55 protein-coding genes (1 of these 55 running past the window's edge) are annotated in these 55697 nt (G+C 71.3%); 34 read left to right on the forward strand and 21 right to left on the reverse strand.

Annotation, left to right across the window (positions count from 1 at the left end; translation table 11 throughout):
* Positions 1-1340, forward strand: partial view of a sialidase family protein gene (locus ACGFI1_RS24150; RefSeq protein ID WP_392788043.1) — the 3' portion only. 190 nt of this gene lie to the left of the window's left edge; only the last 1340 of its 1530 coding nucleotides appear in the window; its start codon lies beyond the left edge, outside the window; its stop codon occupies positions 1338-1340.
* Positions 1341-1458: 118 nt separating this feature from the next.
* On the opposite strand, the gene ACGFI1_RS24155 is transcribed toward ACGFI1_RS24150, so the two are convergent.
* The 6 genes from ACGFI1_RS24155 to ACGFI1_RS24180 all read right to left on the reverse strand — a co-directional run bounded on the left by ACGFI1_RS24155 (position 1459) and on the right by ACGFI1_RS24180 (position 6528).
* A complete protein-coding gene (locus ACGFI1_RS24155) occupies positions 1459-1794 on the reverse strand; it encodes a YkvA family protein (protein ID WP_392788045.1) in 336 nt (111 codons plus the stop codon).
* A gap of 173 nt (positions 1795-1967) precedes the next feature.
* A complete protein-coding gene (locus ACGFI1_RS24160; protein WP_392736303.1) occupies positions 1968-2747 on the reverse strand; it encodes a TSUP family transporter in 780 nt (259 codons plus the stop codon).
* A 121-nt stretch (positions 2748-2868) separates the two neighbouring features.
* On the reverse strand, positions 2869-4212 hold the full coding sequence (locus ACGFI1_RS24165; protein WP_392788047.1) for an LCP family protein: 1344 nt from the start codon (positions 4210-4212) through the stop codon (positions 2869-2871).
* A gap of 186 nt (positions 4213-4398) precedes the next feature.
* Positions 4399-5199 (reverse strand): VOC family protein, encoded by an 801-nt coding sequence (locus ACGFI1_RS24170; RefSeq protein WP_392788049.1) that lies wholly within the window; start codon positions 5197-5199, stop codon positions 4399-4401.
* A gap of 112 nt (positions 5200-5311) precedes the next feature.
* The gene (locus ACGFI1_RS24175) at positions 5312-5440 is read right to left on the reverse strand and encodes a hypothetical protein (RefSeq protein WP_386873185.1); all 129 of its coding nucleotides are present in this window, start codon (positions 5438-5440) and stop codon (positions 5312-5314) included.
* A gap of 2 nt (positions 5441-5442) precedes the next feature.
* The gene (locus ACGFI1_RS24180; RefSeq protein ID WP_392788052.1) at positions 5443-6528 is read right to left on the reverse strand and encodes an FUSC family protein; all 1086 of its coding nucleotides are present in this window, start codon (positions 6526-6528) and stop codon (positions 5443-5445) included.
* A 383-nt stretch (positions 6529-6911) separates the two neighbouring features.
* Between ACGFI1_RS24180 and ACGFI1_RS24185 the strand changes: the two genes are divergently transcribed.
* On the forward strand, positions 6912-7304 hold the full coding sequence (locus ACGFI1_RS24185; RefSeq protein WP_392788055.1) for a hypothetical protein: 393 nt from the start codon (positions 6912-6914) through the stop codon (positions 7302-7304).
* A gap of 199 nt (positions 7305-7503) precedes the next feature.
* Here ACGFI1_RS24185 and ACGFI1_RS24190 read toward each other — a convergent pair whose 3' ends face one another.
* From ACGFI1_RS24190 to ACGFI1_RS24200, 3 genes are all read right to left on the reverse strand, one after another.
* Positions 7504-7839: a hypothetical protein gene (locus ACGFI1_RS24190; protein ID WP_138631992.1), complete on the reverse strand. Its 336-nt coding sequence runs from the start codon at positions 7837-7839 to the stop codon at positions 7504-7506.
* 138 nt (positions 7840-7977) lie between these two features.
* A complete protein-coding gene (locus tag ACGFI1_RS24195) occupies positions 7978-9561 on the reverse strand; it encodes a N,N-dimethylformamidase beta subunit family domain-containing protein (RefSeq protein ID WP_392788057.1) in 1584 nt (527 codons plus the stop codon).
* A 243-nt stretch (positions 9562-9804) separates the two neighbouring features.
* The gene (locus tag ACGFI1_RS24200) at positions 9805-10962 is read right to left on the reverse strand and encodes a serine/threonine-protein kinase (RefSeq protein ID WP_392788059.1); all 1158 of its coding nucleotides are present in this window, start codon (positions 10960-10962) and stop codon (positions 9805-9807) included.
* Positions 10963-11430: 468 nt separating this feature from the next.
* On the opposite strand from ACGFI1_RS24200, the gene ACGFI1_RS24205 reads away from it, so the two are divergent.
* Entirely contained in the window at positions 11431-11700 is a 270-nt protein-coding gene (locus ACGFI1_RS24205) for a hypothetical protein (protein ID WP_387077671.1), read from the forward strand.
* Positions 11701-11872: 172 nt separating this feature from the next.
* Here ACGFI1_RS24205 and ACGFI1_RS24210 read toward each other — a convergent pair whose 3' ends face one another.
* A complete protein-coding gene (locus ACGFI1_RS24210) occupies positions 11873-12973 on the reverse strand; it encodes a flavin-containing monooxygenase (protein WP_392788061.1) in 1101 nt (366 codons plus the stop codon).
* A gap of 88 nt (positions 12974-13061) precedes the next feature.
* On the opposite strand from ACGFI1_RS24210, the gene ACGFI1_RS24215 reads away from it, so the two are divergent.
* Entirely contained in the window at positions 13062-13475 is a 414-nt protein-coding gene (locus ACGFI1_RS24215) for an ArsR/SmtB family transcription factor (RefSeq protein ID WP_392788063.1), read from the forward strand.
* A 105-nt stretch (positions 13476-13580) separates the two neighbouring features.
* On the opposite strand, the gene ACGFI1_RS24220 is transcribed toward ACGFI1_RS24215, so the two are convergent.
* On the reverse strand, positions 13581-13988 hold the full coding sequence (locus ACGFI1_RS24220) for an arsenate reductase ArsC (protein ID WP_392788065.1): 408 nt from the start codon (positions 13986-13988) through the stop codon (positions 13581-13583).
* A 581-nt stretch (positions 13989-14569) separates the two neighbouring features.
* On the opposite strand from ACGFI1_RS24220, the gene ACGFI1_RS24225 reads away from it, so the two are divergent.
* Both ACGFI1_RS24225 and ACGFI1_RS24230 read left to right on the forward strand, forming a co-directional pair.
* The gene (locus ACGFI1_RS24225; protein ID WP_392788067.1) at positions 14570-15790 is read left to right on the forward strand and encodes an NAD(P)/FAD-dependent oxidoreductase; all 1221 of its coding nucleotides are present in this window, start codon (positions 14570-14572) and stop codon (positions 15788-15790) included.
* A 21-nt stretch (positions 15791-15811) separates the two neighbouring features.
* A complete protein-coding gene (locus ACGFI1_RS24230; protein ID WP_392788070.1) occupies positions 15812-16771 on the forward strand; it encodes a sigma-70 family RNA polymerase sigma factor in 960 nt (319 codons plus the stop codon).
* Positions 16772-16879: 108 nt separating this feature from the next.
* Here the strand turns inward: ACGFI1_RS24230 and ACGFI1_RS24235 are convergent, their stop codons facing one another.
* Positions 16880-17377, reverse strand: coding sequence for a MarR family winged helix-turn-helix transcriptional regulator (locus ACGFI1_RS24235; RefSeq protein ID WP_392788073.1), 498 nt, complete (start codon positions 17375-17377; stop codon positions 16880-16882).
* Between the two features lie 74 nt (positions 17378-17451).
* Here ACGFI1_RS24235 and ACGFI1_RS24240 point away from each other — a divergent pair, with 74 nt between their 5' ends.
* The 5 genes from ACGFI1_RS24240 (at position 17452) to sigJ (ending at position 21593) form a co-directional block, all read left to right on the forward strand.
* Positions 17452-18333, forward strand: coding sequence for a haloalkane dehalogenase (locus tag ACGFI1_RS24240; RefSeq protein WP_392788076.1), 882 nt, complete (start codon positions 17452-17454; stop codon positions 18331-18333).
* Complete coding sequence (locus ACGFI1_RS24245; protein WP_392788299.1) at positions 18333-19313, forward strand: zinc-binding dehydrogenase; 981 nt, start codon at positions 18333-18335, stop codon at positions 19311-19313. The genes ACGFI1_RS24240 and ACGFI1_RS24245 overlap by 1 nt, the downstream gene beginning before the upstream one ends.
* 249 nt (positions 19314-19562) lie before the next feature.
* Positions 19563-20018: a MarR family transcriptional regulator gene (locus tag ACGFI1_RS24250; protein ID WP_392788079.1), complete on the forward strand. Its 456-nt coding sequence runs from the start codon at positions 19563-19565 to the stop codon at positions 20016-20018.
* Positions 20019-20148: 130 nt separating this feature from the next.
* On the forward strand, positions 20149-20730 hold the full coding sequence (locus tag ACGFI1_RS24255; protein WP_364549761.1) for a carboxymuconolactone decarboxylase family protein: 582 nt from the start codon (positions 20149-20151) through the stop codon (positions 20728-20730).
* Positions 20727-21593 carry an RNA polymerase sigma factor SigJ gene (gene sigJ / locus ACGFI1_RS24260; RefSeq protein ID WP_392788082.1) on the forward strand — a complete coding sequence of 289 codons (867 nt, stop codon included), beginning with the start codon at positions 20727-20729 and terminating at the stop codon, positions 21591-21593. Before ACGFI1_RS24255 ends, sigJ begins: the two co-directional genes overlap by 4 nt.
* Positions 21594-22049: 456 nt before the next feature.
* On the opposite strand, the gene ACGFI1_RS24265 is transcribed toward sigJ, so the two are convergent.
* Positions 22050-22943: an alpha/beta hydrolase gene (locus ACGFI1_RS24265; protein WP_387077684.1), complete on the reverse strand. Its 894-nt coding sequence runs from the start codon at positions 22941-22943 to the stop codon at positions 22050-22052.
* Positions 22944-23039: 96 nt separating this feature from the next.
* Here ACGFI1_RS24265 and ACGFI1_RS24270 point away from each other — a divergent pair, with 96 nt between their 5' ends.
* The 4 genes from ACGFI1_RS24270 to ACGFI1_RS24285 all read left to right on the forward strand — a co-directional run bounded on the left by ACGFI1_RS24270 (position 23040) and on the right by ACGFI1_RS24285 (position 27134).
* Complete coding sequence (locus ACGFI1_RS24270) at positions 23040-24074, forward strand: PucR family transcriptional regulator (RefSeq protein WP_392788085.1); 1035 nt, start codon at positions 23040-23042, stop codon at positions 24072-24074.
* A 688-nt stretch (positions 24075-24762) separates the two neighbouring features.
* Complete coding sequence (locus ACGFI1_RS24275) at positions 24763-25713, forward strand: hypothetical protein (protein ID WP_392788087.1); 951 nt, start codon at positions 24763-24765, stop codon at positions 25711-25713.
* A gap of 713 nt (positions 25714-26426) precedes the next feature.
* The gene (locus ACGFI1_RS24280) at positions 26427-26636 is read left to right on the forward strand and encodes a hypothetical protein (protein WP_392788089.1); all 210 of its coding nucleotides are present in this window, start codon (positions 26427-26429) and stop codon (positions 26634-26636) included.
* Between the two features lie 330 nt (positions 26637-26966).
* On the forward strand, positions 26967-27134 hold the full coding sequence (locus tag ACGFI1_RS24285) for a hypothetical protein (RefSeq protein ID WP_392788091.1): 168 nt from the start codon (positions 26967-26969) through the stop codon (positions 27132-27134).
* Between the two features lie 111 nt (positions 27135-27245).
* Here ACGFI1_RS24285 and ACGFI1_RS24290 read toward each other — a convergent pair whose 3' ends face one another.
* The 3 genes from ACGFI1_RS24290 to bla all read right to left on the reverse strand — a co-directional run bounded on the left by ACGFI1_RS24290 (position 27246) and on the right by bla (position 30381).
* The gene (locus tag ACGFI1_RS24290; protein WP_392788093.1) at positions 27246-27704 is read right to left on the reverse strand and encodes a hypothetical protein; all 459 of its coding nucleotides are present in this window, start codon (positions 27702-27704) and stop codon (positions 27246-27248) included.
* A gap of 275 nt (positions 27705-27979) precedes the next feature.
* Positions 27980-29371, reverse strand: a complete 1392-nt coding sequence (locus ACGFI1_RS24295; protein WP_392788096.1) for an MFS transporter — start codon at positions 29369-29371, stop codon at positions 27980-27982.
* Complete coding sequence (gene bla, locus ACGFI1_RS24300) at positions 29368-30381, reverse strand: class A beta-lactamase (RefSeq protein WP_392788100.1); 1014 nt, start codon at positions 30379-30381, stop codon at positions 29368-29370. Before bla ends, ACGFI1_RS24295 begins: the two co-directional genes overlap by 4 nt.
* A 202-nt stretch (positions 30382-30583) precedes the next feature.
* Here bla and ACGFI1_RS24305 point away from each other — a divergent pair, with 202 nt between their 5' ends.
* The gene (locus tag ACGFI1_RS24305) at positions 30584-31402 is read left to right on the forward strand and encodes an NUDIX domain-containing protein (protein ID WP_392788102.1); all 819 of its coding nucleotides are present in this window, start codon (positions 30584-30586) and stop codon (positions 31400-31402) included.
* 129 nt (positions 31403-31531) lie between these two features.
* On the opposite strand, the gene ACGFI1_RS24310 is transcribed toward ACGFI1_RS24305, so the two are convergent.
* Entirely contained in the window at positions 31532-32722 is a 1191-nt protein-coding gene (locus ACGFI1_RS24310; RefSeq protein ID WP_392788105.1) for an MFS transporter, read from the reverse strand.
* Between the two features lie 60 nt (positions 32723-32782).
* On the opposite strand from ACGFI1_RS24310, the gene ACGFI1_RS24315 reads away from it, so the two are divergent.
* The 14 genes from ACGFI1_RS24315 to ACGFI1_RS24380 all read left to right on the forward strand — a co-directional run bounded on the left by ACGFI1_RS24315 (position 32783) and on the right by ACGFI1_RS24380 (position 47163).
* A complete protein-coding gene (locus ACGFI1_RS24315; protein ID WP_387078131.1) occupies positions 32783-33376 on the forward strand; it encodes a TetR/AcrR family transcriptional regulator in 594 nt (197 codons plus the stop codon).
* A 567-nt stretch (positions 33377-33943) separates the two neighbouring features.
* On the forward strand, positions 33944-35506 hold the full coding sequence (locus ACGFI1_RS24320) for an N-acyl-D-amino-acid deacylase family protein (RefSeq protein WP_392788107.1): 1563 nt from the start codon (positions 33944-33946) through the stop codon (positions 35504-35506).
* Positions 35507-35575: 69 nt separating this feature from the next.
* Positions 35576-36628, forward strand: a complete 1053-nt coding sequence (locus ACGFI1_RS24325) for an ABC transporter substrate-binding protein (RefSeq protein WP_386873128.1) — start codon at positions 35576-35578, stop codon at positions 36626-36628.
* A 2-nt stretch (positions 36629-36630) separates the two neighbouring features.
* Entirely contained in the window at positions 36631-38241 is a 1611-nt protein-coding gene (locus tag ACGFI1_RS24330; protein ID WP_392788110.1) for a sugar ABC transporter ATP-binding protein, read from the forward strand.
* Positions 38234-39178 carry an ABC transporter permease gene (locus ACGFI1_RS24335; protein WP_387078123.1) on the forward strand — a complete coding sequence of 315 codons (945 nt, stop codon included), beginning with the start codon at positions 38234-38236 and terminating at the stop codon, positions 39176-39178. Before ACGFI1_RS24330 ends, ACGFI1_RS24335 begins: the two co-directional genes overlap by 8 nt.
* Complete coding sequence (locus ACGFI1_RS24340; protein ID WP_392788113.1) at positions 39178-40134, forward strand: ABC transporter permease; 957 nt, start codon at positions 39178-39180, stop codon at positions 40132-40134. The genes ACGFI1_RS24335 and ACGFI1_RS24340 overlap by 1 nt, the downstream gene beginning before the upstream one ends.
* Positions 40134-41270, forward strand: a complete 1137-nt coding sequence (locus ACGFI1_RS24345) for a M20 family metallopeptidase (protein ID WP_392788114.1) — start codon at positions 40134-40136, stop codon at positions 41268-41270. Before ACGFI1_RS24340 ends, ACGFI1_RS24345 begins: the two co-directional genes overlap by 1 nt.
* Positions 41267-42001 carry an MBL fold metallo-hydrolase gene (locus tag ACGFI1_RS24350; protein ID WP_392788117.1) on the forward strand — a complete coding sequence of 245 codons (735 nt, stop codon included), beginning with the start codon at positions 41267-41269 and terminating at the stop codon, positions 41999-42001. The genes ACGFI1_RS24345 and ACGFI1_RS24350 overlap by 4 nt, the downstream gene beginning before the upstream one ends.
* Positions 41998-42816, forward strand: coding sequence for an IclR family transcriptional regulator (locus ACGFI1_RS24355; RefSeq protein WP_386873116.1), 819 nt, complete (start codon positions 41998-42000; stop codon positions 42814-42816). Before ACGFI1_RS24350 ends, ACGFI1_RS24355 begins: the two co-directional genes overlap by 4 nt.
* Entirely contained in the window at positions 42813-44024 is a 1212-nt protein-coding gene (locus ACGFI1_RS24360) for an alanine racemase (protein ID WP_364549726.1), read from the forward strand. The genes ACGFI1_RS24355 and ACGFI1_RS24360 overlap by 4 nt, the downstream gene beginning before the upstream one ends.
* 11 nt (positions 44025-44035) lie before the next feature.
* Entirely contained in the window at positions 44036-44677 is a 642-nt protein-coding gene (locus ACGFI1_RS24365; protein ID WP_392736364.1) for a bifunctional 4-hydroxy-2-oxoglutarate aldolase/2-dehydro-3-deoxy-phosphogluconate aldolase, read from the forward strand.
* A complete protein-coding gene (locus tag ACGFI1_RS24370; protein WP_386873110.1) occupies positions 44674-45624 on the forward strand; it encodes a sugar kinase in 951 nt (316 codons plus the stop codon). Before ACGFI1_RS24365 ends, ACGFI1_RS24370 begins: the two co-directional genes overlap by 4 nt.
* A gap of 10 nt (positions 45625-45634) precedes the next feature.
* Entirely contained in the window at positions 45635-46018 is a 384-nt protein-coding gene (locus tag ACGFI1_RS24375; RefSeq protein ID WP_392788119.1) for a RidA family protein, read from the forward strand.
* Complete coding sequence (locus ACGFI1_RS24380; protein ID WP_392788121.1) at positions 46018-47163, forward strand: hypothetical protein; 1146 nt, start codon at positions 46018-46020, stop codon at positions 47161-47163. Before ACGFI1_RS24375 ends, ACGFI1_RS24380 begins: the two co-directional genes overlap by 1 nt.
* A 92-nt stretch (positions 47164-47255) precedes the next feature.
* Here the strand turns inward: ACGFI1_RS24380 and ACGFI1_RS24385 are convergent, their stop codons facing one another.
* Positions 47256-47675: an SHOCT domain-containing protein gene (locus ACGFI1_RS24385; protein ID WP_392788123.1), complete on the reverse strand. Its 420-nt coding sequence runs from the start codon at positions 47673-47675 to the stop codon at positions 47256-47258.
* Positions 47676-47956: 281 nt separating this feature from the next.
* On the opposite strand from ACGFI1_RS24385, the gene ACGFI1_RS24390 reads away from it, so the two are divergent.
* Both ACGFI1_RS24390 and ACGFI1_RS24395 read left to right on the forward strand, forming a co-directional pair.
* Positions 47957-49357 carry a DUF2252 domain-containing protein gene (locus ACGFI1_RS24390; RefSeq protein ID WP_392788125.1) on the forward strand — a complete coding sequence of 467 codons (1401 nt, stop codon included), beginning with the start codon at positions 47957-47959 and terminating at the stop codon, positions 49355-49357.
* A gap of 85 nt (positions 49358-49442) precedes the next feature.
* Positions 49443-51053, forward strand: coding sequence for an MFS transporter (locus tag ACGFI1_RS24395; protein ID WP_392736375.1), 1611 nt, complete (start codon positions 49443-49445; stop codon positions 51051-51053).
* A gap of 9 nt (positions 51054-51062) precedes the next feature.
* On the opposite strand, the gene ACGFI1_RS24400 is transcribed toward ACGFI1_RS24395, so the two are convergent.
* Positions 51063-51587 carry a hypothetical protein gene (locus tag ACGFI1_RS24400; RefSeq protein WP_392788127.1) on the reverse strand — a complete coding sequence of 175 codons (525 nt, stop codon included), beginning with the start codon at positions 51585-51587 and terminating at the stop codon, positions 51063-51065.
* Positions 51588-51649: 62 nt separating this feature from the next.
* On the reverse strand, positions 51650-52102 hold the full coding sequence (locus tag ACGFI1_RS24405) for a DUF7144 family membrane protein (protein ID WP_387078100.1): 453 nt from the start codon (positions 52100-52102) through the stop codon (positions 51650-51652).
* Positions 52103-52379: 277 nt separating this feature from the next.
* On the opposite strand from ACGFI1_RS24405, the gene ACGFI1_RS24410 reads away from it, so the two are divergent.
* Both ACGFI1_RS24410 and ACGFI1_RS24415 read left to right on the forward strand, forming a co-directional pair.
* Complete coding sequence (locus ACGFI1_RS24410) at positions 52380-52595, forward strand: DUF308 domain-containing protein (RefSeq protein WP_392788128.1); 216 nt, start codon at positions 52380-52382, stop codon at positions 52593-52595.
* Positions 52596-52642: 47 nt separating this feature from the next.
* Positions 52643-52885, forward strand: coding sequence for a hypothetical protein (locus ACGFI1_RS24415; protein ID WP_386873096.1), 243 nt, complete (start codon positions 52643-52645; stop codon positions 52883-52885).
* A 52-nt stretch (positions 52886-52937) separates the two neighbouring features.
* Here ACGFI1_RS24415 and ACGFI1_RS24420 read toward each other — a convergent pair whose 3' ends face one another.
* Positions 52938-55592, reverse strand: a complete 2655-nt coding sequence (locus tag ACGFI1_RS24420; RefSeq protein ID WP_392788129.1) for a LuxR C-terminal-related transcriptional regulator — start codon at positions 55590-55592, stop codon at positions 52938-52940.
* Positions 55593-55697: the final 105 nt, after the last annotated feature.

Genomic DNA, 55697 nt, shown 5'->3' on the forward strand with positions numbered 1-55697 from the left:
AGGACGGCGGCCGCACCTGGTCGGCGCCGCGGACCGTGCACGACTCCCGCTACGACGACCGCGACCCGATGATCACGCAACTGCGGTCCGGTCGGCTGCTGCTGAGCTGGTTCCAGATCGACTACTCGGTCTCCCCCGCCGAGCCGATGGGGGTGTTCGTCCGGCACAGCGACGACCGCGGCGCCACCTGGTCGGAGCCGGTCGCGGTGCAGACCTCGCTCAGCGGCGAGTCCGACATCGTCGACACCTACGAGCTGGGCTGGGCGGCGAGCCACGGGCAGATCAAGGAACTGCCCTCCGGCGAGCTGATCGTCCCGCTCTACGGCACCGTCCCCGACGACCGCTGGCAGCGCGCCACCGTGGTGCGCAGCCTGGACGGCGGCGCGTCCTGGCACGCGGGCACCGAGTCGCTGATCGCGTCCGCGCAGGGCACCCACTACCAGGAGCCGGTGCTCACCGTCCTGCCGGACGGAACGGTCCACGCCCTGCTGCGCATCGGCACGGCGGCGTCCACGATGGGCGCGGTCAACTCCCAGGAGTCCTGGTCGCGCGACGGCGGCCGCACCTGGACGGCCCCCGCCGAGATCGACCTCGTGACCTCCTCGGCCCACACCGAGGTCCTGCGGAACGGCGACGTCTTCCTCGCCTACGGCGACCTGTCCGGCCACTTCACCGAGCGGCGCGGCACCGTCGGAGCCGTCCTGCGCGACCCCGGCCGCTCGTGGACGGGCGCGCCGCGCGAGCTGGTGTACGACTCGGGGACCGGCGACCAGGCCAACCCCGCCGTCGCCGAGGTCCGTCCTGGCCGGGTCCTCGTGCTCGGCTTCGACTCCGCCAAGAGCCAGCTCATCGGCGACTTCGTCGACGTGGCCGACATCCGCGACGAGCCCGCCGACCCGCGCCGCGTCGACCTGGCCGCCCTGCACGCCGCGGGCCGTCTCACGATCGACACCGACCTCACGTACACGGGCGCGGGCCGGCCGAACGTGGGCCCGGCCGGCGCGATCGACGGCGTGGTCGGCTACAACGACGCCGCCTGGAAGGCCGGCGCCGCACCAGGCCGCTACACCGTCACCTTCGACGAGCCGCGCCGCGTACTGGAGGCCGGCGTCGCCCTCAAGCCCGGCCACGCCGAAGCAGCGACGATCAAGGTCCGCACCCCGGACGGCACCTGGCGGGCCGTCGGCGACCTCGACGACCGCGTCCGCTATGGCGACGACCTCACCTGGTTCCCGGTCGGCCCCGGCACCCCGATCGACGCCGTCCAGGTGGACATCACCCAGTCCAACGGCTGGGCCGTCCTCGCCGAACTGGGACTCCGCTCCCCCGCCGCCCCCTAATTTCCACCCACGCCCCTTGAAAAAATCACGCTGAGGGCGGGGCAGGACACTCGTCCTGCCCCGCCCTTACTCCTACGAAGAGTGACGCGGCTACCAGGGCAGTACGCCGTTCTCGGCTTCAGGGGGCGCGGCGTTCCCCGCGCGACCGGCGCGTGTACTCCCGGCCGAGCGCGAACAGCAGCCAGGTGAGGGCGGTGGCGTCGTCGACGATTCCGAATGGCAGGAAGACGTCCGGGATCAGGTCGATCGGGGAGACGATGTAAATCACCGCGATCACCATCGCGACGATCCTGCCTTTGGAGGTCCGGTAGTAAGCCTGCGCCGCCGTGCCGGACGGCCCGCCACCGCGGCGCCTCCGCAGCCGCAAAATGCCCGCGAGCAGGAGGACCGCGCCAACGGCCATCACGGCGGCCCCCACCACGGTGATGTCGATACCGGCCAGGTCACCGTCCACGGTAAGTGCCGGAAAGGCACCCGCGACGACGAGGACGACTCCGAGCCATACCATGCGCACCTCCGGGGGGACGTGTTCTCTGGTATTGCCATCGCAGGCGATTCCACTCGGCTGGCTCCACCACGATCGCGGCGCCCCCGACGACGGCCTGATGCGATTTCGGGCTGCGGCCGTCAGGTGAGCGCCTGGAGGAGGTAGAGGACGGCCAGCGCGGTGGCCGCGAGGCCAAGGCCGAACCGCAAGGCGGCCTCGTGGAGCCGGGGCTGCAGCCGCGCGCCCAGGTAGCCGCCGACCAGTCCGCCCAAGCCGCAGGCCAGCCCCAGTGACCACTCGGGCGCGATGTCCCCGTGCGCGGTGAGCGAGAGGATCGCATAGGTGGACGCCCCCGCCACTGAGGTGAGGAAGGTGGAGGCCAGCGCGGCAGGCGCGACCTGGGCGACCGGCATGCCCCGTCCGACCAGGACGGGCCCCGCGATGGAGCCGCCGCCGATCCCGTAGACCCCGCCGACAGTGCCGACGACCAAGGCGAGCGAGGTGATGAACCGTGCCGACGGCTGCCCGGGACGGCGGCGGCGCGGACGCAGGACGCGGACGCACAGCCACAGCCCCAGCGGCAGCAGGAGCAGGCCGACCAGAACGCGGAAGACGGTGGCGCCGGGAACGGCGAACACCCGGATGACCGCCCCGATGACCACGCCGGGCAGCGCCCCGGCGATCAGCCGCCGGGTCAGCGGCCCGGTGAGGCTCCCCTGGCGGTGGTGGCGGATCAGCGCGCCGGGGCCGGCGACGACGTTGAACAGCAGGTTGGTCGGGGTGACGGCCGGGCTGGGAACCCCCAGCACGCTGAGCTGCACCGGCAGCAGGAACACCGCCCCCGATACCCCGACCGGGGCGGTCACCACCGCGATCAGCGCGCCGGCGGCGAAGCCGAACAGTTCCGTCTGCACCGTCATGTCCTCAGCCCCGGCATCGGGCCAAGCCTGCCTCATCCCCTCCGGGGTGCAGCGGCCAGGGCGGGCGGCGACCCCGCACTGTACGGCATGGTGCAACCGAAACCGCAGTCCCGCGGCAGGGTCAGCCGCACTTCTGGCCGAGCATTTCGGTCTTGGGCTGGTCGGTCGCCTTGGTCAGGGCCTGCGCTGTGAGGGACCGGATGCGACCGTAGTCCGGGTGCGCGGAACGGATCAGCGGCGGGACGAACTGGATGCTGTGCAGCCCCGCTCCGCGGATCTTGCTCACCAGGCCGACCAGGGACGGCAGCATGCCGAGCGGGATGTCGGTGTTGACGGAGTACTTGAACACCTCCGCGAGCCGCCGGAAGGCGCGGAACACCGTCATCGGGTCGGCCTGCCTGTACAGCGCCCAGATCAGGCACTTCTGCCGCGCCATGCGGGCATAGTCGTCGCTGCCGGTGCGTGAACGCCCGTACCAGAGCGCCTGACGCCCGCTGAGCCGCTGGCAGCCGGGACGGATCACCCCCGCCGCGACCTGCTCACGCGGCACCGGAATGGCCTTCCGCACGCAGACGCGCACGCCGTGCACGGCGTCGACGATCTGCCGGAAGCTGCGCATGTCGACCATCGCGTAGTAGTGGACGGGCAGCCCGACGATGTGTCCGTAGGTGCGCTTGAGGAGCTGCGCGCCGGGGTTGCGGCCAGGCGTCAGGTGCGGGTGGGAATGCCCGTACTCGTACACCTCGTTCAGCAATTCCTCCCTGGGGAACCCGGTGACCTTGCGGTGGCCGTCCCAGACCGGGACTTGTTGCAGGTTCCGCGGCAGGCTGATCAGGACGGTCGTGCCCGTCCGGGTGTCCACGCTGGCCAGCGTCATGCTGTCGGTCCGGACGCCGGGCCGGTGCACGTCGGCGTCACCACCGAGCAAGAGGACGTTCAGGCGACGTGGCAGCGATCCCGTGCCGGGCTGGGGGTGAGTGCCGACGACGAGCTTCGACGGCGCAGGGTCACGGAAGACGGTGCGGACCAGGTCTCGCTGGACGTAGCTGTAGCGAGCCACCGCCAGCGGCGGGGCGGCGGCCAAGGTGCACAGACCCGCCACGATGATCGCAGTGAGGGCCCGGGCCCCCCGGGAGATCCGCGCCGGCCGCGCAACCCGGTACGACCACACCAGGAGAACGGGCCAGCCGATGGCGATCGCCCCCGAGGCCACCATCAGCGCCAGCAGCAGATCCGACCGGACCGCGAGCTGGACCAGGTCCCCGCGGAGGGCGACGGCCGTCAGCACCACCGCGACGATCGCGCAGACGTAGCCGCTCAGCAGGATCGTCCCGGTCACCCGCCGCCCGGACCGCAGGTGCGCCAGTCCGGGCAGCACGGCCGACGCGGCGGTCAGCAGCAGCGCCCGCCGCAACCCGGTCTCCGCGGTACGCGGTGCCCTGTGCGTCCCCCTTGATGTGATCATGGCCGAGTACTCCTCTCAGCCCACTGTCATCCCCTCGCCCAAAGCCGAAGATCCACAGCTCCGGACAAGAAAGGGCCTTGATCATCACCCGGCGGGTCCGGCCTGAGTCGGGCTAAAACCACCTGGCGATGACGTGATGGAAATTCGGCGGTCGAGTCAATGCGCGCCGTCGTCGCCTTCAGCCGTTCATGGGCGCAGGCGGAACCCGGCTCGCGTTTCCGGGTCGGGGGTGATGACGCCCAGCCGCGCGCCGGTGGGGTCGGTGAGGATGGCGAAGCAGCCGGGCCGGGTGCCGGTCGGAGGGACGCTGACCTCGGCGCCGAGTTTCGCGGCGCGGTCGGCGGCGGCGTCGCAGTCGGCGACTTCGAAGAAGGGCATCCACTCCGGCCGAGACACCGGCCCCTCCAGCGCCATCATCCCCGCCACCGACTGCTCATCCACCTTGAACTCGGTGTAGGCGATGCCGAAGTACTCGCGGTCGACCGGCCGCCACCCGAACACCTCGCCGTAGAACCGGCGCGCCCCCGCGACGTCGCTGGTCGCCAACTGGATCCAGCACGGCCCGGACGGCTCGTCCACCACTCGGGCCCCGATGAAGTCGTAGGTGTCGATGACGGCGAAGTCGGCGCCCTGCGGATCTCCCCACAGCGCCGCCCGGCCGAGGTTGCCCAGGTCGGCGGCCTCGATCAACTCGCTACCGCCGGCGCGGTGGAGCGCGGTGGTGGTGGCGGCCATGTCCGCGGTCCGGAAGTAGCACGTCCACGACGCCGGCTGCGCGGGGTCGGCCAGCGGTTCCAGACCGGCGACCTCCTCACCGCCGGCGCCGTCGAGGGTGAACACCTCGACTTCACCGCGGTGCGGAACGAGCAGTGTGTAGGAGTCCCAGCCGAAGAGGCCGGAGTAGAACCGCTCTGAGGCCGACCTGTCGGGGGTCGCCAGTTCGACCCAGCACGGCCATCCGGGACGGTGCCCGGTCACCAGCGGCATTCCGACTCCCCTGCGCGCGGGTGCATATGGGGGCGTTACCCGGGCCCGGCCCGTCCCAGCGCCACCGGACGGTCAAATCGCCCAAATGCGACACACCCTCGCGCCTGGCGCCCTACAGGCCGACCAGGTCGGCGAGCCGAGCGCGATATGCCCTCGGTGTGCCCAGAGCGATCTGGTCGGCCTTGGCACGCTCGGCGACGACGTTGCGGAGGATCTCCGAGGTGCCGCCCGGCGATCGCACGTTCAGGTCGGCTGTGGCGGCGCTTTGGTGGTCGGCTTGGTGAGCAGGCCCGCCAGCATCATGACGAGCAGCCCGATCCCCACACCGCACAGTGTCCACAGCACCCGGTAGCCCTCGGCCGAATACTGAGAAGGCTGCGGAAGGTCCACCAGGATGAGCACTCCTGCCGCGATGGCCGCGGTGTAGAGCGTGTAGTTCCAGAAGCGAATCCCCGCCCCGTGCATGAACAGGACGAGCGCCACCATCTCAAGCCCGTGCTTCACCGCGAACAGCTTGAGCCCGTGTTCGCCTGCGGGGATCAACAGCAGCAACGTAGCTGCGGCGGCGCCGATGGCGGCGCCGACGAGACGCTGCGCGGCCACGAGCATCGCTTGCTCCAGGCTCGGCTTCATCGCGATCAGGGCCGCGATCGGGATCCAGTAGCCGTAGGACAGGTCCAGTCCGAACGCGAGCGCGACGGTACCGCCGATGACCAAGGCGCGGATCACGGCGAAGACGATGAGCGGCGGGGTCAGCTTCTTTCGCGAGGTGTCGCCCGGGATCTCCGCGAACGGCACGCCTGAGTCCGCGCGCCCGCGGATCAGCCACCAGGCGAACGTCACCACGATCCACAGCGCCGCCCCGCCGGTCCAGGCGAGCACCTGCGCCCAGGTGTAGTTGGTGATGCGGGCATGTTGATGCAGGCTGGACGTCAGCGCGATGGCGACGATGAACCAGACGTTGAGGAGCAGGGCGTTAACGAACCTGCGCACACCCAAGGTCATGGACAGCCCGGCCACCAGTGTGACCATGAAGGCCGCGAGCACCAGCCAGCCCCAGGCGTCCGCTCCGATCCCGAAGCCCAGCGCGGTCACCCCGGCGCCGATCAGCGCGAAGATGGAGATGCGGGACGCGCGTCGCCGGTAGCCGCCTCCAGGGTCGCAGAGCGCCGAGAACAGCAGGCCGAACAAGGCGCTCAGTAGGTACTGCTCATGGCCGATCGCCCAGAAGACGAACAGCGGCACCAGGCCGACGTCCAGGAACGCCACCGCTCGCGGCCAGTTGACGCCCGCGGGTTCGATCTCGAACACCTTCTCCAGCCCGTCCATGAGCTTCCGAGTGAACAGGCCAGGACGGCGTGGGGCACGGTTGTGCTTGTCGGGCCGCATCACGAGGGCGAGCGAATCGCGGGACGCCGGGACCGGTCAATCACCTTGGCGTTGGCCTGAGCGTGTCCACCCCGCACGTTTGCTCCGCCACGACCATTCGTACTGTCGGCGGGCGTTCGAGGGAGCCCGGTGCCGCGCTCCCGGCGGCGATCTTGATCCGGCCGCGGCGCAGGGCCCGCCGACACGATCTCCGATCGCGCCGCACCACCCATCGAACCAACGCGAGACACGCTCTTAGTCCGGATTCTTGAGAATCCCGAAACGATCAGTGACGCTCCTTGTACTGTCCGTTACAGACGGTTGGTGAGCGTGAGGGGCGAGGCATGGAAACGAGGGGCTGTTTAGCCACTGAGACGCAATCTGCGGCGGCGGGCGCGCTGGCCGCTCTGCTACGGGAGCGCGGCCTGATCGCGGCGTTGCAGGAGCGCGGGGTCGTCATGGTGTCCAACCCGGCGGCCGAGCCGAGCGCCGGCGATCAGGCCGACCGGGCGCTCGGTCCCGGGCTGAGACAGGAGGTGCGGTGCGCTCGGGGCCCCGGCGGGGCGGCGTGGTGGTTCTGGGTGTGGTGGGACGCGACCGGGCAATGCCCTCCCGAGCTGGAGCCGCTGTGCCCCGCCGACCAGCCCGAGACGGCCGCGGCCCGCATCGCGACCGTCCTGGCGATGTCCCCTGCGCCGCACCTGACGATGTCTCCCGCGCAGCGCGTCCGACGATAGCGGGATCTCCCAGGCCCCGACCGGGGATGCCGGCGACAACCTCGCCGGCCGCCCGCCGGGCCAGTACGAGGGGGCGGGGCGGTCGCGTCCTTCGATGAGCGGCACGACCGCCCCGCTGGCAACCGCGATGCCTCGACAACGGCCGGGCACGCTCAATGGCTGCACCGCCGCGGGTCGTGGCCCACTGTCGTCCCGGGGTTCAGCGGGAGCGCAGCCCGTCGACGCGATGGGCCGGTACACCGAGCGCCTGCAGAGCACCGCGCAGCTCATCGCGCTCCGCCGCACTGACCGGCGCACCCCTCATGTACAAGGCCATCACCAGTTGACCGGCCGCCTTCTCCCACCGCCCGCTGGCGGCCGAGCCGGTGATGCGCTGCAGCACCGCGGCGGGCAGCCGATCCTGGAAGCGGCCGGGAAGGCGCCGCATGGTGTCCGCCAGCTCCCGATTCTGCGCGGTCGTCGGTGGCGGGCCGGACAGCACGATGGGCCGGGACGGGCCGCTCAAGCCGAGCAACCGCAGCATCTGATCCGTCACGCCCACAGCGCGCCCTACCCTTCATCGTTCCGCAGGCCCGGACAAAGGGGCACCCCAGGTGCACGCCCAATGAGGCCGAAGATGTGAATGGCTTAGCCCCTACCCGCGACACGACAGAACTCACTCGACCACCGTGGTTCAGCGCGGGTTGCTGGTGAGTTTGTAATTGGGACGGGACGGGTGCGATCGCCCGAGCGGCCCTTCGGCCATGGCGCGGACGAGCGTCTCGCTGACCTGCGTGACGAACCGCTGCCCCGCCTCGGTGACGCCGTGCCCGCAGGCGGGGCCGCGCATGGCGCACACCCAGCGCATGGTGCCCGTCGCGAACACGCCCGCTCCCTGGCGGTTGGTGTAGTAGGAGGTATGCGCGACCGCCGTCCGGTTCCCGCAGGTGATCGGCGAGTTGGCGACGACCTCCAGCGTGTCGGGGGTGGGGCCGTCGCGGTTGAGCGCGTCGGCCTCCGGGCCGATGACGCCGGGGAACCGCGTCCCGGCGCGCACACCGGTGCCGCGGAACAACCAGAAATCGGGCCGCGTGACGGTCAACGCGCCCTCCGCCGGAAAGCACATGTACTGGATCCCGATGAGGTCGCTTTCGGGACGCGGCATCGGCGGAAGCCGCCAGTCCTGGGTCGACTCGGCCGGGTTGTGCCTCGCGACCGGATCGGTACTGGAGTCCTTGTAGCAGACCACGAGCCGGTTCGCCCCCAGCGGCGTCGCGGCGAACCGGATGTGCCGGTTGACCGCGTTCGCACCGAGGAACGCGATGTTGACGCCTTGATCGCGGGCCTGCGTCGCACGCTGCCGCATGTTGGACGACCAGTACTCGTCATGCCCGAGGGTCAACAGGCCGCGCGCCCCTTTGAGCAGGTTGGGATCGGCGTGCAGGTCGTTGTCGGTCGCGTATGCCAGCGGCACGCCCACCTTTTCGGCGAGCGCGATCGCGGGTTGCTCGTAGGTCATGAACTTGCCCGCGCCGTTGCCGTCGTAGGGCCGGTCGAAGCTGACCGCGCTGGCCCGGTCGCCGTCCCCACCGGACGGGCCCATGTACAGGTCGTACCCGCCCCACATGTTGTACGCCTGCCAGGTGGTGGTGGCGTTCAGCACGACCACGCGCCCCACCGCACTGGAGGAGCGGACCGTCACCGGCACGTACCGCCGCGCCCCGGACGCCGCGGTCAGCATCATCAGGTAGCTCCCCTCGGGCCACCCCTTGGTGGACACGGTCAGCGACGGCCGCCACGGCGCCGACACCGTCCGGGTCGCCGGGTCGATGCGGGCGCCCGCCTGCCGGACCCCCGGATACGTCCCGGACCGCCACACCCGGCGGGCCTGCACACCGCCGTACCAGCCCATCCGGAACGCCTGCACGCTGAACCCGGACGTCGTGGTCGAGACGAACAGCCGGAACTGCTGGCCGGGCAGCACGCTCACCTGGTCGGCGTAGCCCTCGATCTCGTGCTCGGCCCCTCGTCCACGGCGGGCGATCCGCCAGTCGGCGTCGCCTTTTTTCGCGTTCTCCGCGACGCTCGCCGTCTTCTGCGACTGCCGCCCGCCGGAGTCGCGACCGTCCGTCCCGGACGAGCAGGCCCCGGCCAGGAGCAACACCAGGACGAGCACGAACGTGCCCCCTCCTGGCAGCGCCCGCCGCACCGTCGCGGGACGCGCGGCGGCGGCCTCGCGTCCGCCGCGTTCGATCCTGCCGCGCGCACGTCTTCCCACGACGACTCCCCCGATGGTCGACTACTGCGGGCCTCCTTCCCGTCCCCCCGGACTGGAAGCCATGGCGCCGATCAACGCACCGGAAACGGATGGTCATCAACCGTGCGGATGAGGACCGGGGCGCTCAGGCCGCTGGGCGAGCGCTGGGCGGAGCCGAGTCGCCAGGGGACACGGGTGACCAGGGGGCTGAGGAGCATCGCGGCGCGATCTCGCCTATGAGGGGTCGGTGAGTGGCCATGACCTTCACGGCTTGCTCTTGCCGTCCTTGTGCTTCGGAGGCTTCTTCTTTCCGGCCTTCTTGGTTTTCACGGGTGCCTGGGTGGCGCTGCTGGAACTGTTCTCATCGGACGGCTGTGGAGAAGTGCTGATTGCCGGAGGCGCCGACGTGGGAACGGTGGGCGGTGAGGCAGGCTTGTCCTCGCCGGAAGCGATCGCCACCCCGACCACACCCGCGATCACCACTGCAGCGGCCGCGGCGGCGGCGATGAGGACATGCCTTCCCCACGAGTTGGTGGGCCGCTCAGGTTCCGGCAGATGGGCGATGGGCAGCCGGGCCGTTTTGGTGAGAGGCGCGTCCTCGGTCAGGTGGGTTGCGCGCCACCCCGGGCCGGTGAACCAGGCGGCCACCTCGGCGGCCGTGGGACGTTGCTCGGGCTGCTTGCTCAGCAACCGCATCAGGTAGTCCTCGAACGCCCCTGGCAGAAAAGGGCACCACTGACGAGGCGGTACGGGCGTGGCGTCAATGTGCTGGAAGACGACGGCGGCGGCGTTATCGCCTTGGAATGGCGGCTGTCCGGTCAGCAACTCGTACAGGACACAGCCGAGCGCATAGACGTCGGACGCCGGTCCGGCGGGGCGGCCGAGGCCACGTTCGGGCGCCAGATAGGCGCTGGTGCCGATCACCTGCCCGGTGCCGGTGAGCGCCGACGACGCCTCACCGGCGAACCGCGCGATGCCGAAATCGGCGATCTTCACGGTGCCGTCGGCGGCCAGCAGCAGGTTCCCCGGTTTGATGTCGCGGTGCACTACGCGCTGCCCGTGCGCGACGGCCAGCCCGGCCGCCGTCTGGGCGGCGATGTCGGCGACGCGTTCGATGTCCAGGACGCCGTGCACGGCGCGCTCGTGGGCCAGGCTGTGCCCCTCGACGTATTCCATCACCAGGAACAGCCGGCCCTCATGGGCTCCGAAGTCGTACACGGCGACCACATGGGAGTCACTGAGCCGGGCCGCGGTCTGAGCTTCCATCCGAAACCGCGCGGCCGCCTGCGGGTCGGTGGTGGTCGTCAGCAGCACCTTGACCGCGACCGTCCGGCCCAGGCTCTCGTCGGTGGCGCGCCAGACCTCGCCCATCCCGCCCTTGCCGATCGGCTCATCCAGTCGGTACCGACCCGCTACCAGCATCCCGCTCCCCGAACCCCCGCATGCGTCCTCGGCGGGACCGTCCCGGACCACGCGCGGGGATTTCGTGGCCCGGGACGGGACTACCCGCAGCGGTCACCGGCCAGACGGGGGCCGGGTCACACTTACCTCAGCGTCGACTTCTCCCGAAATGTCACACCCCTCGAGGGGAAGTCCCAACGGTAGCGGCCCGTCGGCGGCGCACCGACCGACCGAGAAGCCACTGAACGTCAAAGTCGGCCGCCATCGAGCTGTCCTGCTCGACGCTGTGGGCTGCGCGCCCACATGTAGCCCACACATCGCCCGGCCCCAGCGCTCCGGAACGCCGACCGGCAATCAGGAAGACCGACCACTGAGTCCCTGACCCACCCCTGCGGGCAAACTCGCCGCCATTAACCACGCCTTCCACACCCGCTAGCTAACGGCCGCAGACCTGGAGAATGACGACGAACACATCGCAGGGAGGGCCCCATGTTCCCGGAATCGGCAGCATCCCCGCCTGAGCAGTCGGGCGGCGGTTGGACCCAGATCTTCTGGGGGCTCGCCATGCTGGCCCTATGCATCCCGCTGTTGATCAACTACCGAGGCTTCGCTGACTGGACCGCCAGCCGCCGCTGGAACAGGGCACTGCACAAGACCCATCGACAATCTGTGTTGTATCAGCGCCTTGCATCGGCTGCCTTCGCCGTGGTGGGCCTTGTTGTGCTCGTCCTCGGCGTCATCGATGTCACCAGCGGATAGCCGGCTCTCTTCAGAGGCGCGATGGAGCAGATGAGAAGTCGCCCAAGATGGGTGCCGTGGACGCCGGCGTCGGCGTCTCGGAGGCGCTCCTCGGCGTCCTTTCGAACTCATCGCCGTCCACGCAGACGAGCAGTGAGGCGGAGCACCGGCCTAACCTCTGGATACCGTCCCTTCAACTGGATACCGGCCCTTCGACGCGGCGTGCGGCGCGGGTCTGCTTGTGCAGGCGGGTCAGGACGTGGCGGGCGTCGGCGGCGACACCGCGCAAGGTGGCCGAGGCGAACGAGCGCTGCCATTCAAGCCCGACATACCCCAGACCCGGATGGGTGGTGGAAATGCCGCCGCGGTGGCGCGGTCGGCTCTCCTCGTCCAGGGCGCCCAGCCCTGCGAGATAGTCGACGCCCGGCCGATACCCGGTGGCCAGAAGCAGCACGTCGGTGCGCTCCCGACTACCGTCGCTCCAGACGACCTGGTCGCCGTCCAGGCGGGTGAACATCGGACGGCGATCGGGGTTCCCCGTGGCGATGGCGTCCCGGTAGGTCCCGGTGTCGAACACCGGGGTGCCCTTGCCGCCGGTCAGCAGAGGCCGCGCCCACCCCGCGGCGTCCAGCCCGGTCCGCTGCAGCCAGATGTGCATGTCGACACCCAGGACGCGCTGCGCCATGAAGCGCAGCGGATGCCGGGTCGCCAGCGTCACCCGCGCATGGGCCGCGAGCTCGATCGCGATCTGAACCGCCGAGTTTCCGCCGCCCACGATCACCACCCGCTTACCCGCGAACGGCTCAGGACGCCGGTAGTCGGACGAGTGCAGCACTGTGCCGGAGAAGCCGTCCAGTCCCGGCAGGTCCGGGCGGTGGGGGCGGCTGAACCCGCCCGTCGCGGCGATCACCATCGGAGCGGCGAAGACCTCGCCGCCGGCCGTCACCACCTCGAACCCGCGCCGGTCCCCCGCCCCTGCGACCACGACCTTTTCGACGCGGTGGCCGGTGCGGATGTCGGCGTCCAGGCGCGCCGCGTAGTCGGCGAGGTAGGCCACGACCTCGTCCCGCGCGGGGTAGCCGTCCGGATCACCAGGGAACACCGCCCCGGGCAGGGCGCTGCGCCGAGCCGGTGAGAACAGGGTGAGGCTGTCGTAGTAGTGCGGCCACGAACCGACCGGCTGATCGCCCTCCTCCAGGAGGATGGGCGCCCGGCCGAGGGACCTGGCGATGTGAGCGGTGGCCAGACCGGCCTGGCCGCCCCCGACGATGAGGAGAGGTGTCGCGGTGAGCATGCGGGCGAACATATCAATACTTCATAATATGTCAATGTATTGATATGTGACGTAAGGTGGGAGCACGCCTCGGGAGGAGCCAGCAACGATGGTCAAGCCGGTGACCGGCCCGCCGCCGTCCAGGGAGGCATCGGCGGAGAACGTGAGCATGACGACTCCGCCCGGGGACGGGTGCGGGACGTCGGCAGGCCCGCTCAGCGCCGGTGCGCGCGAGTTCCTCAAGGCGCTGGCCAGCGAGCAGCGGCAGCAGATGCTCGAACTGTTCACCGGCGGAATCGAACTCACCGTCGGCACGGTTGCCGAGCGCCTCGGCATCGGCCAGTCCAATGCCTCGCAACAACTCGCCCTGCTGCGCCGAGGCGGCCTCCTCACCTCACGCCGGGACGGCAAGCAGGTCTACTACCGCATCGACTCCGCCGCGGTCGACCGCTCCCTCACCGAACTCCGCGGCTACCTGTACACCTGCTGCCCACCACGCGAAACTGACGACCCGGCGACGTAGCCGGAGAAGGCCCTTTCGACAAGGACACGGCATCAGCCCTGTTCAACGGCTGGTCCAGGGACAACGGCTGTGCCGGTCACGCCGTCACCGTGAACGGCGCCCTTCTCAATCCGAGGGGACGAGTTCGGCGATCAGGCCCTCGATCCGCTTGCGTATCTCGTCGCGGATCGGACGCACCGCCGCCACGCCCTGCCCTGCCGGGTCGTCCAGCGTCCAGTCCAGATAACGCTTGCCCGGGAACACCGGACAGGTGTCGCCGCACCCCATCGTGATCACCACGTCGGACGCCTGCACCGCCCCGACAGTGAGCACCTTGGGGATCTCACCCGAGACGTCGATGCTCTCTTCGGCCATCGCCTCTACCACGGCCGGGTTCACCGCGTCGGCGGGTGCCGAGCCGGCCGAGCGGACCTCCACCTTCTCCCCCGCCAAGTGCGTGAGGTAGGCGGCGGCCATCTGCGACCGACCGGCGTTGTGCACGCACACGAACAGGACACTGGGCTTCTCGGACATCAGATTCCTCGACCATCGTTGGACACGGACAGATCTGTCAGAAGCTCATTGATAAGCAGGTCGAGTTCATCCCGGATCCCCGGATTGATCGGACAAGCCCCGCCGAACGCGCCCAGCACCGCTCCCCCGCCCCTCGCCGATGCCAACGCCATCTCCCTCCGGGCGGGCCTCATACGCAGCAGGCCGCGCTCGCCGACCCAGCGGCCAATGACCAGGAGCTACACGGCCGCTTTCCGAGGGACAGAGCGCCCCACAAACAGCAGGAACTCGCACGTCTTCCCCTCCTCCTGCGGTCGACGCACCATCTCCCACAGACGCGAACAGCGGCTTCGTCTCACAAGGACTTGTCAATATCAGCAGGTGAACGTACATCACCCCGATGAACGCAGAGTGAACACGCCATTCGCAGGGCCGCTGCGCCTATGAAGGACGGTCCCCCGAGTGCGGCATGCGCGAGCAGCAGGGCACATGAACACGCCCCCGCCGCTCCGTGACCCATGCCACACGCAGCTCCTGTCAGGAATCGGGGCGCTGTCCCGCTCAACTCACGAAAGAACAGAGCGACTCGACAGGAGCATCACATGAAGCACCGCATCGTCGTCCTCGGCGCCGGGTATGCCGGGGCTTACGTGGCCGGGAACCTGGCCCGCCGGCTGTCCCCGCTGGACACCGAGGTCACCGTGATCAATGCCGTGCCGGACTTCGTCCAGCGGCAGCGGTTGAACCAGCTCGCGGCCGGCCGGCAGGTCGAGGCTCCGAAGCTCACCGACGTCTTCGCGGGCACGGAGATCCGGCTGCGCGTGGCCCGTGTCACCTCCGTCGACCCTGAACGCCAGGTGGTCGCCGTCGCCGACGCGGAGGGCGGCGGCGAGGTCGGCTACGACACGCTCGTGTACGCGCTCGGCAGCCATGTCGCCGACCAAAGCGTCCCAGGCGTGGCCGAGCACGCCTTCGACGTCGCCGGACGGCCCTCGGCGCTGCGCCTGCGCGAGCGGCTGGACGTTCTGGAGGGGCGGGGCGAAGGGGGGAAGGTGCTGGTCGTCGGCGACGGGTTGACGGGCCTCGAGACCGCCACCGAAATCGCCGAGTCGCGGCCCGGCCTGTCGGTGGCGCTGCTCGCCCGCGGCGAGCTGGGCGCCCGGCTGTCCGCCGGAGCCCGCGGCCACCTGCGCCGGGCCTGCGACCGGCTGGGCATCACCATCCTGGAGCACACCAGTGTCGAAGCCGTCGAGGCCGCGCAAGTGCGGTGCGCCGACGGCACCGTCCTGGCGTCCGATGCAACGGTATGGACGGCCGGGTTCGCGGTCAGCCCCATCGCCGCCGCCGCCGGCATGGAGGTCACCGGGAACGGTCAGATCATCGTCGATCGCACCATGCGGTCGGTCTCGCACCCGAACGTCTACGCCATCGGCGACAGCGTCTACACCCTCGGCGAGAACGGTCGGCAGCTGCCGATGAACTGCGGTTCGGCCGGCTACACCGGCCGGCAGGCCATCGAGGCGATCGTGGGACGCCTGACCGGTCGCAAGATCGCGAACGTCAAGCTGGTCTACTGGTACAACGCGATCAGCCTCGGGCGGTGGGACGGGATCCTGCAGCTGATCGACGGTGCAGGGCAGGCGAAGCCGAAGTACATGGGCGGCCGGAAGGCCGTGCGGATCAAGGCGGGCATCCAACGGGGAGCGCTGTGGGGCACCTCGCACCCGACCTTCGGCCGGCCCAGGCGCAGGCGCCGCCTGGCCGCCGCACCGGGTGCGGTCGCCGAGCAGGCGGTCGCGTCCGCCGAGAAGTCGGCCCTTTAGCCGCCGCATAGGTTGGTCCACGTGGACGGCACCGCCACCGATCGCTTCGACACCGGCCGGTTCGAGGCCAGCCGCAACCGGCTGGCCTCGCTGGCCTACCGGCTGCTGGGCTCCGCCGCCGACGCCGAGGACACCGTGCAAGACGCGTGGCTGCACTGGCAGGCGGCCGACCGGCAGCGGATCGAGGTGCCGCAGGCATGGCTGACCAAGGTCGTCACGAACCTGTGCCTCGACCGGCTCCGCTCGGCGCGCGTCCGCCGCGAACGCACCGCCGGCGCCTGGCTGCCCGAACCGCTCCTCGACGGCGACCCGATGCTCGGCCCCGCCGACTCGTTCGAGCAGCGCGAGGCGGTCTCCCTGGCCGTGCTGACGCTCATGGAGCGACTGTCACCCCTCGCGCGGGCCGTCTACGTCCTGCGCGAGGCGTTCTCCTACAGCCACACCGAGATCGCGGAGATCCTCGACATCACCGAGTCCGCGAGCCATCAGCACCTCCACCGGGCCCGGCGCCGCATCACCGCCGCACACCGCGGCGGCGGCTGCGGCGAAGTCGATCCGGCATCGGCCCGCAGGGTCGTCGAGGAGTTCTTCGCCGCCGCCTCCTCGGGCCGCACCGAACGGCTGGTGGCACTGCTCACCGACGACGCGACCGCGATCTCCGACGGCGCCGGCCTGACCGCGACGCTGCTGCGATACGACACTCCGCAGCGCATCGCCGCCATCGCACGGGCCGGGTTCAATCCCACACCGGCGAAACGGCGATTCGCCGGCCGCACGCCCGCCGCGCACTACGCGCTCGTCAACGGCACCCCCGCCATCCTGTTCGTGCTCGGCGACCAGGTCGTCGGCGTCGTGGCGTTCGACATCACCGGCGGCAGGATCGCAGCCGTGCACGGCATCGCCGCACCCACCCGTCTCGTCCGCCTCACCCGAGCCTGGCGGCAGCACGAACAGGACACACTGCTCATCACCCAATGGTGACTCGCCCCCGACCACGGGCCGGATGGGGCATCCGCGCTGCGGCGAACCGCCGCTAACGGCACCCGCCCGGAGACGTCATCGCGCCCGGCGGCTCGCCTCGATCTCACATCAGTCGAGTTGGCTCTCGCTGATCGAGGTCAGGCGGCCGGCGGCGTCGGGGTCCGCTTCGCCGATGCGGTTCAGCAGGCGGTGCAGCAGCGCGTGAAGGGCCTCGAAATCCTCGGGGCTGGTCAGTTCGGCCCAGTGCTGTTCGATCCGGTCCCCCGCGCCGGCCGCCGTCGGCTGGACCGCTCTTCCCCGCTCGGTGAGGACGATCAGCCGGGACCTGGCGTCGCGGGGATTGGGGCGGCGTTCCAGATACCCGGCCCGCTCGAGCTGGTCGACCGACTGCGCCATGGTCTGCTTGCGCACGCCCGCGCGAAGGGCCAGGTCGCGGACCGTGATCCCCTCCGGCGGGACGAACGGGAACACCTTGGCGTCCCCGGACCGGATGTCACCGAAGCCCGCCTCGGCCAGAGCCGCCTCGATGCCGACGGTGTACTCGCGATGGAGCAGGCGCAGGAGCAGCGACAGCCTCGCACGCCTCGAAGAGGAGTCTCCCGGCATATTGACAGGTTCCTGTCTACTTTCTAGGTTGGTCAGGTACCTGTCTAGTATGTCATTCTCCCAGGGAGAGCGCCATGCCCACCGCACCCGTCCTGGACTCGACGATCTTCTACCGGGAGGTCGGCCGGGGGCCGACCCCGACGGTCTTCCTGCACGGCAACCCCACGTCGTCGTACCTGTGGCGGCACGTCCTGCCCGTCGTCGGAGCCGCCGGCCGGTGCCTGGCACCCGACCTGATCGGCATGGGCGAGTCCGGCAAGCCCGATATCGCCTACAGCTTCGACGACCACGCCCGATACCTCGACGCCTGGTTCGACGCCCTCGAACTCGACCGGGTCGTACTGGTCGGCCATGACTGGGGCGGCGCGCTCGCCTTCGACTGGGCCGCCCGCCATCCCGGACGCGTACGCGGCATCGCGTTCACCGAGACGATCGTGAAACCGATGTCCTGGGAGGAGTTCCCCGCCGGCGCCCGCCCGCTGTTCGAAGCGATGCGGTCCCCCGGAGTCGGCGAGGCGATGGTGCTGGAGGAGAACGCCTTCATCGAGCAGGCGCTGCCTCGCACCGTCCCCGGGCTGAGTGACGAGGACCTCGCGGTCTACGGCCGCCCCTACCCGACCCGACGCAGCAGGGTGCCGCTGCTGCAATGGCCTCGGTCGATGCCGCTGGACGGCGAGCCCGCCGACGTCGTCGCCAGAATCGACGCCTACGGCCAATGGCTGGCCGACAGCGCGGACGTGCCCAAGCTCCTGCTCGCCTTCGAGGCCGGCGAGAGCACGATGATGAGCCTGCAGATCATCGACTGGTGCACCGCGCACATGTCCGCTCTGGAGACCGAGACGCTCGGGACGGCCGGCCACCACACGCCCGAGGAACAGCCCGAAGTCATCGCCTCCTCGCTCGTCGCTTGGCTGGACAAGCACGACCTGCTCTCCACCGAGAAGGGCCGGGCGTGATGCGCGCGATCCGGCAGCACGCGTTCGGCGGCCCGGAGGAACTCCGGCTGGAGGAGGTCCCCGACCCGCATCCGTCGGCCGGCCAAGTGCGGATCCGGGTCGAGTCGGCGGGCGTCCACCTGCTCGACACCGTCATCCGCCAGGGGGCGGGCGGGCCGCGGGTCGCGCCCCGCCTGCCCATGACACCGGGCCGCGAGGTCGCCGGAACGGTCGACGAGGTCGGCGCCGGCACCGACACCGGTCTCCTCGGCCGCCGCGTCGTGGCCGACCTCGGCCCGCCCAGTGGCGGATACACAGAGCTGGCGCTGGCACCTGCGGCGTCCGTCCACGTCCTGCCGGACGACGCCGACCCCGACTGCGCCGTGGCCATGGTCGGCACCGGCCGGACCACCATGGCGATCCTCGAACTCGCCGCGCCGGCCGCCGAAGACGTCGTCCTGGTCACCGCCGCCGCGGGCGGGATCGGAACCCTGCTGGTCCAGGCGTGCCACGCGGCCGGAGCGACGGTCGTCGGCGTCGCGGGCGGCCCCGGCAAGACCGCGCTCGCCCGCCGGACCGGCGCCGACCACGCCATCGACTACACCCGCCCCGACTGGCCCGACCGAGTGCGCCGGTCACTGGAGGGCAGGCCGGTGACACTCGTCCTCGACGGGGTCGGCGGCCGGATCGGCCGGAGCGCCCTGGAACTGCTCGGCGTCACCGGACGCCTGGTGATGTTCGGCTCGTCCTCGGGCTCCCTGACCGAACTGTCGGCCGCCGACCTGTTCAGCCGGGGCATCAGCGCCGCCTCCGCCGTCGGCGCACGCATCCTCCAACGCCCGGGCGGCACCCGGACGCTGGAACACGACGCCCTCCAAGCACTGCACGACGGACGCCTCGTCCCCGTGATCGGACAGAGGTTCGCCCTCGCAGACGCGGCCGCCGCCCACACCGCCCTGCAATCGCGAGCGACCACCGGAAAAACGGTCCTGCGCCCGTGACTCGCGATCTTCCTCGCAACGAAGGCATCGTGCACCACCGCCTCGTGCACTCAGCCACCGCCCACAACCGGCTCACCGGGCGCCCGCGGTCGCGGCGCATCCAGGCTTCGCCAGGGAAGACGTCGGCCATCCGGTTGGCGGTGGCCCGTCGCACCCCGGCCAGAGGGCGGAGAAGCCTGGCGGCCAGTCCTCTCAGTTCCTCTCACGGCAAATCAGCATCAGCCCACACCCACACCCCTAAGGACCAGCATGGAACAGCGTCGGCCGTTGGGTTATTGGTTGAAGCTCCTCGACCAGCTCATCGAAGACAACCTCAACCGGGTCCTTGAAGCGGACGGGCTTCATCGCCGCCATTGGCAAGCGATGAACCTGCTCGCGCCAGGCCCCGACTTCGACCGCGCGGGCCCACGTGGACCGGCCACAAAAGAAGCGATCGCGCAGAGACTACGGCCCTTCTGGTCCGGGAGTTCGGTCGACGTGGACGAGGCGGTCGAGGAGTTGAAGCGGCGTGGCTGGATCACCGAGCAGGAACCCCACGCTCTCACCCCCGCAGGCAAGACCGCGCACGCTGCTCTGGCGCAGAAGATCCAGAGAGCAGGGCGCCAGATCAGAGCAGGAGTGACCGCAGAGCGATACGCCGGCGCCATTGAGGTGCTCCGCCAAATGACCTTGAACGCAGAGAAAATGCATCAAACCGCGCCCTGAGCGCCTAGTGCACCTCCCGCCGAAGCACTTGCTGAACGCGCGATCTCTTCCCTGGGGGTGTCACGCCCGAGGGACGGGCGGTGTCTTCATGTTGAACAGCCAGAACACACACCTACACAGGGAGAACGTCATGGCGCTGCGCGTACCGAAGGCCGAGCTTCCCGCCGAGGTCAAGGAGAACATGATCAAGCAACTCGGTGACGTTCCCGAGAACGTCGAAGTGCTGTGGCACAGCCCCGCGGTCGCCCTGGACAACTTGGAGTTCGGCGCCAAGGCGGGCGCGTGGAGTGCGGCTGACAAGAGCCTCAAGTCGTTCGCGCACATGGCCGTCGCGGCGCAGGTCGGCTGCAGCTGGTGCCTCGACGTCGGCTACTTCCAGGCACGTAACGACGACCTGGACCTGACCAAGGCGAGCCAGGTGCCCCGCTGGCGGACCTCGGACGTGTTCACCCCGCTGGAGCGGGACGTGATGGAGTACGCCGAGGCGATGTCGAACACGCCGCCGACCGTCACCGACGAGCAGTACGCGGGCCTGCTGGAGCGGCTCGGCCCGGCGGCGATGGTCGAGCTCACCGTGCACATCGCCTTCGTCAACATGGCGACGAGGGCCAACGTGGCGAACGGGGTCTCCTCGCAGGGTTTCTCCGACGCCTGCGAGATCCCGCTTGCCGAGGTCCCGGGGAAGCCCCGTGCGGCGGCGTCGACGGCATGATCAAGCAAGCGACGGCCGAGGATCCGTTCATCGCCCACCGCAGCCTGCTGTTCACCGTCGCCTACCAGATGCTCGGGTCGGCGGCCGACGCGGAGGACGTGCTGCAGGACTCCTGGCTGCGGTGGGCCGGCATCGACCGCGCGCAGGTGAGCGACCCGCGGGCCTACCTCGTCCGGGTCGTCACCCGGCAGTCCCTCAACCAGCTGCGCACGCTGTCGCGCAGGCGCGAGGACTACGTCGGCGAGTGGCTGCCGGAACCACTGCTCACCAGCCCTGACGTCGCCGAGGACAGCGCCCTTGCGGAAAGCGTCTCGATCGCGATGCTGACCGTGCTGGAAACCCTGGCTCCGGTGGAGCGTGCGGTGTTCGTGCTCCGCGAGGTCTTCGAGCTGCCCTACGGCGAGATCGCCGCGGCCGTGGACAAGTCCGCGCCCACGGTGCGGCAGATCGCCCGGCGGGCGCGCGAGCGGGTGGCGGCTCGGCGGCCCCGAGTACGGGTGAGCCGGTCGGAGCAGCGAGCGGTGGTGGAACGGTTCCTGGCGGCGGTGCGCACCGGGAAGGTGGAGGAGCTGATCGAGGTCATGGCACCGGACGTGGTCTTGATCCCGGACGGCGGCGGGCTCGCGCCCGCAGCGCGCGCTCCTATCCACGGAGCCGAACTCGTCGCGGAGTCGCTCGCCCGCCCGGGCCGGACGGTGTCGACCGTCTGGCTCAACGGCGCGCCCGCCGGCCGGATCGAGATCGGCGGCCGGGTTGCCGCAGTGAGCCTGGTGGTCGAGGACGGGAGGGTGACCCTGATCCACGCGGTGGCGAACCCGCGGAAACTGACGCGCCTGGAGAAGCCGACCGACCTCGCCAGATAGCCCCCGCGCCGCCATTCCAGCGGACAGCCCCGTCCGGGCCCGCGCAGCCGCAGGGTGGTGGTCCTCGGCACGCCGCCGACCACCGCCCTGCGCCGGTGGTGTTCATGGCCACCACCGGCTGCATCTTCCTGCAACTCCCGCCCACCTTCGGCGCACCGCCGCAGACGGTCACCGCCAGTTCACGAATGGAGCGCTGCTCAGGGGTGGGCCAAGCTGCACCTCGGCGTAGAGCCCCGGCATCCCGCGCGGTGGACGTCGTCCAGCGCCGATTCCAGCGCCGCCGAGTCGAGCCCGGCCGACGCGCGCGGGCGCCGCCGGGCTAGGCCCCCGCCGCGCTGGACGGAGGAGCCTCTGACACGAGACACGCCCCAGCGCTCAGTACGACCGCGCTCGCCCGCACCAGCAGCCGCGTCTTCACCACAGTCGTCCTCCTCCAACCGAACGGGCGTCGGCGGTTCATCCAGCCAGGCCGCGGCGCAGGGCGGCGGCGAGTTCGGCCATCTGCCGTTGGGACACCTCGGCGGGCAGCGCCTGGGACCCGTGGAACGTCCCGGGCCACTGGTGCAGTTCGACCGGCGTGCCCGCCCGGAGCATCCGCAGCGCGTACTCGATGGCCTCGTCGCGCAGCGGGTCGAACTCGGCGGTGGCGACGTGGGCCGGAGGCAGGCCGGACAGGTCGCCGGCCCGCGCCGGCGCGGCGTAGTGGGTGGCGGGTCGGGAGCCCAGGTAGTGCCGCCACGCGACGGCGAGCTTGTCGCGTGTCATCCACGGTGTGTCCGTGAAGGTGCGCTGCGACCAGGTCTCCTGCCGGTCGTCGAGCATCGGCTGGTTGAGCAGTTGGAAGCGGATCGCCGGGCCTTGCTCGTCGCGCGCTCGCAACGCCAGCCCCGCCGCCAGGCCCGCGCCCATGCTGTGGCCGCCGACCGCGATGCGCTCTGGGGCGACGCCGAGCTCCGCGGCATGCTCGGCCACCCAGAGCAGCACGGCATAGGCATCCTCGTGGGCGGCTGGGAACGGATGCTCTGGGGCCAGCCGGTAGCCGACCGAGATCAGCACCGCCCCGGAGCCGTCGGCCATCCGGACGGCCTGCGAGTGCTCGGAGTCCAGGTTGCCGAAGACCCCGCCCCCGCCGTGCAGCCAGACCACGGCGCCCTGTGCCCGGCTCGGCCGGTAGATCCGCACCGGCACGTCCGGGGCGGCGGGCACCGTGCGATCCTCGATCTCCAATCCAGTGGTGTCGGGCGGCGGTCGCAGCCCGGCGCTCGCGGCGAGCCCGGCGCGGGTGGCGGCCGGATCGGTCAGGTCGAGGTCGGGGAGCAGCGGGGCGAAGGCTTCCAGTTCGGGATCCATGCCGTCCACGATCGCGGTTACCCCCGTCCCGAATCATCCGCCACCCGTCGGGCGTTCAGCGTCGGCCACGCACCGATCGGCGCCTATTCTGGCGCCATGGAGGCTCTGGCCGAACGGCTGTCGGGACTGGATCCGCACGTCGACGGCGTGATCCGCGTCGTGCTGTTCTACGACACGCTGATGCGCCGGCGGGTGGACCTGCCGGCGCTCGCCCGGGCCTCGGCGGGCCTGGCCGAGTGCACGGCCGGGATCCGGCTGCACGGCACCGGACGGGATATCCGCATGGCGCCCGACGGCCGGGAGGCGTCCGGCCCGGCCGCGCCCGCGTCCGGCACGGCGCCGATCACCCTCGACGAGGAGGAGATCGGCACGGTGTGGCTGGAGCGCCCCGGCCCGCCCGGTCCGCTCGACGCGGCGCTGCTGGAGCGGCTCGCCATCGCCGCCGCCGGGGTCGTCGAGCGGTACGGTCCGGCCCGCACCACCATGGCCGATCCCGCCCTGGTCGAACTGGTCGTCAGCGCCGACGGCGACGAGGCGGCGCGCTCCCGGGCGCTGCGGCTGCTGGGATTCGCCGCCGACCTGCCCGTCCGCGTCGTCGCGGTGCGCTCGTCGCTGCCGCTCGACCGGATCGGGGCCCTGATCTGCCCGGCTCGTCCGGTGAAGGCGGCCTCGGTCGCCGACGTCGGAGTGATCCTGGCCGCCGCCGTCGCCCCGGACCGGTTCCCGCCGGGCGTCCGCGCCGGCATCGGCGCCGCCGCGAGCCCCGACCGGTCCTGGCACCAGGCCCGCACCGCCCTGCGCTTCACCACTCCGCGTCAGCCGGTCGTCCACCACGACGACCTGGGCGCGCTGGCGTTGCTGGCTGAGATCCCTCCCGACGTCGCACGCGACAACGCCGACGTGGCCGCGATCGCCCGCATGGCCGACAGCCCCGAGGACCTGGAGACCCTGGACGCCTACTGCGCCACCGGCTCCCTGCGCGGCGCCGCCGACCTCCTCCACCTGCACCACAGCAGCGTCTCCCGCCGCCTCGAACAGATCGCCAAGGCCCTCGGCATCGAACTCACCGACCCCACCGGACTAACCCGGGCTCGGCTCGCCCTCACCGCGTGGCGGCTCCTGGAGAGTTGAGCCGCACACGACTCGTCCGCCGATAGCCGACATCACCGAAGACATTCCGGCACTGGCTGCTCACGCCCGTACCGCCGTCCGCCTGCACCCTCGGCGAGGCAACCCGGGCCCAGGCGACAGCAGCATCGGAGGGCCACTGCTGTGGCGCGCCGACGAGCCCTGGCCCCTCTGCGACCAGCCGCACGGCCGATCACCGAGTACCCGTTTGAGGAAGAACTGCCCAAGGAGATCCAGGAGGCGATCAAAGACCGGGACACCGACTATCCCGCTTACCAGTACGGCCTGTCGATCGCGTCCGGCTGCAAGATCGGCGGCGGCATGTCCTGGAACGTCACCAGCAGGGGGAGGTTGCTGACCGCCTGCGCCCGCACGCGGCCAGGGACTCGACATCTTGATACCGGCCCAATTCGACGTCTTGGCGAGCCGGCCGAGCACGGGCGACGGCGGCCGCACCGATTCGCCCCGTGCGGTCAGTTGGGGCGTCGCGTTCCGTGAGGCATTCTTGAGCCTCAAAAGCCCACTCACCCGGTAAGGGGAACGGAATCGCCCTGCCGGGTGAGGCGTCGCCGCGACGGGCGGTGCGATGTTCAACCGCATGACGGGTTCGAGACGTGGGATGACGGCGTCCCGGCCGACGTGGTGGCGTCAATGGCCTCGATGGGTGGGCCGAGCAACGATGGTCTGGGGTGTGGCGTACGCCGCCTTCGGCCTGGCATGTGCGCTCAGCCGAACCCCGCTGCTCTACCGCGGCGACACCCCGGCGCCTTCCGCGCTGGGCTGGGCGGTCGTAGCAGTGGGCTCTCTCGCGGTGCCGGCTTGTGTCGCGGTGGGTTGGTACGGGCTGCGGCCGACGCTGCGCGTGTGGCTGTGGGTACTCTGCGCGCTGGCCGGGACAGCTGCGTTCGGCCTGCTGATGGACGTCATCACGCTGATATTCGGCCAAGGGGTGGACAGCGGGGCGGCCGCCGCGAACCACGGGCTGGCAGCAACTGGGGCGCTCCTGCTGGCGGCCACGGCCCGGTCCGACCGCCGCCCGGCCACCGCCCCCGAACTCGCCCCGTCCACCGCGGTCGCCGCCCCGGCTCCGTCGGCCGCCTCCCGGACAGCCCACCTCGCTGCCTGCGCCGGTACAACTGCCTTCCTTCCTTACACGGTGATGAAACTGATCTGGGCGTCCGGCGGTACCTTCGCCGGGACGACCGGCGAGGAGATCAACGCGATTTCCGAGCGCAACGGCGCCTCGGGAATCTGGCTCACCCTGGGGTCTTGGGGACTCGACGGCACCGCGCTGTTGGCCGCGCTCGGGGTCTTCCTGCTCTGGGGGCTGGTCCGCCCATGGGGCCAGGTCTTCCCGCGCTGGGTGCCGTTGCTGCACGGCCGCCTCGTCCCGCGCTGGCTCCCCCTGACCCCGGCCCTGCTCGGCGCCGCCACACTCGCTCCGTACGGGGTGGTCGGGATCGGCTACACCACTCTGGCCACGGCCGGCATCGTCACAATGCGGCGCGGGGACTTCCACACCGCGGCTGACGCGCTGTTGGTCGGCTGGATCGGCATGGTCGCATTCGCCGTGTACGGGGTCGCACTGACCGTCGCCACCCGCTCGTACTGGCGTCGAACCGTCAGATCTTCCGCTAACTAGCCGTGCGCGGGGAGTTTCGACTGGTCACCCGAGATCCGGGAATATGCGTGGTGGCAAAATTTCTTCCGCAGTCTATTCGCATGTCTGGTTCATATGTTCGCCACGATCGTCCTCTCATGCCGCTGGTCACGCTGTACTGCTCGCGTGAGCACGATCGTGACCCGACTCAGCACCCCCTTGGAACGGCACGGTGAACAGGCGGGGTGCGAGGGCGGAGCGTGCCACGAAATGCCCGACCCCGGACGCCGCTGGGACGCTCCACCGGCCGCCGACCGGGTGGCCCGGCGCATCGATAACGGAAAGTTCGGTTCTCTGCGTGCGGGGCTCCCGTCAAGGGGCCCGCTGCATGCGACCGCCGACTTCCATCGCGGTCGTCATTGTTGATCAGTAGACTCCGGCCGACGAAGCGATCTTCTGGGGTGAACAACGTTGCGCGCCGACATTTTCCTGGGCCGGACGGAACGGAAGGCGCGGCTGGTCGTGCTGGGGGTCTTGGTGGCGGCCGCCGGAGCCTGCTCCGCAGACGAACCGAAGCTTGACATCTCCGGGTTGCATGCCTGCGACGTCCTGGACAGTACCCAACTGGACGCCATCGGGGTGGACCACGTGTCGGCGCAGAATCGGCGGGCCGCGCGCAGGGGGGCGGCAGCAACGGCGGCTATACGCGGTGCACGTGGAAGTCGTCCCCGCGCACCGCGTGGTACTCGATCACGGTGTCCCTCCAACCGTCGCGTGACAACGCCTGGGTCGGGAAGAAGGGGAAGACCGAGCCGGTATCCGGATCGCGCACCAGTCTTCTCGGCTATCAGATGTCGGTCGCGGCCGGCCCCGACCGGGGAGTGATCGGGATCGAGTTGCTACGAGCCAAGAAGCCGATCCGCGAGATCGCCGAGATGGTCGTCGAGAACCTGCGATCCGCTTAGATCGGACGCCTCCTGCTCATGCTGGAGGAAACGCCCATCACCCTGGCTCGGTGCGGGTGGACCGGCCCTACTGCCCGGGTCCGAGCAGGACGTCAACGGCGTCGCGTACGCCGTGGTGTTGGTTGGCCGACTCCTCGTGTCTGGCCGCGCGTGCGGTGAAATCGGAGGAGTCCGACAGCGCGCGCAACCCCTCAATGAGCCGGTCGGCGGTGAGGCGGTTGAGTGGAAGAGGAGGGGGGCCGAGATGCTCCTCATGGATGCGGCGCGCCCAGTAGGGCTGGTCCGCGATGTGGGGAACGGCCAGTTGGGGGACCCGGCGAGCAACGCCGCATGCGTGGTCCCAGCACCGCCGTGGTGGACAGCGGCAGGTCCGCTCCACTCTCCAGGGCGGGGAGGACAGCTACCGGCGGGATCCCTGACGCACTGCACCTGGTCCCCATCGACTACCTGGCGTTCGTGGACTGGGACGGGCAGCACATCCGCGACCTGATCACCTGACAGCGGCCCACGCTCGGCTCTGCAACAACGAACCGCAGCGCACGTTGGTGCACGCCGGTGAGCCTTTCGCTATGCAGGTCCGCGTTACTGGGAGAGTGTGATCAGGGGCGGTTAACGCCCCGAACCTGATCGGTCCCTGCGAAGCTTCATGATCAAGGCGATGAGGAAGGCGATCTCAGCCGCGATCACGGCCCCACCGAACAAGCCTCGCCAGGAGAGTTCAGGCCCCGTGATCACAGTGGCATGGTCGTCGGTCGCTCTGGCGGGCATCCTCCTACCCTCCGTGGAGCTCCCTGCGTGGTCGATCCTCCCATTGCCGTAATGCCCGCCGGGCAGCCTCCACTCTCCCTCGCAGTGGGTGCTCTCGCCCCTGCCCTGCCTGACGGTTTGGCAGCTCTCCACGTAGACGGTCGTTTTGTCGCCCGTGAAGTACAACCAGGTGACCGGGGCCAGCTCCGCGATGATCCATGCTGCCAGCGCGCCTGCGACAACGACGCTGACCAGCAGCGACTGCCAGGGCGAGAGCGTGCGTTTCTTGGTCGGGCGGCTCCGGCCGTTGTCCACGAGCACCTCCGCCTTGTTTGAGGCGAAATGCTAGCCACATCCCATCAGCCCCGCTGCGACCGGGTTTAAGGGGAAGGCGCCGCATGGTGGGTGGTCGACGGAAAACGCGACAACCTCCAAGGGGGGGGTGGCGACCGGTCCGCTATGTGGCGGGCCGCACCGTCCACGACTACGAGCGACTCCCTCAGGACTCCGAAGCCCACATCACCTGGGTCGGGATCACTCTGGTGTAACCGGGGTGTCGGACGGATATCTACGTTGACGCGTCGCCCTTTCGCACGTCACGCCAAGGGCTCGGCCGCGTGTGCTCGTCCAAGGACGGGGGCGCCTGCGGCGGCTTCCCTTATGACTTTGCTGGCGTCGCGTTCGTACGACGTCCTTGCTCTGAGTGTGAGGAGACCGCCGGCGACCGTGGGGATCACCAGGAGGTACATTCCGGCGTGCAGGGAGCCGAGCCGGTCCGAGGCGATGCCGACGATCAGGGGCCCGAAGGCTCCGCCGGCGGTGAGGAGCAACTGCAGGACGGCGAAGCCGAGCCCGCGTGAGGCGGCCGGGACCACGTCCGCGAGGCACGCGGTCAGGTTCGGGATCGCGATGGCCATCAGCGAGCAGGAGAGCAGAACGAGCGCGGTCAGCGAGCCGATCGACTCCGTCGACAGCGCTGCGGCCAGGACCAGGGAGCCCGCTGTGATGCCGCCGCCCCCGGCCAGCAGGCGTCCGCCCTTGCGGGTGCCGTGCCACTTGCCGCCCAGCCACGAGCCGACCAGGGTGCCGGTCAGCGTGCCCGCGACCGGGATCAGGCCGCTCAGCGAGCCTGCCGTGCCCGTGCCGACGCCGAGGTTGCGCACCATGAACGTGGGCAGCCAGTAGAAGATCCCGGCCAGGCCGAGAGTGAGCAGGGACTGCCCGGCACAGACCAAGACCAGGGTCGGGATGGCGAGGACCTGCCGGAGCTGCCGCCACAACGACGGCTCGGCCTTGGGCGCTGCGGAACCGGTGTGGGCGGGCGCGAGCGAGGCCGGGAACGCGTCGCCGGACGCTACCAGGCGGTCGAGTTCGCCGCGGCGCGGCTCGCGTAGCAGCCAGACGAGCAAGGCCGTGAGCACGCCTGGCACCACCATGACGAGGAACGCCACACGCCAGGAGAACGCCTCCGCCAGAACCCCGCCCAGCAGCGTCCCGACGCCTCCGAGGTGCGAGGTGGCGCGCGTGAGCCCGTACGCCTTGGCCCGGCTGACCGGCGGGTAGTAGTCGGCCAGGAGGCTGCCCGCGGCGGGATTGTCGACGTTCTCGGCCGCCGCGAGCAGCACGCGCATCAGGAAGAACATGACGAATCCGGTGGCCAACCCGGAGCCCAGCGTGGCGATCGCCCAGACGGAGACGACCACCGCGATGATCCGGGTGCGGCTGAGCCGGTCCGCCAGGAACCCCGCGGGCAGGCACACCACCGCCGCGGCCAGGGCTGCGGCCGTCGGGATCGAGCCGGCGGCGGTGTCGTTGAAGCCCCACTCCCGCTGTACGGCCGGGAGCACACCGGACAGCAGGTTGTTCTCGATCCGGTCCACCAGGCCCACGATGAACAGGACGATCAGCGGCGCCCAGCCGAACGGCGCGCGCGAGCCCGCAACGCCGGCGCGCGGCCGCCTTATCACCCCGGCCCGATGGGCGGTCACAATCTGCCGAGGGCCTTGGCCAGCGCGGTCGCGGTAGAGGCGATCACCTTGTCATCGTGCGCGGTGTCGTCGGTATTGCGGTTGGTGAACACCGACAGAATCATCGGCGCCTTCGACCCGGGTGTCCAAACGATCGCCACGTCGTTGGCGGTGCCGTGGTTACTCGCGCCGCCGGTGCCGGTCTTGTCCCCGACCGTCCAGTCCTCGGGCAAGCCCGCCCGGATCCGCGTGGCGCCGGTCAGGCTGGCCTTCAGCCACCCGACCAGCCGCGCCCGGTCACGGGCGTGGAGGGTCTTGCCGGTGGTGAGTTCCGTGAAGGTCCGTGCGGCCGCCGCGGGGGTGGTGGTGTCGCGCACTTCACCGGGCTCCCACTCGGTCAGCGTCGGTTCCGGCCGGTCCAGGCGGCTCGTCCGGTCGCCGGTGGCGCGGAAGAACTCCGTCAGCCCGCGCGGCCCGCCGATCTGCTTCAGCAGCGTGTTGCCCGCGAAACCGTCGGACTTGGTGATCCCGGCACGGCACAGCTGCGCGGGCGTCATGCCGGTGTCGGTGTACTCGGTGGTCTCCGGGGAGTTCCCGGTCAACCCGGCCATGTCTGCGGCCTTCCAGCGAACCACCCTGTCCATCAACCCCGGGTCGTTGGTGCGGGCCTTGCTCAGCACCGCCGCGCACGCGAACACCTTGAACATGGAGTTGAACGGGAAGCGCTCGGCGCCCCGGTAACCGACCGTCCTACCGGTCCCCAGGTCGATGCCGACTGCGCCGATACGCCCGTTGTAGGACTTCTCGAGTTCCTGCAGTATCTGGTTCAAGTCGGAACCAGAGGGGACGCTGCTCCCCGTCCGGACGGCGATACCGGAGGTGCTCTGCTCGTCGGCGACCGCACCCGTCGCATAGGCGAGGCCGCCCAGCAGCGCAGAAGCGGTGAACGCCGCGACCCCTAGTCGCATTCGTGTCATGCCGAAGAGAAGATCAGAAACTAAACGGGGATGTCCAATATTGATATTGGACACCCGGCCATATCGATATGCATATCAACAGCCGTTTAAGTGCGGATGACGCCAGTGGGTGTGCGGCATGCTTTAGTCGCCAAGGTGCCGATCTGGCTCACCCCCGCAGCGACTGCGGCCACGCTCCTCAGCACTCGGCGAGCGACTCGATCTAATGTTCGAGAATACTGAGACGGGCGCTCCCTCGGCTTCTAGGCTCGATGCCGTGACGACCTCTGAACCAACCGCCGAACCCGCCGAGCCGTGCCGTGGCTTCTGGGACGACACCGCCCGCATCCGGGCCGGCTATCTGGCCGAGGTGCCGACCCAGACCCTGGTGCTGAAGGTCGCCGAAGAGGTCGGTGAGGTCGCCGAGGCCTACATCGGGATGACCGGCGGCAACCCGCGCAAGGGCGTCCACAAGAACAGGACCGACGTCCTGGACGAGCTCGCCGACGTCATCCTGGCCGCTGCGATCCCCATGGTCGATCTGGCGGGCGGCGCCGCCGAGGCCGAGACGCACATGGCCGGACGGCTCGGTGTCGTCTCCGCCCGCGAGGTAGCCGCTCCACCAGGTGGCGCCCGGGGTGCGAGCGGCTGGCACGGGTCCTTCATCGCGCCCCACGTCCTGCTGCATCGCCAGGACGGTCACGTACTGATGCTGCGCCGCCACGCCACCGGATACCGCGACGGGTGGCTGTGCCCACCCGCCGGGCGGATCGAGCCGGGCGAGGACGTGCTGGCCGCCGCGATCCGCGAAGCGGCAGAGGAGGCCGGTGTCCGGCTACGAAAGCAGGACGCCCAGTTCGTCCACGTCATGCACCGCACCGAAACGACACTGCCCGGTCCATGCCACGCGGTCAGCGACTACTGGTTTCGCTTCGGCCGCTGGGAGGGCGAACCGCGCGCCGCCGAACCCAACAAGGCATCGGAGGCGTTGTGGATCGACCCGGCCAACCCACCCGACGATCTGATCCCCCACTGCGCCATGGCCCTCGCCGCGATCTCTCGCGGCGAACCATTCAGCGTCCACGGCTGGTCCTGAGATCCACTTGTCGTCCCCGAGGGCCGGGCGACGAAGCTGTGGCCGCTCTTTCAGGCCGTCCACCACTTGGTTCCAGGAGCGAGAGGGCCGACGACGATCTGCTGTAACCGGCCATCCCGAGGGCCCTCCCTAACCGCGTCCTCCAGCGAGGCGTCCGGTACCGGCGAACAAGGCCAACGATGCCAGGGCGCTCACGGCGGCAATGAGCGGAAGCGCGCCAGAGCCGTGGGTGCTGAGCAGCCAGCCACCGAGACCGGCACCGAGTGAGGCTCCGACATAGACCGCGCTGCTGCTGAGCGCCAAGGCTTGTGGCCCCGTCTCCGGTCCGGCCAACTTGAGGACGCGGGCCTGGACGGGCGGGGGAATCGCCCATGCGGCGGCCGACCACGCCAGCAGGAGGACAACGACGACGGGAAGGTACGCGGGCCGCAGCGACCAGCACAGCGCGAGTCCGATCATGGCGGCCACGAAGACCACCGCCGCGGTGGTGAACGCCCGTCCCGAGCCGAACCGGTCGACAAGCCCACCGCTGAGACGCGCTCCAGCGATGCCCGCGGCGCCGGTCAATGCCAGCAGACCGCCCAGCATGGCCGGCGTCACGCCCGCCGCGTCGTGGAGGAAGGCCGCGAGATAGGTCTGGAACAGCAGGTTTCCCAGCACCGCGACGACAGCGGCGAGCAGAACGCACAGCACGGCGGGACGTGCCAGAGGGCTGAGTCGCTCAGCGAGGCCGGCGGCCGGCGAGGGCGGAACGTCTGGCACCGCCAGGCCCACGCAGACCAGCGCTATCAGGCCGAGAAGGCCGCCGAGCACGAAGGTGGCCTGCCATCCGAATGCCGCACCGGTCCAGGTGCCCAGCGGAACTCCGATGACAACGGCACCGGTCAGCCCGGTCATGACGGTGGCGAGGTGGCGGCCCTGCCGTTCAGGCGGGGAATGCGCAGCCGTGACTGCGAACACGGTGGGCAGGGTGACCGCAGCCGCGAATGCGGCCAGGATCCGCAATGCCATCAAGGCCGGATAGGACGCGGCGAGCGGAACGGCGAAGTTGGCGGTGCAGAACAGCAGCAGGCCGCCGATGAGCAGGCGTTTCCGAGGCCATGAAGCGGTGACGACGGCGGCCACCGGCCCGATCACCGCGCACATGACCGAGAAGACGCTCACCAACTGGCCGGCTGCCGCCTCGCTGACCTGTAAGTCGTGCGCGATGGACGGCAGCACCCCCACGATGACGAAGTCGTCCGTCTGCAGGGCGAGAGCAGTGATGGCGAGCGCGAGAAGCCAGGGCTCGGCGAACGCGCGGCGGCGTGTGACATCCATGGGACGTTAACGTAACATGTGTTTCCTTAACTCCGACCAACCGAGCCAGGAGCGCCGCCAGTGGCCAGACCCCGCGACCCGCACCGCCGCACCGAGATCCTTGACGCGGTTCTGGACCACCTCGCCCAGACCGGGCTGTCCAGCGGATTCTCCTTCCGGCCGATCGCGCAGGCGCTAGGCCACAGCACGCGCGTGCTCACCCATCACTTCGCCGACAAGGACGCGCTGCTGGCCGCTCTGCTGGCACGTCTGGACGAGATCCAGCATGAGCAACTCCACGCGACGGAAGGCTGGGACGACACCGATCGGGGCATCGGATCGATCGTCCGCGACTCCTGGCACCGCCATCTCAGGCCGGCCAACCTTCCCTGCACTCGCCTGATCCACGAGATCGAGGGACTGGCGGCCGCCGGGCGCCTCGGCGGCCAGGTGCCCAAGTTCCTGGCCGAGCGGGCCGAATTCGTCGCCGGGGCACTGACCGCCCGCGGACTCGATCCCCGCGAAGCCATGATCAAAGCGACCTACCTCAACAGCGCCTACGCCGGCCTGCAAACCGACCTGCTGATCACCGGCGACCACACCCGCGTCGAAGCCGCCCTCGACGACCTCTGCAAGCTCGCCGACTCCTGGACGGCAACCACCTCAACCGGGTAATACTCGACGGGACTGTCGAAGACCGGGGGCGAGGTCGGAGACGGCGGTTACCGTTGCCTGGTCGGGCAACTGCATCGGGCCGGGAGCGCATGGTGGCCGCCGAAGAGCACTGGTCAACCTGCTGCGCTGGCGCCCCGACCCCGACCAGCCGCCCCTGCCGCCCGTCCCCGGACGAACTGGCCAGTTCGTCGGCGCCTCCAAGATGGGACGAGACGTCTGCGAATACGGCGGCATCCTGCGAAAGCCGTGAACGGCATGTGGCGATCAGTGCGAGCAACGGCCTGATCGAGTTCTGCGCGGACTGCGCCATCGGTCAACCAACGAGCCCTCTGCAGGCTCCGCCCGGCCCCGTCGGCCAGAGGGCCCATGCGGTCCGGGTGAGGTCGTCCGGTAGCCCAGGCCGGCTCGCCCGTTGCGGGCCTCAGCGTAACCGTGCAGGTCAGCGGGTAGTTTTGCAGTGCAAAATCATGTGTTGTGAATCTGGTGCGGGGGTTGGCGCGCGCCCTAGCCTCCACGACTACCGGCACAGACGTCCGGTTACGTGGCCCCTGGGGTGAATGAGGTCCGATGTACGATCTGCTGGTTCGCGGGGGGACGGTGCTGGACGGCACCGGGTCCGCGCGCCGCCGCGCGGACGTGGCCGTCACCGCGGGACGCATCGCGGAGGTCGGCCTCCTGGACGGCGCGCGCGCCGCCGAGGAGATCGACGCGACCGGCCGGTACGTCATGCCGGGCTTCATCGACACCCATGTGCACGGTGACGCGGCCGTGTTCGACCCCGACGTGCAGCACGCCGCGCTGCGGCAGGGCGTCACGACGTTCGTGCTCGGGCAGGACGGCGTGTCCTACGCCCCGGCGAGCGCGGCGACGCTGCGGTACGTCAGCCGGTACTTCGCTCCTGTGAACGGCGTCCATCCGGGCCTGGGCGACGGGCCGGTCTCGGTCGCCGAGCTGCTCGCCGGATACGACCGGAGGACGCCGCTCAACACCGTCTACCTGCTCCCCCACGGGACCATCCGGCACAGCGTCATGGGGACCGCGCGGCGGGCCCCGGAGGCCGGCGAGCTGGCCGCGATGCGCGCCCACGTCGAGCGGGGGCTGGCGGAGGGCGCGGCCGGGCTGTCCACGGGGCTGGAGTACGTTCCCGGCGCCTACGCGGACGCGGCCGAGATCGCCGCGCTGTGCGAGCCGGTCGGCGCGGCGGGGCTGCCCTACGTCACGCACATGCGCGGGTACGAGTCGGAGGCCGTCACGGCGATGGCCGAGGTGCTGGAGATCTCGCGCGCCGGACGCGTCGCCCCGCACGTGTCGCACTACCACGGCCCCAAGGACCAGCTGGTCGCGCTCGTGGACAACGCGCGCGCCGAGGGCATCGACCTGACCTTCGACAACTACCCCTACCTGCGGGGGTCCAGCACGCTGACGCTGGTCACGCTGCCGGGCTGGCTCCCAATCGCCGACCTGGACGGGACGCTGGAGGCGCTCGCCGACCCGGCGGTCCGGCTGCGGCTGGAGCGGGAGTGGTTCGCGCACCGGCCCGAGGTGTGGCCGCGCATCACGTTGTCGCACGTCCCGGCGGACGAGTACCGCTGGGCCGAGGGCATGGCCCTTCCGGACGCGGCGGCGCAGGCCGGCAAGGCCCCTGGCGAGTTCTGCTGCGACCTGCTCGTCGCGACGCGACTGGAGGCGGGCTGCGTGTTCGGGCAGCCGCCGACCAACAGCGAGGAGTCGGTGCGGGCGCTGCTCAAGCACCCCGCCCAGACGACCGGCTCCGACGCCATCTACCAGGGCGGGCATCCGCATCCGCGCGGCTGGGGCGCCTTCGCCCGGCTGCTCGGGCGGCACGTCCGCGACCTCGGCGACTGGACGTGGGAGCAGGCCGCCGTGCATCTGTCCGGCCGCGCCGCCGACCGCTTCCGGCTCGCCGGCCGGGGCCGCGTCGAGCCGGGGTACGCCGCCGACCTCGTCGTCCTCGATCCCGCCACCGTCACCGACCGCTCCACCTACGAAAGACCCAGGGTGCCCGCCGAAGGCGTGGAACACGTCGTCGTCAACGGCGTGGCCGTCCTCAGAGACGGCGCTCTCGCGGCGGCCCACGAGCCGCCCGGACGGGCCCTGACACCCGCCTGACCCAGAACGCCCCCCCGCCCAGTTCGCCGGAGCCCGCTCGGGCTCCGGACCAGCACAAGGAGTCCATCCATGATCGGTAGGTTCACGCGCGCCATCGTGGCCGTCACGGCGCTGGGCACGCTGACCGCCACGGCCGCCTGCGGTGTCGAGTCCGGCGACGGCGGCTCGTCCGGCGGCGCCGGCAAGTCCAAGGCCCTCAAGGTGGGCTGGTCCACGATCTACCTGACCCCGTCGTGGATGCAGCAGACCGACAAGATGATCAAGGACGATGTCGCGAAGCTGAAGCAGGACGGCAAGGTCGCCGACTACCAGGTGTTCAACGCCAACGGCGACACCTCCCAGCAGATCGCCCAGATCCGGGCGATGATCCAGCAGAAGTACGACGTCATCCTGGTGGACGCCGGGTCGTCCACGGCGCTGAACCCGGCGCTGGAGCAGGCGGCGGACGCGGGCATCACGGTCGCCAACTTCGACAGCCTGGTCACCTCCGAGAAGGTCGTGCGCGTCGGCACCGACCAGACCGAGTGGGGCCGGATGATGGGCCAGTGGCTCGGCGACACGCTGGGCGGCAAGGGCAAGATCATCGCGTTCAACGGGCCGGCCGGCGTCGCGGTCAGCGAGCAGCGCTGGAAGGGCGCCGAGGAGGCGCTGAAGAAGTACCCCGGCATCAAGGTCGTCTCGAACGTGCACAGCGAGTACAACCTGGCCCCGGCCGCGCAGGCGTTCGCCTCGGCGTACTCCGCGAACCCCGACATCGACGGCGTGTTCTCGCAGGGCGGCGCCCTGTCGGCGGCGGCGCTGCAGACGCTCGTCAAGCAGAAGAAGAAGCTCGTGCCGATCACCGGCGAGAACTACAACGGCTTCCTGAAGCTGTGGCAGCAGAACAAGGACGCCGGGTTCTCCTCGCTGTCCACGGCGCAGCCCAACTACCTCGGCGTGATCGCGCTGCGCGCGGCGGTCGCGAAGGCCGGCGGGGCGACGGTGCCGAACCAGATCACCGTGCCGCTGCCCAGGATCACCAACGAGAACCTGGCCCAGTACGTCAAGGCGGACCAGCCGGACGACTCCTACCCCATCCAGGACCTGCCGCAGTCCGAGATCGACAAGCTGATCGGCAAGTAGCCATGACACTCCTGGCCGTCGAGCGGGTCTCCAAGTCCTTCGCGGGCAACCGCGTGCTGCACGAGGTGAGCTTCGACGTCCGCGCCGGTGAGGTGCTCGCGCTCGTGGGCGAGAACGGCGCGGGCAAGAGCACCGTGCTGTCCCTCATCACGGGGCTGCTGGCGCCGGACGCCGGACGGGTCGTCTACGACGGCGAACCCGTCCGCGACTGGTCGCCGCACCGTGCGCGGGCCGTCGGGATCGGCTCGGTGCACCAGGAGCTCAGCCTCAACCCGCATCAGACCATCGCCGAGAACGTGTTCCTCGGCCAGTGGCCGGCGCGGCGCGGGCTCGTCCTGCGCCGCGACCTGGCCCGGCGCGCCCGGCCGCTGCTGGAGCGCGTCGGCCTGGACGCCGACCCGCTGACCCGGGCGGGGCGCCTCCCGCTCGGCCAGCAGCAGCTCGTCGAGCTGGCCAAGGCGCTCGCGTCCTCCCCGCGCCTGCTGATCCTGGACGAGGCGACGTCCGCGCTGGACGACGACCAGGTCAAGAGCGTGTTCGAGGTCGTGGACGAGCTGCGCGAGGCGGGCTCGTCCGTGATCACCGTCAGCCACCGGATGGGCGAGCTGTTCGCCATCGCCGACCGGCTGACGGTCCTGAAGGACGGCGCGGTCATGGCCACCCGGGAGCGGGCGGAGACCGACCACGACGACATCGTGCGCCTGATGATCGGCCGGGAGCTGTCCGACCTGTTCCCGCCGAAGGCCGGGGCGGTCCCGCCGGGGACCGCGGCCGGCCCGGTCGCGGCGGAGATCGCGGCGATTCCCTCCGAAAAGGAGATCGCCGAGGAGAAGAAGGCCGCGACGGACGCGACACCCGTCCTCGCCGGCAGGCCGGTGCTGAGCGCGCGGGGGCTGACCGTCCCCGGCGCCTGCGCCGGCGTCGACCTCGACCTGGAACCCGGCCGGATCATCGGCCTCGGCGGGCTCCAGGGCCAGGGGCAGCGGGCGGTGCTGCGCGCGCTGTTCGGGCTCGTCCGGCACACCGGGCGGATCGAGCTGGACGGGCGCCCCGCCCGCCTCGGGTCACCGCGCGCGGCGATCCGCGCCCGCATCGCCTACGTGCCGGAGGACCGCAAGGTCGAGGGCCTGCACGTGGCGCAGACCGTCCGGGCGAACCTGTCCCTCACCAACCTCGACGTCGTCACGCCCGCGCGGCGGCTCACCACCGTCGACCGCGGCGCCGAGGCCCGGCTGGTCGACGACCTCATCGAGCGGATGCGGATCAAGGTGGCCGGGCCGGAGCAGGAGGCGCGCCGGCTGTCCGGCGGCAACCAGCAGAAGGTCGCGCTGGCCCGCTGGCTGCCGTCCGAGCCGCGGGTGCTGCTGCTGGCCGAGCCGACCCGCGGCATCGACGTCGGCACCAAGCGCGAGATCTACCACCTGCTCCGCCGGCTGGCCGACGGCGGCGTGGCGGTGCTGGTCACCTCGGGAGACACCATGGAACTGGTCGGCCTGTGCGACGAGGTCGCCGTCATGTACGAGGGCGCGGTCGTCGACCGGCTGTCGGGCGGCGACCTCACCGAGGAGCGGCTGGTCCGCGCCTCCGTGACCGGGACGGTGGCGCATGCCTGACCGCCTCACCGGGGCGCTGCGCGGCAACGTGGACGTGGCGGGCCTCGGTGCGCTGCTGATCGTCCTGCTCGCCGTCTACAGCCACTACGACCCCGAGGTGTTCACCCCGGCGTCGATCACGATCCTGTCGGCGCAGTTCCTGCCGCTGATCCTGGCCGCGATGGGGCAGAGCACCGTCATGCTGGCCGGCGGCATCGACCTGTCGCTCGGCTCGGTGCTGGCGCTCGCGATGGCGGTGTTCGCCGTGCGGGCGGAGGACGGCGTCGTGCTCGCGGCCGTGCTGGCGCTGCTGGCCGCCGCCGCGACCGGGGCCGCGAACGGCGTGCTCGTCGCGTACGCGGGGCTGCCGCCGATCATCGTGACGCTGGCCGCGTCGTTCCTGTGGGGCGGCGTCACGCTCGTCGTGCTCCCCCAGCCGGGCGGCGGCGTCCCGGCCGGCCTGGTCAAGGCGTACAACAACGGCTGGAACGGGATCGCGCTGCCGTTCCTGGCGATCGCCCTGGTCCTGGTGCTGTGGAAGGTCGTCCGGACGACCCGGTTCGGGCTCTCGCTGTACGCGGTCGGCGGCAACGAGCACGGCGCCTACGCCAGCGGCATCGCGACGCGGAAGGTGAAGATCTCCGCCTACGCGCTGGCCGGCGTCTTCGTCGGCCTCGCCGGGATCGGCCTCGCCGTCCAGACCGGCTCGGGGGACGCCACGATCGGCGCCCCGTACACGCTCAACTCGATCGCCGCGTCCGTGCTCGCCGGGGTCAGCTTCTTCGGCGGCGTCGGGCAGATGCGCGCGACCGTCCTGGCCGCGCTGCTGATCGGCCTGCTGACGAACCTGCTGCTGTTCACCGGGCTGTCGCCCTTCTACCAGCTGATCATGCAGGGCGCGGTGCTGATCGTGGCGATCGCCGTCAAGACGTTCGCGACCCGGGAGAGGACGGACTGATGACCGCGCTACCGCGCGCCGCCGCAGTGCCGAGGGTGCTGCGGGACAACCGCGCCGCCTGGGCGTTCGGCGTGCTCATCGTGACCTGGATCGCCGCGGTCCTGTTCGCGAAGGGCTTCGACAGCGTCTCCAGCGTCCGCTACCTGGTGCAGACCGCCGCGTTCCTCGGCATCGTCGCCGTCGGCCAGACCCTCGTGATCATGATGAGCGGCATCGACCTGTCGGTGTCGGGCGTCGTCGCGCTGTCGGCGGTCGTGTGCGCGCAGGTCGCGTCCGGCTCGGGCGGGACGGCGGGCATCGCCGCGGCGCTCCTCGCGAGCGTCCTCGTCGGGATCGCCAACGCGGCCGGGGTGACCTGGCTGCGGGTGCCGCCGATGGTGATGACGCTGGCCACCGGCACGATCGTCGCCGGCGCGCTGCTCGTGTACACCGACGGGTCGCCGAAGTCGGCGAAGGTGCCGCTGCTGGCGTCGTTCGCCAACGACCGCGTCGCGGGGGTGCCGCTCGCGTTCGTCCTGTGGATCGCCATCACCGCGGTCGCCGCCTGGCTGCTGCACGCCTCCCGGGTCGGACGGTACGTGTTCGCGCTCGGCAACGGGGAGCGGGCCTCGCGCGCGTCGGGGGTGCCGCTCGCGCGCACCGCGTTCATCGCCTACGGGACGTGCGCGCTGCTCGCCGGGGTGTCCGGGCTGGTGCTGCTCGGGTTCACCTCCACGAGCTCGCTCACGATGGGCAACCCGTACCAGCTGCTGTCGATCGCGGCGGTCGTGCTGGGCGGGACGTCCATTCTCGGCGGGCGCGGGCACGTCCTCGGGACGGTCGCGGGCGCCCTGCTGCTGACGCTGCTGACGGCGCTGCTGGCCGCGTGGAACGTGTCGGAGGGCGTCCGGCAGATCGTGCTCGGGCTGCTCATCATCGCGCTGCTGCTCGCCTACGCCAGGGAACGGCGGTCCTGATGACGTCCTCGGGGGAGCTTCTGCGGGCCATGGTCGGCACCGCCAGCGTCAACCCGCGCGCCGGTTCCGGGCCCGGGTTCGGCGAGGCGGCGATCGCCGAGTACGTCCGCGACTGGCTGGCCGGCCGCGGGATCGAGGCCGAGCTGCGGGAGGTGCTGCCGGGACGTCCCAACGTCGTCGCGACCGTGCCGGGGCGCGGGCCGCGCATGGTGCTGCTCGAATCGCACCTGGACACGGTCGAGACCACCGGCATGTCGATCGACCCGTTCGCCGGGACGATCCGGGACGGCCGCCTCTACGGCCGCGGCGCCTGCGACGCCAAGGGACCCCTCGCGGCGTTCATGCGGGCGGCGGTCGAGCTCGCCGCCGACCCGGCGGAGACGGGGGTCGTCCTCGCCGGGGTGATGGACGAGGAGCACGCCTACCAGGGCGTCCTCGGCCTGATCTCCGACCTCGGCGACATGCCGGTGGTGGGCGCGATCGTGGGCGAGCCGACCGGGCTGGTGCCCGCGACCGCGCACAAGGGCTGCGTCCGCTACACCGTCCGCGCGCTGGGCAGGGCCGGGCACAGCTCCCGGCCGGACGAGGCCGTCAACGCCGTCACCCTCATGTCCCGCGTGATCGACCACATCGCCTCCGCCGAGCCGGACGTCGCGCCGCATCCCCTGCTGGGGCCGGCGACGCGCTGCGTCACCCGAATCAGGGGCGGTGAGGGGCCGAACACCGTTCCGGGACGCTGCGAGATCGACATCGACCGCCGCACCCTCCCCGGCGAGGACCCCCTGGACGTGTGGCGCCGCGACCGCGCCGAGCTGACCGCCCTCCTTCCCGGTCAGATCGAGGTGGACGAGCCGTTCACCGTCGACTACGCCCTCGACACCCCGGCGTCCAGCCCGGTGCCGGCCGCGCTCTGCCGCGTGCTGGAGGCGGCGGGGCATCCCGCGGCCGTCCAGGGCATGCCGTTCGGCACCGACGCGAGCAAGCTGGCGCGCGCGGGCATCCCCTCGGTCGTCTTCGGCCCCGGCTCGATCACCGACGCCCACTCCGCCGACGAATCGGTGGCGCTCGCCGACGTGGACCTGGCCACCAGGCTGGTCGTCGACACCGTCCGGTCCCTCGACGGGGGTGCGGCGTGAAGCTGACGGAGCACATCGACCTCATCGGCAGCGGAGCGGCCGGGTTCGACCTCACCGATCCGCTGGACTGCCACGTGTACCTCGTGCGGGGGCCGTCCGGAGCGGCGCTGATCGACGCCGGAGCCGGGGCGTCCGCCCGGGAGTTCGCCCAGCGGCTGCGCGGCGAGACGGGCGAGCGGCACCTGCTGCTCACCCACGGGCATGCCGACCACGCGGGCGGCGCCGCCGAGCTGGCGCGGAGCGTGGAGGGGATCGCCGTTCGCGCGGGGGCACCGGCGGACCAATGGATCGCGTCCGGCGACGAGCAGCTGCTCAGCGTCGACCGCGGCAAGGCTGCCGGGGTCTACCCCGACGAGTACGCGTTCGCGGCGTGCCCGGCGGTGCGTCCCATCGCGGACGGCGAGCAGGTCGACCTCGGCGGGGGCGTCGTCCTGCGGGCCGTCGCCACCCCCGGGCACGCGGACGGGCACATCTGCTACCTGCTCGACGCGCCCGAAGGGCGAGCGCTGTTCTCCGGCGACTGCGTGTTCACCGGCGGACGGATCTCGCTGCAGAACCTCCACGACGCGCGGGTGCCGGAGTACGCCGCGAGCCTCGCCCGGCTCGCCGGCCTGGAGGTCGACATGCTGCTGCCGGGCCACCACGAGATATCGCTCGCCCGCGCGGGACGGCACCTGCGAGCCGCGCGGGACGTCCTCGGCCGCGGCCTGCTTCCGGGGAGCACCACATGACCGACGAGGCCAAGCCCCGCAACCAGTCGTCGTCGCTGCGCCGCGCGCTCGCGGTGCTCGACCACGTCCGCGACCACGCCGACGCACGCGGCATCTCGCTGACCCGCATCGCCGACGACCTCGGCATCAGCAAGAGCACGGTGCTGCGGCTCACGCAGCCGCTCATCGACGGCGACCTCCTCACCCGGGACCGGGACACCGGCTGGTTCCGGCTCGGGCACGGCGCGCTGCGGCTCGGCCAGGCGTACCTGTCGACGCTGGACATGCGGGCGGTCGCCGCCGACCCGCTGCGCCGCCTCCAGCACGTCGTGGGCGAGACCTGCCACCTCGTCGTCTACGAGGCGCCCGACGTGGTCTACATCGACAAGGTGGAGAACGAGCACAACGTCCGGATGGCGTCCCGGGTCGGGATGCGGATGCCCGCCTACCGGACGGCCGTCGGCAAGGCCATCCTGGCCTGGCTCGGTGAGGACGACTTCCAGCTCGTGGTCGCCGCCGGGATGCCGCCGCGCACCGAGCGGACGATCACCGACCCGGCCCGCCTCGCCGCCGAACTGGAACGGGTACGCCTTTCCGGGTACGCCGTGGACGACCGGGAGAACGAGCCGGAGGTGCGGTGCGTCGCGGCGCCGATCTTCGACCACACCGACCGGGCCGTGGGCGCGCTGAGCGTGTCCGGGCTGACGTCCCGGATGACGCCGGCGCGGGTCCGGGAGGTCGGTCCGATGGTGGCGCGGACCGGCCTGGAGATCTCCCGCGTGCTCGGCTCGTCCCGGCCGCGCCGCCGCCGCAACGACGAAGGGAACCAGCCGTGAACCTCACCATCCCGAACGAGCAGGCCGACTGGCGGACGAAGGGCCTGTGGCAGCCGCGGGCCGTCCCGCTGGAGGAGTTCGCCGCCGCCCGCCATCCGCTGTTCGGCGGCCCGTTCACCTGGCCGGTCATGGTGGCGCGGCGGTCGGCGCTGGACCACAACATCGCGGCGCTCGCCGCGTTCTGCGGCGAGCACGGGCTGGCGTTCGCGCCGCACGGCAAGACGACCATGGCCCCGTCGCTCTTCCAGGACCAGCTGGACGCCGGCGCCTGGGGGATCACCGCCGCGACCGCGAACCAGGTCCTCGCCTACCGGACGTTCGGCGTCCCCCGGATCCTGCTGGCCAACGAGCTGCTCGACCCGACCGCGCTGCGCTGGCTGGGCGGCGAGGTCGACCGCGGCATGGAGTTCCTGCTGTACGCGGACTCACCCGAGGGCGTCGCCGCGATCTCCGCCGCGGCCGGGGAGCGTCCGTTCCGGGTGCTGGTCGAACTCGGCCACCCCGGCGGGCGCACCGGCTGCCGCACGGTCGAGGAACTGGCCGGGGTCGCCCGCGCGGTCGCCGCCGCGCCCGGCGCCGAACTCGCCGGGGTCGCCGGATACGAGGGCGGGCTGCCGGACGTCCCGTCCGCCGCCGCGTACCTGCGGGCGCTCCGCGACGCGACGATCGCGCTGTCCCCGCTGCTCCCCCGCGACGTCGTCGTCACCGCCGGCGGCAGCGCCTACTTCGACCAGGTCGCCGAGCAGCTCGCGGGCGACTGGCTGCCCGGCCACGACCTCACCGTGGTCCTGCGGAGCGGCGCCTACGTGTCGCACGACGACGGCATCTACACCAGGAAGACGCCGTTCACCCGGGTGCCCGGGTCGCTGGACGCGGCGCTGGAGATCTGGGCGCAGGTCACGTCCGTGCCGGAGCCCGGCCTCGCGATCGTGGGGATGGGCAAGCGGGAGGCCCCCTACGACGCCGGGCTGCCCGTCCCGCTGAAGCTCCGCCGGGCGGACGGCACGATCGTCCCGGCCGAGGGGCTGAGCGTCACCGACACCAACGACCACCACGCCTACGTGGCGTTCGGCGACCAGGCCCCGCGCCCCGGCGACCTGATCTGCTTCGGCATCTCCCACCCGTGCACGGCCTTCGACAAGTGGCAGGTCATCCCCGTCGTGGACGACGACCACACGGTCATCGACCTGATCCGCACGTACTTCTGAGAGGACGCCCAATGATGCCCCGCATGGCGCCGGGCGCCGCGCTGACGGCGACCGGAGTGGTCGCGGTCGTCCGCGGCACCCGCGCCGACCGCGTCGCCGACGTCCTGGACGTCCTGGCCGCCGCCGGCGTCCGCTGCCTGGAGGTCACCCTGAACACCCCGGGCGCGCTGGACGCCCTGGGCGCGGCGCGCGACCGGCTGCCCGGGGACGCCGACCTCGGCGCCGGCACGGTCCGGACCGCGGCGGAGGCGAAGGCCGCCGTCGCCGCGGGCGCGTCGTTCCTGGTCGCCCCCGACACGAACGCCGAGGTCGCCGCCGTGGCCCGTGACGCGGGTGTCGCCTACTACCCGGGCGCGCTCACGCCGACCGAGGTCGCCCGCGCCTGGGACCTCGGCGCGACCGCCGTCAAGATCTTCCCGGCGAGCACGTTCGGCCCGCGCCACCTGCGCGCCCTGGCGGAACCGTTCCGGGACGTCCTGCTGCTGCCGACGGGCGGCATCGGCCCGGACGACGCCGCCGACTACATCGCGGCGGGCGCCGTGGCCGTCGGCGCGGGCGGTTCGCTGATCGGCGACGCCCTCGACGGCGGCTCCCTCGACGCCCTGGCCTCCCGCGCGCGCCGCCTCCTCGCGACGGTGGAGGCCGCCCGATGAGCGTCGATCTCGTCACGTTCGGCGAGACCATGGCGCGGCTGGACAACCCGGTCGTCGGGCCGATGCGGCACGCCCGCTCCCTCGACCTCGGCATCGGCGGCGCCGAGTCGAACACGGCGATCGGCCTCGCCCGCCTCGGCGGCACCGCCGCCTGGTTCGGCCGCGTCGGCGACGACGAGTTCGGCCGCCTCATCACCACGGCGCTCGCCGGGGAGGGCGTCCGGCTCGGGCACACGGTGGTGGACGAGTCCGCGCCGACCGCGCTGCTGTTCAAGGAGCGCCGGTCGGGGACGCTGACCCGCGTCCAGTACTACCGGACGGGCAGCGCCGGATCGCGGCTGAGCCCCGCCGACGTCCCGCACGACCTGATCCGCTCCGCCCGCGTCCTGCACGTCACCGGGATCACCGCCGCGATCAGCGACACCGCCCGCCGGGCCGTGGACGACGCCGTCGAGACGGCCCGCGACGCGGGCGTGCCGGTCTCGCTCGACCTCAACTACCGGTCGGCGCTCTGGACGCCGGCCGAGGCCGGTGAATGCCTGCACGACCTGGTCAAACGCGCCGACCTGGTGTTCGCGACCGAGCAGGAGGCGCGGCTGGTCGTCCCCGGCGACGACCCGGCCGGGCTCGCCGCGGCGCTGGCCGCGCTGGGGCCGCGCGACGTCCTGGTGAAGCGGGGCGCCGCCGGGGTGGTCGCGTACTGCGCGGGGACGCTGCACGTCCAGCCCGCGCACAAGGTGCCCGTCGTGGACCCGGTCGGCGCGGGCGACGCCTTCGCCGCCGGCTACCTGGCGGAGTTCGCCCGGGGCCTGCCGGTCGCCGCCCGCCTGGCCACCGCCACGGCGGCGGGCGCGTACGCGGTGACCGTCCGCGGCGACTGGGAGGGCCTGCCCAGCCGCGCCGACCTGGACTTCCTGAAGACCACCGAAGACAACGTCAGCCGATGAGGAGACAGATATGAGCAAGCGCGAACTTCGCAGCGCGGACTCCGCCCCGCCCGCCGGCACCTACTCGCAGGGCCTCGTGGTCGGCGATTTCGTGTACACCTCGGGGATGGGCCCGCTCGACCCGAAGACCGGCGAGGTCGTCGGCGCTGACGTCGCCACGCAGACCCGGCAGGTCCTCGCCAACCTGGCCGCGATCCTGCGCGAGCACGGGCTGGGCCTGGACGACGTGGTGAAGTCGACCGTCCACCTGCAGGACCTCCACCGCGACTTCGCCGCCTATGACGAGGTGTACCGGGAGCACTTCACGCAGCCCTACCCGGTGCGCACGACCGTGGGTTCGACCCTGATGAACATCCTGGTCGAGATCGACTTCGTCGCCTACAAGAAGAGCTGATGGACTCGTCCCTCTATGTGATGGTGGAGGATCTGCGCGGCGCGGACGCCGCGCGGATCCTCTCCCACAACGTCTCGTCCATCACCATCGGGGCCGCCTACCACCGCGCCAGAGACGTGACCCCGCACGGCACCAGCCGTGTCACCTTTCGCCATGACGGAATCCACTTCCCTCCTGGCGACCTCTTCGACGGGCTTCGCCTCCAGCCACCGGTACAGAAGGACGCCGCGCGCGACCCCATACGAACCCTTCGGGAGGAGACCCACCGGCTTGGTGCCGCGCTGCACGGCTGGGGTGTCTTCCTGCACAACACCACCCTTGGTCTGGCCTTTCCGGACGTCACCCATCAGAACTGCTTCGGCGACCGTGCCGCACCCGCGGACCTGTGCCCGTCCAACCCGGACGTCCGCGCCTACGCCGTCGCCCTCGGACGCGCCATCGCCCGCCAAGGCGTCGACACGGTCGTCGCGGAATCCCTGCATTTCGGGACGTTCGGCCACGGCTACCACCACGAACGCTCCTTCGTGGACCTGGGCCCGGCCGCCGAGTTCGCCCTTGGCCTGTGCTTCTGCCCCTCCTGCGTCGCCCGCATCCCGCACGCCGCCGAGGCCCGCGCGGAAGCCGCCCGCCTGACGACCACCGTTCTGGACGGCGGCCCGCCCGCGAGCGACGTCCCGGACGTCCTCACCGCCTACGCCCGGGCCCGCGCACCGATCGTCACGTCCCTGGCCGCCGACGTGGCCGAAGCCGTGTCGGCGGAGGGCTCCCAGCTGACGTTCATCGACCTCACGGGTGCCGTCCTGGGCTACGCCGACGGCCGTCCCACCGGTCCCCCGGCCGCCGCCTCCGCCTGGCGGATCGGCGTGGACCCGACGGCGTTGGCGTCGGCCGTCCCGTCCTACGCGATCCTCTGCTACGCCCGCGAAACGGTTCGCGTCGCCGAGGACGTGGCCGCCTACCGCGAGGCTCTCGGCCCCGAACCGGCGCTTCGGACCGTCCTGCGCCCCGGCCATCCGGACACGGCGTCGGCCGACCACCTCGCGGCGAAGGTCACCGCGGCCCGCGCATCCGGCGCGGACGCCGTCGACTACTACGCCTACGGCCTGACTTCGCTCCCGACCCTGGCCCGCATTCCTCGCACCTAAGGCATCATGGACGCCATGCACGCCCGGATCACGGTCCTGACATACGAGAACGTTCCTGGCAGCCTGCCGCCAACGTAACCTCCGCAGCCCGGTCAGGTGAGGACTCTGGTCTTGGCCTGCTGGTACTCCACTTCGCTGATGTCACCGTGCTTCCTGAGCTCGGCGAGCTTGACCAACTCGTCGGTGCTCGTTGGCTCGGAAGTGCCGGCGGTCTCGCGGACGTAAGCGCGGAACTCCTCATCGCGCTTCTGGATCGCTCGGAGGTCGCGTTCGCCCATGCCCCGGCCGCGTGCGATCAGGTACACGAAGGCGCCGAGGAACGGCAGCACGATCACGAAGATCGACCATCCGGCCTTGCCCCAGCCGCTCAACCGGTCGTCGCGGAAGATGTCGGCGATGATCCTGAAGATCAGCATCAAGAACAGCACCCACAGGAAGAACCAGAGCATGGTCCAGAAGACGTTCAGCAGGGGATAGTCCGTTGCGGCGATGGAGCCGGCGAGCTCGTTCATGGTGATCCTCCTGTCGTGCGCCTCCGCATCTGATGCGGCCATGCTCCTCGCGGCCCTCATCTCGCCGCATCACCCGCAGCGGGTGGCTTTTCGCAAGAGCAGCGCACTATCGCTCCGCGCGCCTCGACGGTAGGCCGGCGTCACTGCGGGAAGGCCGTCCCCAAGGGGGACTCGGTTACGGCTCCTGTCGGCGGACGGGGCTCACCCCATGCGGGTGAAGCGGCCCGTCTACGGCGTCGCCGAGGATGCCGTTCGTGCTTCTGACGAGAGGGGTTCCGCCCATGACCACCATCGGTGCCGCCGTCCGGACTCCGGCGGAGCGGGCGGCCTACGGGAAGCGGGCGCGCGCCGAGGTGCCCCGTTCGAGCCATGAGCGGTTCGAGCACGGCGAGCGACCCGATCCGGTCGGCATCCTGGAGTCGCAGTCCGCGGCGAGGGTCCCGGAACTGGTGCCGCTCCGCTACGGCCGCATGCTGGAGTCGCCGTTCCGCTTCTACCGGGGCGCCGCGGCGATCATGGCGTCGGATCTCGGCGCCGCGCCCCACACCGGGATCACGGTGCAGCTGTGCGGTGACGCCCACATGCTGAACTTCCGGCTGCTCGCCTCCCCCGAGCGGCACCTGATCTTCGACATCAACGACTTCGACGAGACGCTCCCCGGCCCGTGGGAGTGGGACGTCAAGCGGCTCGCCGCGAGCCTGGCCATCGCCGGCCGCGCCAACGGGTTCTCCGCCCGGCGGCGCGCCGCCGCCGTCCGGGCGTGCGTGCGGAGCTACCGGGAGCGGATGCGCGAGTTCGCCCGCATGCGCATCCTCGACATCTGGTACGCGCAGGACAGCGCCGACGATCTGGACTCGATCCGGGCGGACCGGCTGAGCGGCGGCGCCCGCCGGCGGTTCTCCGCGGCGGCCGACCGGGCACGCACACGGACGAACCTGCAGGCCTTCGCGAAGCTGACCCGATTGGAAGGGGGCGTGCGGCGGATCGTCCCCGACCCGCCGCTCGTCACTCCGGTCCGGGACCTGCTTCCCGGGGAAGAGGGCGCCGGGACGGCGGAGATGCTGCGCCGGCTGATCGAGGACTACGGCCGCAGCCTCTCCGCCGAGCGGCGGGCCCTGCTCGGGCGCTACCGCGTGGCCGACATGGCGCGCAAGGTCGTCGGGGTCGGCAGCGTGGGCACCCGCTGCTGGATCGTCCTCATGCTGGGGCGGGATGACGACGATCCGCTGCTGCTCCAGGCCAAGGAGGCCGGCGCGTCGGTCCTGGCCCCGTACACCGGCCCGGCAGGCTACGCCAACCAGGGCGAGCGTGTCGTCGCCGGACAGCGGCTGATGCAGGCCGCGAGCGACATCTTCCTCGGCTGGGAGACCGCCCGGGGGATCGACGGCCGGCGCCGCGACTTCTACGTCCGCCAACTGCGCGACTGGAAGGGCATCGCCCGGCCGGAGACCATGACGCCTGACATCATGACGGCCTTCGGCCGGATCTGCGGTGCCTCGCTGGCCCGCGCGCACGCCCGTTCCGGGGATCCGATCGCCATCGGGGCCTACCTCGGCCGCGGCGACGTCTTCGACCGGGTACTCGCCGTGTTCGCCGAGGCCTACGCCGACCAGAACGAACGCGACCGCGAGGCCCTCGCCGAGGCAGCGCGCGCCGGCCGAGTCCCTGCCGAAGCCGCATGACAGGCCACCTGCGGGAAGCACCGGGAGCGTAACGCGGGTAGGCGGAGTACGGGCGGCGAGGGATACGGCGTATCGGAGGCACGCGATGGGACGATGGGGGCCGCTGCTCGCACTGGCGACCGCGCAGTTCGTCATGGTCCTCGACCAGTCGGTCATGAACGTCTCGATCAGCACACTGGTGGACGACTTCGACACGACGGTCCCCGCGATCCAGGCGGTCATCACCCTGTACTGCCTGGTGATGGCGATGTTCATGCTGACCGGCGCCAAGATCGGCGACATCATCGGCCGGCGCCGCGCCTTCGTCACCGGGCTGGTCGTCTACGCCTGCGGATCGGCGCTGACCGCGGCGGCCCCGACCCTGGCCGTGCTCGCGCTCGGCTGGTCGATACTGGAGGGCATCGGCGCCGCGCTGGTCCTGCCCGCACTGGTCGCCCTGGTCGCCGACAACTTCACGGGACGCGAGCGCGCGGCCGCCTACGCCGTGATCGGCGGGGTCGCGGGCGCCGGGATCGCGGTCGGGCCGATTCTCGGCGGCTGGGCGACGACCGAGCTGACCTGGCGGGTGATCTTCGTCGGCGAGGTGGTGCTGGTCCTGCTCATCCTGCCGGCGGCGCGCCTGCTGGCGGAGTCCGCCCGCGGCCGCCCGGCTCCCCGCCTCGACCTCGCCGGCACCGCGCTGTCGGCCTGCGGAGTCGGGACGATCGTGCTCGGCACCCTGCAGTCCAGCACCTGGGGCTGGGTCCGGCCGAAGGACGCCCCGGTCGAACCGTTCGGCCTCTCGCCGACGCTGTTCGTCATCGCGCTCGGCGGGACGCTGCTCTGGGCCTTCACGGCCTGGCAGCGGCACCGCGAGAACGCCGCCGGCGATCCCCTGCTGCACCTCGACCTGCTGAAGTCGCCGCCGCTCCGGGCCGGGCTGATCGGCCTGTTCACCCAGAACCTCATCCTCATGGGCGTCTTCTTCGTCATGCCGCTGTACCTGCAGCTCGTCCTCGGCCTCGACGCGCTGGAGACGGGCGTCAGGATGCTGCCCGTCTCCGTCATGATGTTCGTCGCCTCCGCGGCCGGATCCCGGCTGTCGTCGCGGCTGTCGGTGCGGGCGATCGTCCGGGCCGGCCTGGTGCTCACCGGCGGAGCGGTCCTGGCACTGATGGCGACCGTGCGGCCGGACCTGGCGGGCCTCGCCTTCGCGCTCTCGATGGGGGCGCTCGGCACCGGCATGGGACTCATGGTCTCCCAGCTCGGGAACCTGGTGCAGTCCTCCGTCGGCACGTCCGGCCGGGCGGAGGCGGGCGGCCTGCAGTACACCGGCCAGCAGCTCGGCTCCTCGCTCGGCATCGCGCTCATCGGAGCGATCGTCCTCGCCGGCCTGACCGGCGCGTTCGTGTCGAAGGTCGGCCAGGACGAGCGCATCAGCGCGCAGGTCGCCGAGCAGGTCGGCGTGGCCGCCGGCAGCGGCGTCGACTTCGTCGCCACCGGCCAGATCCAGGCGGCCGCGCGGAAGGCGGGCCTCGACGGCGCCACCGCCGAGGCCCTCGTCGACAACTACGGGAAGGCGCAGATCCTGTCGCTGAAGGCGGGGCTGCTGGCCACCGCGCTGCTCGTCCTGGGTTCGCTGGCGTTCACCCGCGACCTCCCGCGCACGCCGACCGCGCCCGGTAACGGAGCCGCCGGCCGCGGCCGGCGGCGATGACCGGCGCCGTCAGTGAGTGAGCACCACCTTCAGCGCGACGATGAGCAGGCCGAGAGCCAGGTTGACCATTCCCGACACAACGATCAGCCGGACGCCGGCATCGGCCCGCCGCCACGCGGCCACGGTCCATCCGACCTGCCCTCCGAGGGCCGTGAACAGCGCCGTCCAGGCGGCCGCACCGTCGGACAGGCCGGCGGCCCAGCAGGCGAAGGCGGCCGCCGCGGGCGGTACGGCCGCCTGAGCCAGCGGCCACTCGCGCCGGCCGACCGACCGGATCTCCGGCCAGTTCACCCGCAGGCCGTGCTGCCGGTCGCCGGCGAGGCTCGCGTACACGTGCGCCAGCCAGAAGACCAGCCCGGTCGCGAGCAGCAGCGCGATGAGCGTCGGGGCGGACGCCGGCTCCTGCCGGGGGCTCGCCCCCACGACCACCGACGCGGCCAGCAGCGACCCGTACACGGCCCCCGCGTAGTCCGCGCGCTCCCTATCGTCGAGCCCGCCCGTCCTTCGCCGCTCGTCAACCCGCCGCCCGTCCACTGGGCCACCCCCGCATCAGGCCGGTTCCGCGCGCCGCTCGGCGGACGGTCTTCCGCGGAGCGTCACCGTCGCGGGTAGCCCGCATGTTCGGCGGCACGCCGGCCGTACACGCACAGCGCCCAGATCACGGTGACGTCCAAGGCGATCATGACCACCGACCACACCGGGTAGTAGGGCAGGAACAGGAACTGGGAGATCGCGTTCACCACGGCGAAGGCGACTCCGATCGCCCGGGCCCACGCGTGGCCGGTGAAGACGAACAACCCGGCGACGGCGACGAGGATGCCGAGCCCCAGATGCGTCCACCCCCATGCGGACACGTCGAAGTCGTACACGTAGCGGGGCGTGACGACGTAGAACTGGTCCCGCAGGATCGCGGCCAGCCCTTGCAGGGCCTGGAACGACCCGATCAGCACCATCATCACGCCGGCGAAGACCGCGAAGCCGGTCGCCCAGCCGCCGGCGGGCTCGGTGTCCGCACCGGGGCCCGGCCGGGTGGAAATCCGCTGTGACATGTGAACCTCCTCATTCCATCGATCACTCGCAGAATCACCCGGCGGCGGTGCTGTGGGCTCACCCTCGGCGGGTGAACTGGAAAAGCCTCAATCACCCGCCGCGGAGGATGCGACCCGATCTGCGGAAACGGTGTCATTCCGGTACCGGCTCCAGCCAGGACGGACGAGCCGTCCAGGGGCCGGAGTCCAGACGCCGTACGAGGACGTGGAGGGAGTGACGATGTCGACGACATCCCCGAGGACGGGAGGAACCGTCTCTGATCGCAGGCAGGTCACGATGCTCTCGGACAAGGACCGGCCGGGACGCGGCACCGAGCTGGTCATGGCCTGCCTCTCAGTGCTCGCCGGAATCGTCGTCCTGGCCTATCCGGACGCCGGTCTCGTCGCCCTGACCTGGCTGTTCGGCCTCTGGTTGATCACCTGGGGGGTCATCACCGTCCTCGTCACCCTGTGGATCCGGTACGCCGGCCGGCAGGCCGCGTCCGCACGGTGATGCCGCGATCCCGCGATCCCGCGACCGGCGGGCCGAGAGGAGGCGACGTGCCGGCATGGGGCCACGGCGCACCGCATGCGACGTGGGACTACGAGATAAGGATCAAGGGGCGGGTCGGTGAATCGCTCCGGCTCGCCTTCGAGGAGCTCAGCGTCACGCTCAACCCCGGCGAGACGGTGCTGCGCGGCCGGGGACTGGACCAGGCGGCCCTGTACGGGATCCTGGACCGGGTCCAGGCGCTGGGATTCGAGCTGGTCGCTGTGCGTCGGCTCCCGCCCGCTCCGCCTTAACCCGCGAGCTCAGGACGTCCACGCTCTAGGACGGGCACGCTTCAGGACGGGGTCACAGCAGCCGGTACCGGCGTGCGCGGCGAACCGCCTCGCCCCGGCGGGTCACCGCGAGCTTGCGGTAGATGTTCCTCAGATGGGTCTTCACGGTGTTGACCGAGAGGTACATCTCGGTGGCTATCTCTTCCGTCGTCAGCATCTTGGAGAGCAGGGTCAGCACCTCCAGTTCCCGCTTGCTCAGCGACCCCACGACGGCGGGGGCGGCGGCTTCTCGGCGGTCAGGGAGCACTCCCATGCCGAGTTGTCCGAGGAACCGCCGGTGCGGCTGGAAAAGCTCCGGATCCCGGTGCAGCACGGGGAGCAGCCAGCCGCGCGCCCTGGCGAACGGCAGCCCGATCTTCTCGCGTTCGCCCAGCCGCAGCGCGCGCTCCAGCGAGCGGCGGCCCCGCGATCGGTCCTCCTCCCGGTAGGCCAGGCAGGCGTCCAGCAGCCACGCGTCCACCCGGACGGCGGCCGGTGCGGACGGCTCCATCAGCACGGGACGCACCGCCCGGGACGCCGCCGCCGCGTTCCGCTCATGCAGATGGACGCGGGCGAGCGCGACCGCGCCCTCGGCACCGCCGGCGTCGCGGGCGGCATTCCTAGCCTCCTCCGGCGCATCTCCCGCGAGGTGCGCCTCGGCCTCGGCCAGCCGCACCCGGCGCCGGAACCACGGCATGCCGGCGGCGTCCCCGCCGATGGCGTCCAGCACGGCCAGCGCCCGGTCGGGCCGGCCGGCGGCCACGTCCAGACGCGCGGTGAGGAGGTCATGCAGGGCGGAGAGGAGGGCGTCGGGAGAGTCGGCGTTCGCCGCCCGGCCCTTGTCCAGTTCGTCCCGCGCCTCGTCCAGGCGGGCCTCCTCCAGTGCCACCCAAGCGCACGCCAGATGAACGGCCGCGACCCGCCGCCCGGCAGGACCGGTGGAGATCTCGGGCAGCTGCGCCGCCGCCGACATCAGCCGGGCCGCCCGGCGGAAGCCGCCCTGGAGCGCCCCCGCCAGCGCGAGCCCGCCCAGGCACCGGCGATGCTGGAGATCGCCGCCGGCCTCGGCGGCGGGCAGGGCGCGCTCGAACTCCTCCTCGGCCCGCCGGAGCCGCCCGGCGCGCAGTTCCAGGAGGCCGTGCGCGTAGCCGACCAGTGCGTCCAGTTCTGGCAGGTCGTGCTGCGCCCCGTACGGGAGGGCGTCCAGCGACCGGTCCAGGTCGTGGACGAGGTCGCGAAGGTCCGCCTGCCGCTCCGGGCAGGCGGCGACGAGCCTGATCAGCCCCGCCGCCAGCCGCGCCGGGATCGCCTGGTCGTCGGGCAGTTCCGCCAGAAGGCGCTCCGCCCGGGTCAGGTGCGCCGCGCGGCCTGCGTCGTCCCCCTGGTCCAGCGAAACCGCGGCGGCCACCAGATGCGGCTCGGGTCCGGCGGCTCCGGCGAGGGCGCGGTCCGGGAGATCGCCGAAGAGCGGGAGGATCGCCCGGCCGTCCGACAGGCCGAGCACACGGCCGATCGCCAGACCGTCGACGATGAGCCGGGAGGCGTAGGCCGGGTCCCCGGCCAGCACCGCGTGCCGAGCGGCCTCCTCGAGCGACCCGGTGCGGCTGAACCATTCCGCCGCACGCCGATGCAACATGGCCTCATCCGCCGGATGCTCTTGGCGCAGCGTCAGGTTCAGGGCCGCACCGAGCACCGAGTGGAAGCGGTACCACCCATGGGCCACCGGCAGGACGAAGGCGTTCTCGCGCACCAGATTCGCGAACAGTTCACCCGTGTCCGGTCCGGCGAGCTCTGCCGCCAGTTCCGCGTCGAAGCTCTCCACGACGCTGAGCCTGAGCAGCAGCCGGCGGACCGCGGGGGGCTGCACGTTCAACACCTCCGCGACGAGGTAGTCGACGACGGCGTGGTCGTCCCCGGCGAACGCGGCGGCGAAGCCGTCGGGGTCCGGATGACCCTCCATCGTCATGGCGGCCAGCCGCAGACCGGCCGCCCACCCTTCGGTCCGCTCGCGCAGGGCACTGACCGAGGCCGGAGTCGCCGGCACCCCGTGGTGGGCGAGCAGCGTGCGGGTCTCGCCGTCGTCGAAGGCCAGATCCGCGCTCCGGATCTCGACGAGTTCACCGGTCAGCCGGTAGCGGTGCAGGGGAAGGGGCGGGTCGGTCCGGGAGATCAGCACCAGACGCAGCACCGGACCGGCCCCTTTGAGGACGCGCGCCACGTCGCGAGCGAGATCGGAGCCGGCCGGCGGATGGAAATCGTCCAGCACGAGGACGACGGGGGCCGCACGGCCGGACAAGGCGAAGATGAGCCGCGCACAGAAGATGTCGTGCCCGCGCTCCGAGGGCCGGGGGACATCGGCCAGTCCCGCGTGTTCCAGCGCCGCGGCCACGAGACTCCAGAACGCGGCCGGACGGTGGTCCGCCTCGTCCAGGGAGACCCAGGCGACCGGCCCGGGCCGGCGCCCCGTGGTCGCCCAGGAGGCCACCGCGACCGACTTGCCCGCGCCGGGAGGTCCCGTCACGACCGTGAGCGGGCCCCGCGTGCCCTTCTCGAGCCGCTCCATCAGACGTTGCCGGGTGATGAACCAGCTGCGGCGGCCGGGCACCCGCACCTTCGCCGCCGAGATCGGCGACGGTGCCCTGGGACGCTCACGATCCGAAGCAGGATCTTGCGGCAAGGCTTCGTTCATGATGCCTCCTCCCCCACGTGCAAGAGGCCCCACAAGAGAACGGAAAAGCAACAAAGTCGCACATAACGGTACCTAGCGGAATCTTTGCGCTTATCTACGGCAAAC

It is taken from the genome of Actinomadura geliboluensis, from assembly GCF_043197915.1.
Taxonomy (GTDB): Bacteria; Actinomycetota; Actinomycetes; order Streptosporangiales; family Streptosporangiaceae; genus Spirillospora; species Spirillospora geliboluensis.

What these genes read in the sequence shown, in the direction of transcription:
- ACGFI1_RS24160 (WP_392736303.1), bottom strand. Translation starts at nt 2,747, where the DNA reads ATGACGGTGCAGACGGAACTGTTCGGCTTCGCCGCCGGCGCGCTGATC.
- ACGFI1_RS24355 (WP_386873116.1), top strand. Translation starts at nt 41,998, where the DNA reads ATGACCGACGAGGCCAAGCCCCGCAACCAGTCGTCGTCGCTGCGCCGC.
- ACGFI1_RS24395 (WP_392736375.1), top strand. Translation starts at nt 49,443, where the DNA reads ATGGGACGATGGGGGCCGCTGCTCGCACTGGCGACCGCGCAGTTCGTC.
- ACGFI1_RS24380 (WP_392788121.1), top strand. Translation starts at nt 46,018, where the DNA reads ATGGACTCGTCCCTCTATGTGATGGTGGAGGATCTGCGCGGCGCGGAC.
- ACGFI1_RS24225 (WP_392788067.1), top strand. Translation starts at nt 14,570, where the DNA reads ATGAAGCACCGCATCGTCGTCCTCGGCGCCGGGTATGCCGGGGCTTAC.
- sigJ (WP_392788082.1), top strand. Translation starts at nt 20,727, where the DNA reads ATGATCAAGCAAGCGACGGCCGAGGATCCGTTCATCGCCCACCGCAGC.
- ACGFI1_RS24335 (WP_387078123.1), top strand. Translation starts at nt 38,234, where the DNA reads ATGCCTGACCGCCTCACCGGGGCGCTGCGCGGCAACGTGGACGTGGCG.
- ACGFI1_RS24420 (WP_392788129.1), bottom strand. Translation starts at nt 55,592, where the DNA reads ATGAACGAAGCCTTGCCGCAAGATCCTGCTTCGGATCGTGAGCGTCCC.
- ACGFI1_RS24165 (WP_392788047.1), bottom strand. Translation starts at nt 4,212, where the DNA reads ATGATCACATCAAGGGGGACGCACAGGGCACCGCGTACCGCGGAGACC.
- ACGFI1_RS24325 (WP_386873128.1), top strand. Translation starts at nt 35,576, where the DNA reads ATGATCGGTAGGTTCACGCGCGCCATCGTGGCCGTCACGGCGCTGGGC.
- ACGFI1_RS24215 (WP_392788063.1), top strand. Translation starts at nt 13,062, where the DNA reads ATGGTCAAGCCGGTGACCGGCCCGCCGCCGTCCAGGGAGGCATCGGCG.
- ACGFI1_RS24410 (WP_392788128.1), top strand. Translation starts at nt 52,380, where the DNA reads ATGCTCTCGGACAAGGACCGGCCGGGACGCGGCACCGAGCTGGTCATG.
- ACGFI1_RS24250 (WP_392788079.1), top strand. Translation starts at nt 19,563, where the DNA reads ATGGAACAGCGTCGGCCGTTGGGTTATTGGTTGAAGCTCCTCGACCAG.
- ACGFI1_RS24170 (WP_392788049.1), bottom strand. Translation starts at nt 5,199, where the DNA reads ATGCCGCTGGTGACCGGGCACCGTCCCGGATGGCCGTGCTGGGTCGAA.
- ACGFI1_RS24390 (WP_392788125.1), top strand. Translation starts at nt 47,957, where the DNA reads ATGACCACCATCGGTGCCGCCGTCCGGACTCCGGCGGAGCGGGCGGCC.
- ACGFI1_RS24370 (WP_386873110.1), top strand. Translation starts at nt 44,674, where the DNA reads ATGAGCGTCGATCTCGTCACGTTCGGCGAGACCATGGCGCGGCTGGAC.
- ACGFI1_RS24365 (WP_392736364.1), top strand. Translation starts at nt 44,036, where the DNA reads ATGATGCCCCGCATGGCGCCGGGCGCCGCGCTGACGGCGACCGGAGTG.
- ACGFI1_RS24205 (WP_387077671.1), top strand. Translation starts at nt 11,431, where the DNA reads ATGTTCCCGGAATCGGCAGCATCCCCGCCTGAGCAGTCGGGCGGCGGT.
- ACGFI1_RS24385 (WP_392788123.1), bottom strand. Translation starts at nt 47,675, where the DNA reads ATGAACGAGCTCGCCGGCTCCATCGCCGCAACGGACTATCCCCTGCTG.
- ACGFI1_RS24375 (WP_392788119.1), top strand. Translation starts at nt 45,635, where the DNA reads ATGAGCAAGCGCGAACTTCGCAGCGCGGACTCCGCCCCGCCCGCCGGC.
- ACGFI1_RS24245 (WP_392788299.1), top strand. Translation starts at nt 18,333, where the DNA reads ATGCGCGCGATCCGGCAGCACGCGTTCGGCGGCCCGGAGGAACTCCGG.
- ACGFI1_RS24345 (WP_392788114.1), top strand. Translation starts at nt 40,134, where the DNA reads ATGACGTCCTCGGGGGAGCTTCTGCGGGCCATGGTCGGCACCGCCAGC.
- ACGFI1_RS24285 (WP_392788091.1), top strand. Translation starts at nt 26,967, where the DNA reads ATGCGTGGTCCCAGCACCGCCGTGGTGGACAGCGGCAGGTCCGCTCCA.
- ACGFI1_RS24210 (WP_392788061.1), bottom strand. Translation starts at nt 12,973, where the DNA reads ATGCTCACCGCGACACCTCTCCTCATCGTCGGGGGCGGCCAGGCCGGT.
- ACGFI1_RS24200 (WP_392788059.1), bottom strand. Translation starts at nt 10,962, where the DNA reads ATGCTGGTAGCGGGTCGGTACCGACTGGATGAGCCGATCGGCAAGGGC.
- ACGFI1_RS24240 (WP_392788076.1), top strand. Translation starts at nt 17,452, where the DNA reads ATGCCCACCGCACCCGTCCTGGACTCGACGATCTTCTACCGGGAGGTC.
- ACGFI1_RS24340 (WP_392788113.1), top strand. Translation starts at nt 39,178, where the DNA reads ATGACCGCGCTACCGCGCGCCGCCGCAGTGCCGAGGGTGCTGCGGGAC.
- ACGFI1_RS24405 (WP_387078100.1), bottom strand. Translation starts at nt 52,102, where the DNA reads ATGTCACAGCGGATTTCCACCCGGCCGGGCCCCGGTGCGGACACCGAG.
- ACGFI1_RS24330 (WP_392788110.1), top strand. Translation starts at nt 36,631, where the DNA reads ATGACACTCCTGGCCGTCGAGCGGGTCTCCAAGTCCTTCGCGGGCAAC.
- ACGFI1_RS24270 (WP_392788085.1), top strand. Translation starts at nt 23,040, where the DNA reads ATGGAGGCTCTGGCCGAACGGCTGTCGGGACTGGATCCGCACGTCGAC.
- ACGFI1_RS24180 (WP_392788052.1), bottom strand. Translation starts at nt 6,528, where the DNA reads ATGGACGGGCTGGAGAAGGTGTTCGAGATCGAACCCGCGGGCGTCAAC.
- ACGFI1_RS24220 (WP_392788065.1), bottom strand. Translation starts at nt 13,988, where the DNA reads ATGTCCGAGAAGCCCAGTGTCCTGTTCGTGTGCGTGCACAACGCCGGT.
- ACGFI1_RS24320 (WP_392788107.1), top strand. Translation starts at nt 33,944, where the DNA reads ATGTACGATCTGCTGGTTCGCGGGGGGACGGTGCTGGACGGCACCGGG.
- ACGFI1_RS24310 (WP_392788105.1), bottom strand. Translation starts at nt 32,722, where the DNA reads ATGGATGTCACACGCCGCCGCGCGTTCGCCGAGCCCTGGCTTCTCGCG.
- ACGFI1_RS24255 (WP_364549761.1), top strand. Translation starts at nt 20,149, where the DNA reads ATGGCGCTGCGCGTACCGAAGGCCGAGCTTCCCGCCGAGGTCAAGGAG.
- ACGFI1_RS24235 (WP_392788073.1), bottom strand. Translation starts at nt 17,377, where the DNA reads ATGCCGGGAGACTCCTCTTCGAGGCGTGCGAGGCTGTCGCTGCTCCTG.
- ACGFI1_RS24185 (WP_392788055.1), top strand. Translation starts at nt 6,912, where the DNA reads ATGGAAACGAGGGGCTGTTTAGCCACTGAGACGCAATCTGCGGCGGCG.
- ACGFI1_RS24265 (WP_387077684.1), bottom strand. Translation starts at nt 22,943, where the DNA reads ATGGATCCCGAACTGGAAGCCTTCGCCCCGCTGCTCCCCGACCTCGAC.